The 57,671-nt window shown below is 44.3% G+C and carries 58 protein-coding genes and 1 pseudogene (1 of these 59 cut by a window edge); 47 read left to right on the top strand and 12 right to left on the bottom strand.

The annotated features are described in order from the left end of the window. A protein-coding gene (locus RTR76_RS12835) for an FAD-dependent oxidoreductase (protein WP_312521256.1) crosses the window boundary here: on the top strand, window positions 1-730 show its final stretch. The gene continues 947 nt to the left of window position 1, outside the view; only the last 730 of its 1,677 coding nucleotides appear in the window; its start codon lies beyond the left edge, outside the window; its stop codon occupies window positions 728-730. Between the two features lie 71 nt (window positions 731-801). Here RTR76_RS12835 and arsA read toward each other — a convergent pair whose 3' ends face one another. The 6 genes from arsA to RTR76_RS12805 all read right to left on the bottom strand — a co-directional run bounded on the left by arsA (window position 802) and on the right by RTR76_RS12805 (window position 6,680). Beyond that, a complete protein-coding gene (gene arsA / locus RTR76_RS12830) occupies window positions 802-2,538 on the bottom strand; it encodes an arsenical pump-driving ATPase (protein ID WP_312521254.1) in 1,737 nt (578 codons plus the stop codon). Window positions 2,539-2,575: 37 nt separating this feature from the next. Next, window positions 2,576-2,968 (bottom strand): arsenite efflux transporter metallochaperone ArsD, encoded by a 393-nt coding sequence (gene arsD, locus RTR76_RS12825; protein WP_312521252.1) that lies wholly within the window; start codon window positions 2,966-2,968, stop codon window positions 2,576-2,578. An 80-nt stretch (window positions 2,969-3,048) separates the two neighbouring features. Then, window positions 3,049-4,281 carry an arsenite methyltransferase gene (arsM, locus tag RTR76_RS12820; protein WP_312521250.1) on the bottom strand — a complete coding sequence of 411 codons (1,233 nt, stop codon included), beginning with the start codon at window positions 4,279-4,281 and terminating at the stop codon, window positions 3,049-3,051. 32 nt (window positions 4,282-4,313) lie between these two features. Next, entirely contained in the window at window positions 4,314-4,757 is a 444-nt protein-coding gene (locus RTR76_RS12815; RefSeq protein ID WP_312521248.1) for a MarR family winged helix-turn-helix transcriptional regulator, read from the bottom strand. 577 nt (window positions 4,758-5,334) lie between these two features. Next, on the bottom strand, window positions 5,335-5,502 hold the full coding sequence (locus RTR76_RS12810; RefSeq protein WP_312521246.1) for a hypothetical protein: 168 nt from the start codon (window positions 5,500-5,502) through the stop codon (window positions 5,335-5,337). A 164-nt stretch (window positions 5,503-5,666) separates the two neighbouring features. Further along, a complete protein-coding gene (locus RTR76_RS12805) occupies window positions 5,667-6,680 on the bottom strand; it encodes a DUF3231 family protein (RefSeq protein ID WP_312521245.1) in 1,014 nt (337 codons plus the stop codon). 193 nt (window positions 6,681-6,873) lie between these two features. Between RTR76_RS12805 and RTR76_RS12800 the strand changes: the two genes are divergently transcribed. Both RTR76_RS12800 and RTR76_RS12795 read left to right on the top strand, forming a co-directional pair. Continuing rightward, entirely contained in the window at window positions 6,874-7,149 is a 276-nt protein-coding gene (locus RTR76_RS12800) for a hypothetical protein (RefSeq protein ID WP_312521243.1), read from the top strand. 510 nt (window positions 7,150-7,659) lie between these two features. Beyond that, window positions 7,660-7,983: a hypothetical protein gene (locus RTR76_RS12795; protein WP_312521241.1), complete on the top strand. Its 324-nt coding sequence runs from the start codon at window positions 7,660-7,662 to the stop codon at window positions 7,981-7,983. 56 nt (window positions 7,984-8,039) lie between these two features. On the opposite strand, the gene RTR76_RS12790 is transcribed toward RTR76_RS12795, so the two are convergent. After that, entirely contained in the window at window positions 8,040-8,567 is a 528-nt protein-coding gene (locus RTR76_RS12790) for a hypothetical protein (RefSeq protein WP_312521239.1), read from the bottom strand. Between the two features lie 156 nt (window positions 8,568-8,723). On the opposite strand from RTR76_RS12790, the gene RTR76_RS12785 reads away from it, so the two are divergent. Beyond that, the gene (locus RTR76_RS12785; RefSeq protein WP_312521237.1) at window positions 8,724-10,421 is read left to right on the top strand and encodes an amidohydrolase; all 1,698 of its coding nucleotides are present in this window, start codon (window positions 8,724-8,726) and stop codon (window positions 10,419-10,421) included. Window positions 10,422-10,484: 63 nt separating this feature from the next. Here RTR76_RS12785 and RTR76_RS12780 read toward each other — a convergent pair whose 3' ends face one another. Further along, window positions 10,485-11,162: an MgtC/SapB family protein gene (locus RTR76_RS12780; protein WP_312521235.1), complete on the bottom strand. Its 678-nt coding sequence runs from the start codon at window positions 11,160-11,162 to the stop codon at window positions 10,485-10,487. After that, a complete protein-coding gene (locus RTR76_RS12775) occupies window positions 11,152-11,832 on the bottom strand; it encodes a PhoU domain-containing protein (protein ID WP_312521233.1) in 681 nt (226 codons plus the stop codon). The genes RTR76_RS12780 and RTR76_RS12775 overlap by 11 nt, the downstream gene beginning before the upstream one ends. Window positions 11,833-12,039: 207 nt before the next feature. Between RTR76_RS12775 and RTR76_RS12770 the strand changes: the two genes are divergently transcribed. From RTR76_RS12770 to RTR76_RS12760, 3 genes are read left to right on the top strand one after another with little or no spacing between them, the layout of a single operon-like run. Then, entirely contained in the window at window positions 12,040-13,077 is a 1,038-nt protein-coding gene (locus RTR76_RS12770; RefSeq protein WP_312521231.1) for an ABC transporter substrate-binding protein, read from the top strand. Window positions 13,078-13,120: 43 nt separating this feature from the next. Continuing rightward, complete coding sequence (locus RTR76_RS12765; RefSeq protein ID WP_312521229.1) at window positions 13,121-14,833, top strand: iron ABC transporter permease; 1,713 nt, start codon at window positions 13,121-13,123, stop codon at window positions 14,831-14,833. Window positions 14,834-14,862: 29 nt separating this feature from the next. After that, window positions 14,863-15,909, top strand: a complete 1,047-nt coding sequence (locus tag RTR76_RS12760; RefSeq protein ID WP_312521227.1) for an ABC transporter ATP-binding protein — start codon at window positions 14,863-14,865, stop codon at window positions 15,907-15,909. A 53-nt stretch (window positions 15,910-15,962) separates the two neighbouring features. Here the strand turns inward: RTR76_RS12760 and RTR76_RS12755 are convergent, their stop codons facing one another. Next, the gene (locus RTR76_RS12755) at window positions 15,963-16,094 is read right to left on the bottom strand and encodes a hypothetical protein (protein WP_312521225.1); all 132 of its coding nucleotides are present in this window, start codon (window positions 16,092-16,094) and stop codon (window positions 15,963-15,965) included. 184 nt (window positions 16,095-16,278) lie between these two features. After that, a complete protein-coding gene (locus tag RTR76_RS12750; RefSeq protein WP_312521223.1) occupies window positions 16,279-16,584 on the bottom strand; it encodes an STAS domain-containing protein in 306 nt (101 codons plus the stop codon). A gap of 179 nt (window positions 16,585-16,763) precedes the next feature. Between RTR76_RS12750 and RTR76_RS12745 the strand changes: the two genes are divergently transcribed. The 3 genes from RTR76_RS12745 to gluQRS all read left to right on the top strand — a co-directional run bounded on the left by RTR76_RS12745 (window position 16,764) and on the right by gluQRS (window position 20,931). Then, a complete protein-coding gene (locus RTR76_RS12745) occupies window positions 16,764-16,964 on the top strand; it encodes a hypothetical protein (RefSeq protein WP_312521222.1) in 201 nt (66 codons plus the stop codon). Between the two features lie 89 nt (window positions 16,965-17,053). Continuing rightward, complete coding sequence (locus RTR76_RS12740) at window positions 17,054-19,978, top strand: insulinase family protein (RefSeq protein WP_312521221.1); 2,925 nt, start codon at window positions 17,054-17,056, stop codon at window positions 19,976-19,978. Further along, window positions 19,975-20,931, top strand: coding sequence for a tRNA glutamyl-Q(34) synthetase GluQRS (gene gluQRS, locus RTR76_RS12735; RefSeq protein WP_312521219.1), 957 nt, complete (start codon window positions 19,975-19,977; stop codon window positions 20,929-20,931). Before RTR76_RS12740 ends, gluQRS begins: the two co-directional genes overlap by 4 nt. Before the next feature lie 10 nt (window positions 20,932-20,941). Here the strand turns inward: gluQRS and RTR76_RS12730 are convergent, their stop codons facing one another. Continuing rightward, the gene (locus RTR76_RS12730; RefSeq protein ID WP_312521218.1) at window positions 20,942-21,280 is read right to left on the bottom strand and encodes a L,D-transpeptidase; all 339 of its coding nucleotides are present in this window, start codon (window positions 21,278-21,280) and stop codon (window positions 20,942-20,944) included. 160 nt (window positions 21,281-21,440) lie between these two features. Here RTR76_RS12730 and RTR76_RS12725 point away from each other — a divergent pair, with 160 nt between their 5' ends. From RTR76_RS12725 to RTR76_RS12545, 37 genes and pseudogenes are all read left to right on the top strand, one after another. Then, the gene (locus tag RTR76_RS12725) at window positions 21,441-21,848 is read left to right on the top strand and encodes a CoA-binding protein (RefSeq protein ID WP_312521216.1); all 408 of its coding nucleotides are present in this window, start codon (window positions 21,441-21,443) and stop codon (window positions 21,846-21,848) included. Window positions 21,849-21,867: 19 nt separating this feature from the next. Beyond that, entirely contained in the window at window positions 21,868-22,194 is a 327-nt protein-coding gene (gene trxA, locus RTR76_RS12720; RefSeq protein ID WP_312521214.1) for a thioredoxin, read from the top strand. A gap of 114 nt (window positions 22,195-22,308) precedes the next feature. Next, window positions 22,309-24,246, top strand: a complete 1,938-nt coding sequence (feoB, locus tag RTR76_RS12715; RefSeq protein ID WP_312521212.1) for a ferrous iron transport protein B — start codon at window positions 22,309-22,311, stop codon at window positions 24,244-24,246. Next, window positions 24,234-24,473, top strand: a complete 240-nt coding sequence (locus RTR76_RS12710) for a FeoA family protein (RefSeq protein WP_312521210.1) — start codon at window positions 24,234-24,236, stop codon at window positions 24,471-24,473. The genes feoB and RTR76_RS12710 overlap by 13 nt, the downstream gene beginning before the upstream one ends. A gap of 125 nt (window positions 24,474-24,598) precedes the next feature. Next, a complete protein-coding gene (lgt, locus tag RTR76_RS12705; RefSeq protein ID WP_312521208.1) occupies window positions 24,599-25,369 on the top strand; it encodes a prolipoprotein diacylglyceryl transferase in 771 nt (256 codons plus the stop codon). Between the two features lie 12 nt (window positions 25,370-25,381). Further along, window positions 25,382-25,840, top strand: coding sequence for a YbaK/EbsC family protein (locus RTR76_RS12700; RefSeq protein WP_312521206.1), 459 nt, complete (start codon window positions 25,382-25,384; stop codon window positions 25,838-25,840). 41 nt (window positions 25,841-25,881) lie between these two features. Beyond that, entirely contained in the window at window positions 25,882-26,706 is an 825-nt protein-coding gene (locus tag RTR76_RS12695) for a polysaccharide deacetylase family protein (RefSeq protein WP_312521204.1), read from the top strand. Window positions 26,707-26,877: 171 nt separating this feature from the next. Beyond that, entirely contained in the window at window positions 26,878-27,309 is a 432-nt protein-coding gene (gene mraZ, locus RTR76_RS12690) for a division/cell wall cluster transcriptional repressor MraZ (protein WP_312521203.1), read from the top strand. 13 nt (window positions 27,310-27,322) lie between these two features. After that, window positions 27,323-28,255 (top strand): 16S rRNA (cytosine(1402)-N(4))-methyltransferase RsmH, encoded by a 933-nt coding sequence (rsmH, locus tag RTR76_RS12685; RefSeq protein WP_312521201.1) that lies wholly within the window; start codon window positions 27,323-27,325, stop codon window positions 28,253-28,255. Window positions 28,256-28,296: 41 nt separating this feature from the next. After that, a complete protein-coding gene (locus tag RTR76_RS12680; RefSeq protein ID WP_312521199.1) occupies window positions 28,297-28,749 on the top strand; it encodes a septum formation initiator family protein in 453 nt (150 codons plus the stop codon). A gap of 23 nt (window positions 28,750-28,772) precedes the next feature. Beyond that, window positions 28,773-30,857, top strand: coding sequence for a stage V sporulation protein D (locus RTR76_RS12675; RefSeq protein ID WP_312521197.1), 2,085 nt, complete (start codon window positions 28,773-28,775; stop codon window positions 30,855-30,857). Window positions 30,858-30,922: 65 nt separating this feature from the next. Beyond that, window positions 30,923-32,413 (top strand): UDP-N-acetylmuramoyl-L-alanyl-D-glutamate--2,6-diaminopimelate ligase, encoded by a 1,491-nt coding sequence (locus RTR76_RS12670; RefSeq protein ID WP_312521196.1) that lies wholly within the window; start codon window positions 30,923-30,925, stop codon window positions 32,411-32,413. Beyond that, the gene (murF, locus tag RTR76_RS12665) at window positions 32,413-33,774 is read left to right on the top strand and encodes a UDP-N-acetylmuramoyl-tripeptide--D-alanyl-D-alanine ligase (protein WP_312521194.1); all 1,362 of its coding nucleotides are present in this window, start codon (window positions 32,413-32,415) and stop codon (window positions 33,772-33,774) included. The genes RTR76_RS12670 and murF overlap by 1 nt, the downstream gene beginning before the upstream one ends. Before the next feature lie 18 nt (window positions 33,775-33,792). After that, a complete protein-coding gene (mraY, locus tag RTR76_RS12660) occupies window positions 33,793-34,767 on the top strand; it encodes a phospho-N-acetylmuramoyl-pentapeptide-transferase (protein ID WP_312521192.1) in 975 nt (324 codons plus the stop codon). A gap of 1 nt (window position 34,768) precedes the next feature. Next, the gene (murD, locus tag RTR76_RS12655; protein WP_312521190.1) at window positions 34,769-36,124 is read left to right on the top strand and encodes a UDP-N-acetylmuramoyl-L-alanine--D-glutamate ligase; all 1,356 of its coding nucleotides are present in this window, start codon (window positions 34,769-34,771) and stop codon (window positions 36,122-36,124) included. 12 nt (window positions 36,125-36,136) lie between these two features. Further along, a complete protein-coding gene (gene spoVE, locus RTR76_RS12650; RefSeq protein ID WP_312521188.1) occupies window positions 36,137-37,240 on the top strand; it encodes a stage V sporulation protein E in 1,104 nt (367 codons plus the stop codon). Between the two features lie 11 nt (window positions 37,241-37,251). Then, a complete protein-coding gene (gene murG, locus RTR76_RS12645) occupies window positions 37,252-38,370 on the top strand; it encodes an undecaprenyldiphospho-muramoylpentapeptide beta-N-acetylglucosaminyltransferase (RefSeq protein ID WP_312521186.1) in 1,119 nt (372 codons plus the stop codon). A 68-nt stretch (window positions 38,371-38,438) separates the two neighbouring features. Then, window positions 38,439-39,815, top strand: coding sequence for a UDP-N-acetylmuramate--L-alanine ligase (gene murC, locus RTR76_RS12640; RefSeq protein ID WP_312521184.1), 1,377 nt, complete (start codon window positions 38,439-38,441; stop codon window positions 39,813-39,815). Between the two features lie 76 nt (window positions 39,816-39,891). Continuing rightward, on the top strand, window positions 39,892-41,145 hold the full coding sequence (murA, locus tag RTR76_RS12635) for a UDP-N-acetylglucosamine 1-carboxyvinyltransferase (protein WP_312521183.1): 1,254 nt from the start codon (window positions 39,892-39,894) through the stop codon (window positions 41,143-41,145). Window positions 41,146-41,159: 14 nt separating this feature from the next. Then, a complete protein-coding gene (locus RTR76_RS12630; RefSeq protein ID WP_312521182.1) occupies window positions 41,160-42,089 on the top strand; it encodes a D-alanine--D-alanine ligase in 930 nt (309 codons plus the stop codon). Window positions 42,090-42,194: 105 nt separating this feature from the next. Next, entirely contained in the window at window positions 42,195-42,950 is a 756-nt protein-coding gene (locus tag RTR76_RS12625) for an FtsQ-type POTRA domain-containing protein (protein WP_312521180.1), read from the top strand. 18 nt (window positions 42,951-42,968) lie between these two features. Beyond that, window positions 42,969-43,661 carry a DUF881 domain-containing protein gene (locus RTR76_RS12620; protein WP_312521178.1) on the top strand — a complete coding sequence of 231 codons (693 nt, stop codon included), beginning with the start codon at window positions 42,969-42,971 and terminating at the stop codon, window positions 43,659-43,661. A gap of 1 nt (window position 43,662) precedes the next feature. Further along, window positions 43,663-43,992 carry a small basic family protein gene (locus RTR76_RS12615; protein ID WP_312521177.1) on the top strand — a complete coding sequence of 110 codons (330 nt, stop codon included), beginning with the start codon at window positions 43,663-43,665 and terminating at the stop codon, window positions 43,990-43,992. A 164-nt stretch (window positions 43,993-44,156) separates the two neighbouring features. Beyond that, window positions 44,157-45,344 (top strand): cell division protein FtsA, encoded by a 1,188-nt coding sequence (gene ftsA / locus RTR76_RS12610; RefSeq protein WP_312521175.1) that lies wholly within the window; start codon window positions 44,157-44,159, stop codon window positions 45,342-45,344. 33 nt (window positions 45,345-45,377) lie between these two features. Continuing rightward, window positions 45,378-46,427, top strand: coding sequence for a cell division protein FtsZ (ftsZ, locus tag RTR76_RS12605; RefSeq protein ID WP_312521173.1), 1,050 nt, complete (start codon window positions 45,378-45,380; stop codon window positions 46,425-46,427). 178 nt (window positions 46,428-46,605) lie between these two features. Beyond that, complete coding sequence (locus RTR76_RS12600) at window positions 46,606-47,529, top strand: sigma-E processing peptidase SpoIIGA (RefSeq protein WP_312521172.1); 924 nt, start codon at window positions 46,606-46,608, stop codon at window positions 47,527-47,529. After that, entirely contained in the window at window positions 47,520-48,257 is a 738-nt protein-coding gene (gene sigE, locus RTR76_RS12595) for an RNA polymerase sporulation sigma factor SigE (protein WP_396144989.1), read from the top strand. Before RTR76_RS12600 ends, sigE begins: the two co-directional genes overlap by 10 nt. 125 nt (window positions 48,258-48,382) lie before the next feature. Continuing rightward, entirely contained in the window at window positions 48,383-49,156 is a 774-nt protein-coding gene (gene sigG / locus RTR76_RS12590; RefSeq protein WP_312521171.1) for an RNA polymerase sporulation sigma factor SigG, read from the top strand. 27 nt (window positions 49,157-49,183) lie between these two features. Further along, a complete protein-coding gene (spoIIR, locus tag RTR76_RS12585) occupies window positions 49,184-49,783 on the top strand; it encodes a stage II sporulation protein R (protein WP_312521169.1) in 600 nt (199 codons plus the stop codon). Between the two features lie 58 nt (window positions 49,784-49,841). Next, window positions 49,842-50,099, top strand: a complete 258-nt coding sequence (locus tag RTR76_RS12580; RefSeq protein ID WP_132074907.1) for a YlmC/YmxH family sporulation protein — start codon at window positions 49,842-49,844, stop codon at window positions 50,097-50,099. A 211-nt stretch (window positions 50,100-50,310) separates the two neighbouring features. Then, window positions 50,311-50,787: a transcriptional regulator NrdR gene (nrdR, locus tag RTR76_RS12575; protein WP_312521167.1), complete on the top strand. Its 477-nt coding sequence runs from the start codon at window positions 50,311-50,313 to the stop codon at window positions 50,785-50,787. A gap of 17 nt (window positions 50,788-50,804) precedes the next feature. Further along, the gene (gene nrdD, locus RTR76_RS12570; RefSeq protein ID WP_312521165.1) at window positions 50,805-52,817 is read left to right on the top strand and encodes an anaerobic ribonucleoside-triphosphate reductase; all 2,013 of its coding nucleotides are present in this window, start codon (window positions 50,805-50,807) and stop codon (window positions 52,815-52,817) included. Between the two features lie 12 nt (window positions 52,818-52,829). Beyond that, window positions 52,830-53,354, top strand: a complete 525-nt coding sequence (nrdG, locus tag RTR76_RS12565) for an anaerobic ribonucleoside-triphosphate reductase activating protein (protein ID WP_312521163.1) — start codon at window positions 52,830-52,832, stop codon at window positions 53,352-53,354. A 116-nt stretch (window positions 53,355-53,470) separates the two neighbouring features. Further along, window positions 53,471-55,201 (top strand): TIGR03960 family B12-binding radical SAM protein, encoded by a 1,731-nt coding sequence (locus tag RTR76_RS12560; protein ID WP_312521161.1) that lies wholly within the window; start codon window positions 53,471-53,473, stop codon window positions 55,199-55,201. Window positions 55,202-55,215: 14 nt separating this feature from the next. Next, complete coding sequence (gene pgeF / locus RTR76_RS12555; RefSeq protein WP_312521159.1) at window positions 55,216-56,028, top strand: peptidoglycan editing factor PgeF; 813 nt, start codon at window positions 55,216-55,218, stop codon at window positions 56,026-56,028. An 11-nt stretch (window positions 56,029-56,039) separates the two neighbouring features. Beyond that, window positions 56,040-56,732 carry a response regulator transcription factor gene (locus RTR76_RS12550; protein WP_312521157.1) on the top strand — a complete coding sequence of 231 codons (693 nt, stop codon included), beginning with the start codon at window positions 56,040-56,042 and terminating at the stop codon, window positions 56,730-56,732. Window positions 56,733-57,062: 330 nt separating this feature from the next. After that, window positions 57,063-57,671, top strand: a pseudogene (locus RTR76_RS12545) (hypothetical protein); the annotation flags it as partial.

Here is a 57,671-nt window from a genome sequence, read left to right as displayed (position 1 = left end):
CGGTGGAAATTTAACCTTCCGAGGCGGTCTGGGCACAGGTATTTTTAAAGTGTTTGACCTAGCAGTAGGCCAGACTGGATTGACGGAGAAAGAGGCTAAGCGAGAAGGTTATGAGGCCGTAGTTTGCCATATTATCAAGCCGGACAAGCCGGAATATTTTCATGGGCAGGAAATGGTCATGAAAGCGGTGGCTGACCGGGTGAGCGGCAGGGTGCTAGGGGCGCAGGTCATCGGAAAGGCTGGCGTAGACAAGCGGCTGGACGTACTGGTAACTGCTATTACCTTCGGGGCGAAGGCAGAGGATTTGTTCCATCTGGATTTGGCCTATGCGCCGCCTTTTGCCACAACTAAAGATCCGGTTATGTATGCTGGTATGGTGCTAACAAATGCGTTGGAGCGGCAACGGGGCCTAATTACGGCAGCCGAGCTTAAAACAAAACTGGAGCAAGGGGAAGCGGTGCAAGTGATCGATGCCCGCGTAGCCAAGCAGTATCAGGCTGGTCATGTAGCCGGAGCGCACAATTTGCCGCAGGAACGCATCCGTGAAGAATTGGCAACGCTTAATCCGGCCGCTCTGACGGTCACCTATTGCAATAAAGGGGTGACTGGCAACGCCACGCAGAATATTTTACTGAATCACGGTTTCCAACAGGTTTTGAATTTGTCAGGTGGCTACAGCCAGTATTCCAGACAGTTCAAAATAAAAGAGGATGAAGATGATCGCGCCTAAATGCAATACAGCGAACGCCGGGAGGTTATCCCGGCGTTCGCTGTGTTTATTTAATCGGTGATTTTAGCTATTTATAAGGTCAACAGCAATTCATCCTTAATATCGGCAGCGCTCCAGGCAATGACGGCAAAGTGACCGTTAGCATGCTGGTTGACCTTGTTAATCCATTCAATTTCATGACTGGCCTTGGCTGCCAGCAGGCGGTTAGTCGTTCCGGTGCGGTAGAGAGAGGCATTAATGACCCACCACTTGGTGGCAATGCCTGCACGCTTTAAATCTTCCTCCAGGCGCAGTGCTTCATATACTGGCGTGGCTTCGGCCAGGGTAATAATGATGACTTCAGTTTCAGCGGCATTGCGCAGCCGGGGCAGCAGTTTTTTTACCTCTTCGGGGATGTCTCCATGGGTACGCTCAATTTCCTTGTGGTAGCTTTGGGTGGCATCTAAAAGCAGCAAGGTGTGGCCAGTTGGTGCGGTATCAATGACGACGATTTCGTCTTCTGCCTTTTCTACAATCTGGGCAAAGGCCCGAAAGACCGCAATTTCTTGGGTGCAGGGGGAGCGTAAATCTTCCTCTACATAGGCAACGTCTTCGGCAGACATGGTCTCACGAGCTTTTGCCAGGATTTCCTCCTGGTATTTTTTTAGTTCGGTTTGCTCATCAATACGGCTTGTAGTAATATTCGTGCTTTTGCTGATTACAAACTGTAGGTGGGCAGCCGGATCAGTCGTGGTAAGGTGGACATTTTTTCCCTTGGCAGCAAGGCCCAAGGCAATAGCTGCGGCCATGGTGGTTTTACCGACACCGCCTTTGCCCATGGTGAAGATTACTTTTTTATTGGATCGGTAAAGGTCTTCAATCACGTCGCTGAGTTTCGGAATGGATTGGGACTGAATGACTTCGTCGCGCAGTGTAGCATGGTCTTGGGTCAGGAAGGCTCGGACGTTGTCGATACCGGTAATATTATAAGCCCTGAGTGGTATATGATAGGTGGTAAGGGCAACTAACGCCGGGGGCATGGTGGCTAACGCCTGTTGTTGTTTGCGGTACAAGCTTTCCGAAATACTATCGTCATAGGCAGCTAATACACCGTTAATCACCATGGCCTGATTAGTAACACCAAGCTCGGCCAGTTCCTGGGAGGCCCGTGCCGCTTCTTTAAGTGGGGAGACTTCGGGTCTGGATACCAGGATGAGGGTAGTCTGGAGGCTGTCGGCCAGTGTTTCTACCGCTTGCTTATACATGGCCTTTTTGCTTTCCAGGCCGGACAGCTGACCTAAGCAGGATGCGCCGTGTGTGTTCTCGCTGATGAAGTTGCTCCAGGCGGAGGGCAGTTGCAGCATGCGCAAGGTATGACCGGTCGGTGCGGTATCAAAGAGAATGTGATCGTATTGCTGTGCTAATGCTGCATCCGTAATAAAGCGGGAGAACTCGTTGAAAGCAGCTATTTCTACTGTGCAGGAACCCGAAAGCTGTTCTGCCATATGGGCGAGCACAGCCGCGGGGAGTTTGCCCTGATAAGGGGCAAGGACGCTTTCGCGATATTCGGCTGCCGCCTGGATAGGGTCTAAGTTGGCGACCACCAGGCCGGGAACTGCCTCGATGGAAACGCCTTGTCCGGTTAGCTCAGTACTAAATACGTCTTGCAGATTGGAAGCGGGGTCGGTGCTAATGAGTAGTACTTGTTTACCGCTGTCTGCTAAAGTTACGGCGGTGGCGCAGGCTGTTGATGTCTTTCCCACGCCGCCTTTGCCGGTGTAAAACAGATATTTGGTCAATGGGATGGCTTGGGGATTAAACAGTTTCATAGGTCTTTACCTCCGATTGTTTACAAGGTATGCTTCATTAGCAGCATTTGCCGTCGCTGCAACCGCAGCAGCCTTCGTCTTCCGGTTTGTCACAGGTTGTAGCAGGGGCCTCTCCGAGGACATCGGCTGAGATCTGAAGAATGTCGATAAAATCCTTATTGGTCGGATAGCGGCCGGTGATGACAATTTCACCTTCAACGACGGTAGCAGGAAGTTGTTCCACACCGTGTGTATTAATAAACTGATTGATAGCTTGATTATTGACAAATTCCATTGGAGCATCAGTCAGGTTAAAGCGGTCAACTTTAATGCCGTTTTTCTTTAAGGAATTGAGTACGGCAGAGATTCTGAGCAATTCAGGGTCTACACCGACGCCACATAAGCCGGTAGGGCAGCACATGGCCGGTTCAAATATTTGCATTTTTTTCATATACTCATCGCTCCCATTTCATTGATTATTGATAAGACAGAGATGTCAGAAGGAAAAAGTAACTGGTTACTTATAGTGGGTTACAGTATTTTTTGTAAGCAGGCGCAACTATCTGGGCAGGCCGTGGATAGGGCTGAGGCTGTTAGCAGGCTATTCGGGATTTCGCCGCGGCTGATAGGGGTAAAACCCCAGCGGACAACAAATTGGTCGGCCGTGTTGGTTAAGAGATAGGCCGTGGTAGCTCCGACCTGGCGGGCCTGGTCAACAGCATGATTAAATAATGCACTACCCAGGCCCTGTTTACGTTGACTGCCGGACACGGCCAACGAACGCAGGAGGGCGTCCTTTCCGGCCAGTTCTAGGCCGATGACGCCAACGACACCTCCCATGTCGACTACAAAGAAGGTAGGTAAGTGATCAGCCACACCTTCGGTTGGGAGGCCACTGGCAGCTAGCAGGCATTCGATGGCGGTAAGATCAGCCGGTTTAGCCGGGCGTAAGATAAAGTCAGTACCAGGAGTTAACGGAGTAACTGGTTTTTTTGCCCGGATAAAGGCGCTAATTAGTGAGCCGTTGAGCGCCTGCCGGTCCTCTGGTTGCAGATCAGGTAAGAATTGCGCGCCTCGCTCGTCGGTAAAATCATAGATGCGGGTGGTGACTATTTCTAGATCGTTAAAACCAGCAGTTTCGAGTTTGTGGCGGTAATCCGTTTCGCTTAACGCTCCGGCGACGCAACCTGACCAGGCGGATAGACTTTGTTGGACGCTGGGTGGCAACGGCCGCGTCAATACGATGTCGGATACGGCTAGGCGGCCACCGGGCTTTAAGACCCGGTATGCTTCGGCAAGTACTTGGTCTTTGTCGCCGGAAAGATTGATAACGCAGTTGGAGACAATGACGTCAATGGAATGATCGGGCAGAGGAATGGCTTCAATATGGCCTTTAATAAATTCGGCGTTGCTTATACCAGTACGATTTTGGTTAGCTCTGGCTACTGCCAGCATTTCATCGGTCATATCCAGGCCGTAGGCTTTACCGTAGGAACCAACCCGCTTGGCGGAGAGTAGCACATCCAAGCCTGCGCCGCTTCCTAGGTCGAGTACGGTTTCACCGGCATGAAGGGTTGCCAGAATAGTGGGATTGCCGCAACCGAAAGAAGAAGCTACTAGGTCTGCTGGCAGTCCATCCAGTTCAGCAGTCTGATAGAGGTTACCGGTTACCGGATTGCAGGAGCGATCAGCACTGCAACAGCTTTGGGTTTCGGTGATAGCGGCCGCATATTTTTTCCTTACCTCTTCGCGAATCTGTTCCATTGTTTTGCCTCCTTAATACGTATCGTTTCCGGTTAGCACCAGCGCCCGGCGGGGATGGCTGTCAGCAACAGTTCCAGACTTTCCAGTATCTGACTACGTTTGTCAGCCGGTAGGGCGTTGTAAAATGTTTCGTAGAACTGCGTCATGCTGGCTTCGACTTGTGTGAAGAGCTTTTGACCTTCGTCAGTTAAGGTGATGGTGACGGCCCGCCGGTTGTCTGGGTCCGTTGTTCTGCTGACTAAATTGCTATTGACCAGAATATCGATATTGCGGCTCATGGTACTCTTATCAACGCCCAGACGTTCGGAGAGGGTATTGAGCGATGCCGCACCTGCCCAGCCAATTTCCGTCAGGAGGTGGCATTGAGTTAGGGTGATGCCGCAGCAACTAGCTTCGCCTTTGGTCATAAGCTCCATTTTGCGGGCTAGAAGCCTCATGTCATGGCGTAATGTTTTAATTTGTGAGTTGTCGTTCATAATGAGTTCACCTCCTTAGTTGTATTGTATGCTACAAAGGTTGTATTATGCAACATTTAATTTTACCAAGAGGAAGGAAATGAAACTACGCTACGCTGCCATCCAAGCTGTGGGCCGCAATTGAAATTCAAGGGGAAGTGAGGACTGCTAGCTAAGGAGCGGCCAGGGGACGCGGCCACGGTAGGCCTCTTCACTAACCGGGAGGCAATAGGAAGGCGGGGCACCAGCGGCGGGAAAACAAAAAAGCCGCCTTCGTTTGAAAGGCGGCAGTAGATGCGGTTATTTCTTAGTAACGTAGCTTTGGGCTAGCCGTTTTCCAGTTAGACAGCTTGTGATAGGGGTATAAATTTGTCCAGTGAAGAGGAAAGCTTACGTCTTCCGACTGTCTACTATACAAAGCAGTTCCCGATGAGGGGAAAAGCTGGCCTAACTGCTGGGAACGTCCTGCCGCCGTTGCAAATTGAAGAAAAAAACCAGAGGCTGCATAGCTGCAGGCACTCTGGCAACAGTAATGAGAGGTGGGCTATGATATTGTATGCACAATATTGACTACATGTTACGTTAATTGTTGAAATCCTTATAGATCTTGTTCCATAGAGGATGACTTTACTTCTGCAAGCTGGATATCATCATCTTCGCTAAGCGAGACGGAGCTTGCAGCGTTTATATATGCGTCATCCGGTTTGGTTCCTGTAACAAAACTTCCGGTGGCTTTTTTATTGACGAAAACTCGATAAGTGGGCATGAGTGAACCTCCTTGTGATGCTTAATCTGCGATGGTAAAAAAATAACCGGCTATTAAGCCAGTTAAGTGGGTGGATGGAGGAGGAAATGTACAACTTCAGTTTTACCAGACAGCGGAAGCAATATGCATTAACAGTAGTGGAAAATAGTGGCAGGAAATATGGTTTATTTTTTTGCGGAAAGTGCTAATTCTACCCGGTTAATCGCCTGAGGAGGCTCTTCCAGCCATTTATTTGTAATCATTAAGTTGGCACCATCTTCTGCATAAAGACCTATTTCTGCCAAGAGACGGGCATAGTTAATTGTTAAGTCCATACGCTGACTAGTCGACATAGAAAGTCCGTAATTGCCGATACCTGCAGCTATCATGACGGTCACATGGAAAAGAATCAGCTTATCTGAAAAAGGAGCTGTAGTCGAAGGGGCGATCATTGTATTAAGCTGGCTCGGGGCAGGTAGATCGCTGCTCTTTAAGGAAGCGGAAAATAGCTGGACATGTTTGTTTGCAATCTCTTTCCCACGCAACAGATATTCTCTTATGGCCTGAGAGGTTACTACTTGGGCAAAAGCGGTCATTAACGCTTCTCCGATAATATTTGCTTGCAGATTTGAAAAAAGATTACCTATTTCAATAGCATTAAGCAGTCTTTTCTTACCGAAGATACTTCCTAAATAGCTTGAGTCACTGACAAATTCAATTTTGTCATCAGGCGGTATATAAGGAGCGCGGATATAAATTCCTTTCGATAACATACTAGACGTTACCTTATTATCTATTTCGATTGAAGCATGAAGGCAGTTTTGATAAAAGTTCCGGATATCTCCTCGGGCCGCTAATGACAAAGATAGTGAATATGCTGCTAAACCCAGGCGGGACATATGCTTTAGATAGTATAAATAAAAGGCATCCAAAAAAATTCTCGGTCCATTGAGATTAATATCATCCTGGGTAAAGCCTTTGGGAATTGGGAACTGCGAGCCTGCCAGGAGAGACGTAATTTGGGTGAGATTGTTTTCGGCAACCTGAAGGGCGAATTGAACAACTTCTTTAATATCCGTATCTTCAATATTTTGGAGCATATGCTTGAGAATACAAACCGCGAGGCTGTCATTTTGATATTGTGTCCATAAACTGCCAACTTCGGTGGAACATAAGGGAGTATGATTATGTATAGTCATTTTAGTCCTCCGCTTTATTCATTCTTATATATACTATTTGTATGATATGGCGAATTTTATTCAGGAAGCAATTTAGCTCCTATCAGTCTATTTTTATGAATCCGCTTAACTAAAGCAAAAATTAATAATTCAGCGCTAAAATAGAAGTGTCACTATGCAGTTACCAACAATGAAGGTGGTTAAGGAGGTTCTGATGACACTCACGTCCAAGCAGCTCGAACTAGCACTTACTGTGCCGGCCATTGTTGGCTTACTTCCGGCAAAGCGGCAAGAACTGATATTACAGGCAGGAAAGGACGCTGCAGCGTTGCTGGCAGCTGGATTAACAATAAGTGAGCAGAAGGCAGCCATAGCAGTTGCTGATTTGTTTTTGCAGTTTAGCCGGGAAGATCCAAACCATCTAAAGTGGAGCGAATTGATGGAAGCTGCTATTGAGCAGGATGCAGGCGAGCAGTACTTAAAATACTAGTAGACACAAAAAAGTGTGGGTTTGACATTCCGGTAGATCAACAAGTTACGAGAACCATTATGGCTACCTCGCTATCTATCAATATAGACGCCTTTGTTGATCGCAATCCCTTGGAAATCATATAGAAATGATCTTTTGTGACTGCCTGTCCATTTGGATGGCAGTTTTTTTTTGATCTTATCAGAAAAGATAACTTTCTAATTGGCGTGCATCAGAACAACGTAGGCTTTTACCTACGTCCGAAAGGACTTGGTGCAAGCCAAGTTTTTTCTAATATGCTAAGTTTTTCTAAAAAAATTCTAAAAGATGGGATATATAATAAATTTATCAGATGACAACAAACAAATGCGAGGCGGACGTAGTTGCAGCAATGATGGCTGCGCTCCCTCGTTAATATAAAATGGTTTTCGCAACAAGGGGGTAATCGCGCTAGGACACTTTGCTATATACATAGTTGACTAACTAGTCATTTCTGATATAAATCAAATTTAAAAAAGGGAGAGGTTATTTATGAAAAGTATTACAAAAAAAATCGTGATTTTTTCGATGATCGGTCTTATGCAAGTCGGTCTGGGAGCATCTGTAATCGAGGCATCTCCACGGCATAATGATAAACATCAGCGATATGAACAGTGGGATAGAGACCATGACCGGGATCGCGATCATCGCATAAAGGAAGAAAACAAGCGGCATGAACGCGAAATGGAACGGCGGGAAAATGAGCGAGAACAAGACTGGAAAGAGCGTCAGCAACGTGAGAAAGATCATCATGAGGAAGTTATGCGAACGCTCGGGGGAATCGCAATATTGGCGTTGATTTTAGGTAATAATTAACATACAAACTTTAAAGGCAGGCTAAAGCAGCCTGCCTTTAAAGTTTGTATGTTGCCTTATTTTTTATCCCGTTTAGCTGGATCATCGTTTTTCTTTACCGGTTTCATTGCTGGAACGGCAGTCATTTTAGTTGCAATGGGGAATGGGGCTGGAGCATAAAACTGTTTCAAAACATACGATGTAACGAAGCCGAACAGAAGTGCCGATATCAGATTAGAAACAACGGTTCCTGCGGGGGCAGGGACTAGACCTGGAACCCGAAATAGGGTAGTAATTCCATAAATGAAAAACCAAACAGCAGAGCTGAATACTAGACCCTTAAAATGCAAGCTTTTGCTTGTGAGCATAGGAATGAGATAGGCAAATACCACGCCAAGAAATCCGGAGAATCCTAACTGCAGGAAAAAGGCGATTACACTTTCGACCGGCGTAAAGGGAGGCGTATGTCCAAAGAACATTATTCCTGCCCAGTCTACCATACGTAAATCAGTGAACTGAATATAGCCGGATATAAATGACCAGATGTTCATGATAATTCCGCCGCTTACACCGGCAATAAAGCCGCGTTCAAACCGATCTTCCAAATCCAACACCACCTTTACTGCTAGTTAGTATGGTTGAACAGGTGATTTTTATACCCTAGGTAGACTGCTTGTGGCTGTTTATAAACTGTACTATAATGTATAGTTAAGATCGACTGGATGATTGCTGATAAGAAGAATTGTAGGCAGGTGAGGGTAGTGGCGGAAGCGGTCTTTGCAGATATCGTATTAACAAATGGAGTGGTCTATACTGCAGATGAGCAGGATACAATCCATGAGGCAATTGCCGTAAAAGGAGATATCGTACTCTTTGCCGGCAGTAAGATAGCAACACAGCAATATGTCGGCCCAAAAACCAAAATGGTTGATTTAGGCGGTAAAATGGTAATACCGGGACTGATCGATACGCATATTCATCCGCCGGGCTTATCTCTGTTGGAGCTATATGAAGTACAATTGGCAAATATAAGTACTTTAGAAGGATATATTGAAGCTATAAAAGCTTTTTATGCCCGTAATCCCAAAACCTCTACCATATATGGCAGGGGCTGGTCATGGGATGTGCTAAGCGGCAAGGAAGCAACGAAGGGACCACGCAAAGAATACCTTGATGCCATAACAACAGAAATTCCTATCATTATCAGGGCAAGTGATGGTCATACCCTCTGGGTTAATTCGAAAGCATTACAGAATAGCTCCATAACGCCAGGCATTGCAGTGCCGGTAGGCGGAGTGATTGAGTTAGACGATAGCAGCGGTGAAGTATGGGGAACATTAAAGGAAGGCGCCATGTGGCTTGTTCCCTTGCCCGCCTATAGTCTGGAGCAATACGTGGAGGCATTAACAGGCTTTCAGAAGAAAATGCATAGCTTTGGAATCACTAGTATTTTGTGTATGGCTAGTTTGCTTTTTAAAATACTATTCAATGCCTTTGAGGATATGGAGAAGCGTGGAGAATTGCAACTGCGTGTCCGGGGGGCAATGGCGGTTAATCAGTCAGATGACGTAGATGAGCAAATCACTACTATTCAGACTATCCGCAGCCAATATACTTCACCGCTTTTACAGGTGATTTCTACTAAATTTTTTACTGACGGTGTTATCGAAGGCGGTACAAGTCATTTACTCGAACCCTATACGGAGAAAGCTGGTAAAGGACTTCATTATCACGGAGAGTTCTTGTGGGACACAACAAAGCTGGAGCAGGCTTTTTACAAGGCGAATACGAAGGGATTACAGATTCATGTCCATTCAACGGGTGACGGTTCTACCCGGAAGGTATTAGATGCTCTGGAAGCGGTGCACTCTCAGCTTCCTCAGGGAGATTACCGCAATATTATCACTCATCTGCAGCTTGTAGATGAGAGGGATATACTGAGATTTAAAGAACTTGAGGTAATTGCCAGTGTTCAGCCTTATTGGCAATTTAAAGGACCTAAGTGGTGGCATAATGTGGATTATCAATTCTTAGGTGACCGTGCCAATAGGGAATTCCCGCTAAGAGCTTTTTTTGATCATGATATCATCGTAGCCTCTTCTTCTGATTATCCGGCTACACGTGTACCCAATCCCCTGCTGGCAATCGAGATTGGAGTAACCCGGAATATAGATAACGGCAGTTTTTATGGAGTGGAAGATATCACTCATATGGATGATGAACGGTATCTGTTAAACAAGCAAGAGCGGGCGACCGTACAGCAGATGATTAAAAGCTTTACCATTAATGGTGCCTATGCGCTGTTCATGGAAAAAGAGACAGGTTCGATAGAAGCCGGTAAATTTGCCGATTTGGTAGTGCTTGATCAGAATCTATTGGCAATTGATCCGATCCAAATTGATAAAACGAAAGTCGTCATGACTTTCTTCGGCGGCAAACTAGTTTATGAGCGGCCGTAGAAAGAAGAGATAAATACAAGGCATAAAGCGCCGGTTTGCGCTTTATGCCTTGTTTATTATACCTTATTCTCGTTTCTCCTGCTTAATTGAAAGGATGCCTTCGATTGCCGTCAGCTCAGCGATAACTTGCTCCATTTTGCATTTGTCAGGCAGCTTGATAGTAAGGGGAATGAGAATCTTTTTATCTTCACAATCTTCGATGTGAATTTGTATAATACTGACTCCGAGCGTACCCAGCAATGAACCGACATGGCCAATCTGTCCAGGCTTATCGTGCGACTTGATGATAAGATCATAAAGTGAGGGCGTAGTATCATTGTAGAGCTTATCAATTCGCGGAAGGACTTCCAAAGCAATAACGACAAGTACACTGGTCGTTATTGCGCCGGTAAGAGCGCCTACGCCGATTGCCAGCCCAACACTTGCTACTACCCAGAGGCTTGCAGCAGTTGTTAAGCCTCTGATCATTGGACCTTCCTTCATAATGGCGCCTGCACCGAGAAAGCCGATGCCACTGACAACTTGCGCTGCCAGGCGGGCAGGATCCGCATTTGTCTGACCTTGAACACTGACATATAGGTTAACAGATAAAATAGCAACAAGGCAGGAGCCTAAGCACACCAGTATATGCGTTCTAAGGCCTGCCGTTTTTCCCCGGTGCTGCCGCTCAAAGCCAATGATTCCTCCTAATACGACAGCAATGATCAACCGGTAGACTGTAGTTAAATCATCAATTATCATTCCATATCTCCTCGCTATAGGGGACAGATTTTAGTGAATGCCCCTGAACAATGTAATATACCAGCTCGCTGATATTGGTAGTTCGGTCAGCTACTCTTTCTATATAACGGATTGCAACGTGATAATCCATAATAACCTCTTGTACCCAGGGATGAAGGGAGCCAAGGCAAAGCATTTCGCGAAAGAGCAGTTTATTCATTTTATCGACAGAAGAATCTTTTTCAATCGTTGCTTTAGCAAGATCGACATCGATTTTTTCATAGCTTTGCAGCGATTGCTTTAACATATCCAGTGTTTGATCTCTCATCGCAGAGGTTGTAGTAATAATTGTCCTTAAGTTTTCTGTATTTTGCTGGGATAGCTTTTTTTGTACTAATTTTGCAATTTGATTGGCGTAGTCACTAATTCTTTCTAATTCCATAGCAATCTTTAAACTGCTTACAATAAAATTCACCTCATGGCGGGGGAATTCTCTCGAAGCGAGCGTATCAAGGCAATACTCATTAATTCCGTGATACATAGAATCAACCAGCCGTTCTAATTGACGAACTTCAGTTGCTGCCTGGATATCATTAGTTAGTAAAGCTTGAATTGATTTATCTACGGCCAGCAGTGTTTTACTGCCTAAGATCAAAACGGCTTTTTTTAGCCAGGGAAGTTTTTTATGCACATTAAACGCGCTCCTTTATTAAAGTCTTATCTTTATTTATGTACTATACAAAAAGATGTATTTTCTTATTTTATAGTTTTTTCGGAATATTGACAACATTGTGGAGGATTGATTAAAGCTTGCTAGAATAATATCGTAGGAATGAATGGGCCGGGAGGTGGAAGGAACTCCGTATTGCTATATTATACTTCTTTAGGAGGGTGTTTTGTGAAAAAAAAACGCATAGCATGGGGATTAATTACGGCACTATTTGTCATTACGTTGCTGGCAGCAGGCTGCGGCAGTACCAGCAAGCCTGCTGAGTCTCCCAAGGGGCAAGGGCCGACAGGCACAGTAATGATCTATACTTCCATTTATCCTGATATTATTGAATTAATGAAACCATCAATAAAAAAACAGTTCCCTGATCTTGAAGTTCAATGGTTTCAAGCAGGAACTGAAAAAGTAATGGCCAAGATTGCCGGAGAAATTGAAGCAAAAAAAGTACAAGCTGACTTAATTATGGTTGCAGATCCGTCTTATTACCTTACATTAAAAGAGCAGAAGCTCTTGCAGCAATATGATGCTCCTAACCGTAAAAATATTACAATTAATAAAGATGCAGAAGGATATTGGACAGGCGTACGTATTTCCAATATGATCATTGCTTATAATACGGCAAAAGTAAGTGAGGCTGATGCCCCTAAATCCTTTAAGGACTTGCTTGATCCGAAATGGAAGGGGAAAATTGCGATGCCCAGCCCGCTATTATCGGGAACCGCCTATGTGACTGCCGGCGTTCTTGCCGATAAATACGGCTGGAATTATTTCGAAGAACTTAAACAAAATGGGCTAAAAGTAGAAGAAGGAAATTCAGCTATTCAAAATAAATTAATTCGCGGTGAATACCTTGCAGTCGTTATTCTGGAGGAAAACATTCTGAAAATGGCTGCAAAAGGTGAGCCGGTGAAAGTGGTCTATCCTGTTGATGGGACAATTGTTATACCGAGTCCCATTGCTATGTTTACAACAAGTAAAAACCAAGAGGCAGCTAAGGCTGTTCTGGATTGGTTTTTATCTCCTGCCGGGCAGGAGGTTATGGTTAAGGGCTGGATGCACTCTGTAAGAGAAGATATTGCAGCTCCACAGGGAGCGCCGCCATTAAAATCCCTCATGAACACAGCCTTAAAACCTGACTGGGGAAAACTTGCAAAAGATAATGAAACAATTAAAGAGACATTTAGAAGCAAGGTTTTGGACAAATGAAAAAGAGGGGGAGGGGTGATCCCTCCCCCTTTAGGGGGTTATATTGATTAATCGAACTCAACTGCAAACAAAGTTTGTACCGCTTAGTTTGAAATCATTGGATACGAAATGGCTAGTCATCTTCTTGTCAATCAGCATACTGGTTATCTTTACGGTTGTCCCTATGCTGTATTTATTATATCGCAGCTGTGTTGTGGAAGGCGTGGTAGATTTCTCAACCTACCGGGCGATCTATAGCAGCAGTGTGAATTGGACAGCCTTTATTAACACATTTTATATCTCCCTTACTGTTACATTTTTAAGTGTACTTCTTTCTTTTCCCCTGGCATGGCTGGTGGGAAGGACGAATTTACCGGGAAAATATTTTTTTCGTACTACCTTTATTACCAGCTATATGATACCGCCGTATGTAGGGGCTATTGCCTGGACACAGCTTCTCAGCCCGAATACTGGCTATTTGAATGAATGGCTTGTCCATGTATTTGGTTTGACATCGGCTCCTTTTAATATTTATAGTATGGGCGGCTTAATTTGGTGTTTGACGATTTTTCATTCACCCTTTGCATTCATTACAATTTCAAGGGCATTAGAAAAAATGGATCCTAGTCTGGAGGAGGCATCGAGAATAGCCGGGGCATCCCCGCTGCGTACGTTGTGGAAGGTGACTTTGCCTTTAATGTTTCCCAGTATTTTAGCTGGAGGAGTTCTGGTCTTTATCGGCGTGGGATCAGCTTTTGGTATTCCTGCCATTATTGGTATGCCCGGCCAGATTGAGGTACTGACAACAAGAATTGTAACGTATGTTTACATGGGGACAGGTAAAGGAATTCGCGATGCTACAGCGCTGGCTGTTTCCCTGATGATATCAGCCAACTTTATCCTTTATGCATCAACTATGCTGCTGAGCCGTAAAGATTATGTCACAATTGGAGGCAAGAGTACCAGGCCGGTAGTCGTTGACCTGGGTAAATGGAAGTGGCCGTTAACTTTACTGACAAGTACTTATGGCTTGATTGCTATCGTTTTACCAATTGGGTCTATCGTTATAACATCCATGATAAAATCTTTATCCCGTCCGATAACGATTGACAATTTGACTGTTGCCAATTGGCTGGCAGCTATCCGGAATCAACAGTATATGGAGCCTCTGTGGAACAGTTTTCAGGCAGCATCCATCGCAGCTACCGGTGCTACTGGTATTGCGCTGTTTATCGCCTATTTGCTTATTAAGACCCGGGTGAACGGGCGAGCAGTGCCTGATGGATTAGCGACACTTGGTGGAGCTACTCCCAGTATTGTCATCGCACTTGCGCTGATCATTACGTTTTCTGGTGAATTCGGGCTTAACTTGTATGCAACAATGAGCATTCTCATTGTTGGCTATATGGTGAAATATTTGACAATGGCAGTGCGTACTATTGCGGCCTCGCTAAACCAAGTTCACTCTTCCTTAGAGGAGGCTGCACTTAATTCGGGGGCAAGCTGGCTTCAGTCGCTGCGCGATATTATGCTGCCGCTTATTGGCCCGTCTATTGTAGCGGGCTGGTTTTTAGTCTTTATGCCGTCCTTTTACGAACTGACTATGTCGATTATTCTTTATGGCTCTGGCACAAAAACCATTGGCGTGCTTCTTTATGAGCTGCAGACGTATGCGGACCCACAAGATGCATCAGTTTTGGCAGTTATCATCCTGGTAATTGTCTTAGTAAGTAATATGATACTGCGCAAAGTATCTAAAGGGGCAATTGGGATTTAAGTTGTTAGAAAGCATAAAGGAGTAGGATAATGGCAGAGGTAAAAATAGAGTCGGTTACGAAGCTGTTTGGTGATGTAAAAGCAGTGAACAACTTTTCTATTGTTATAAACGATGGTGAGTTTGTATCTATTCTTGGACCTTCCGGGTGTGGAAAAACAACAATGCTCAGAATGATTGCCGGTTTTGAACGGGCAGATTCCGGAGAAATTTATATTGGCACCGATCTTGTCAGCTCCTCCGGGAGAAAGCTGTTTATTCCACCTGAAAAAAGAAAAATCGGCATGGTTTTTCAGTCGTATGCTATTTGGCCTCATATGTCGGTATTTGATAATGTGGCATATCCGCTTAAAATAAAAAAATTGTCCAAACGTGATATTGTGGAAAAGACAAATCGAGTATTAGAGATGGTCTATTTGGGAGGATATTCTCAGCGCTTGCCAAGTCAGCTTTCAGGAGGCCAGCAGCAAAGGGTTGCATTAGCCAGAGCACTCGTAGCCGAGCCGGATTTACTGCTCCTTGATGAACCGCTTAGTAACCTTGATGCCAAGTTACGGGAGAGTATGCGGTTCGAATTAAAAGAATTGCAAAAGAAATTAAACGTAACAGTGATTTATGTGACACATGACCAAGCAGAGGCAATGGCAATGTCGGATCGGATTGTTGTCATGAACAGCGGTGTCATCCAGCAAATTGGTCAACCTACAGAGATTTATGATAACCCGGTGAACCGGACAATAGCCGAATTTATTGGATTGGTGAATAGTATTGAAGCCTGTGTAAGCCAGGGAGAGGTTGACATTCCTGATCTTAATCTCCGGTTAGCGATGAGCCATAATTTTATTGGCAAAGCGGTAGCTCAGATTCGTCCCGAGCACGTAACGCTGACACCAGAGCTCAATACAGCTATTCAGGGGACCATTATTCACAAATTTTACTTAGGTGATGCTGTTGACTGGCGAATTCAAGTGAATCATATTGTTGTCCGTGTTATAGCCAGAAGTTCAACTTTTAATGAGTATGCAATTGGAGATAAAGTAGGCTTACAGATTAAAAATATCATGTTATTTCCTGCATAAAAATAGAAGCTCTATGCCTTGTTCAATCAGGCATAGAGCTTATTTATTTCAGCTTAAATTAAACCAAATAACCGGAACATATTTTCATCTGCAAAAGGATCTACACCGCCAAGGCCTTCGTTAATTCCTCCTACATGAGAAAGTTCACGTGGTGGAATATCCTGTTGAGAATTAACTGACAGCAAATTTATCACTTCCCTTTTTGTATAATGAATACACGGAAGGCTAAAATAAAAATCAAATAAACAAAGTTACATGTTTTTTGATTTCTGATGCTTATAATGTATATATTAATAGTACTTAGGTTTATTGTCAATGGAAAATGCGTAAAAAATAAAGCACTCTATAGAGTGCTTCTTTTTTACCTGATTAAATAGCTTTGTTCGTAAGTAAGCGGTCTATTCCTGTAGACATCAGCATCTGCAGGACTGAGCCACTCGCCCCTGACATCGATATTGACTGGCTTTTACGCCGGGCTTCGTATACTGTGGCAGCGATAACACCTACGCCGGCGGCATCAATGAAGCGGGTTTGGGAAAAATCGAGACAAATATTCTTGTATGAAGTAGTAAGCGTATTAAATAAGTCTTCTCTAAGTGCGGTTGAATTTAAAGCCAAACATTCAGGCCCGATGAATATTGTCAGCTTTTCACCGTCGATCCTGGTATCAAGCATGCTGCCACCTCCAACTCTATTGTACTGTACCAGCTAATAAATTTCTACTTAAATACCTGTTAATTCGACAAAAAATAGGTAAAACTTAGCAGCTTTTTTTGGTATTCAAGAAGCCATTATGAATATACTGTATATTACCGATGTTATTTCATGAAACAAGAGGAGGATAGACAGTAATTATGGATCATCAGATTCAAGAATTATTAAGAAACTTAGTTAAGCTCGGATATAACTCTACGCAAGTACGTAATATTATTCAAGCCGCACTTGGTGATCGTGATATTGCTGACGTAAGCCATGCTGAGCGCCACAGGCTGGTCAATACGTTAGAGGAATATGTTCGGCTGGGCCAGGAGTTTGTTTTAAGTTACAGTAAATAAGGATAGAGCTGCCCTAGGGGCAATTAGCAGGATAGGTTGTCTGCATGACGAATAGATAATAGTAAAATATGGATAAAAGAGGTATTGGAATGAATTTGGAAGATAGAAAAAACATTCACGGTTTTCGTCTGCTAGATGAGCAAATGGTCACCGAAGTGAATTCTAAAACGAAATTATTCGAGCATGAGAAAAGTGGTGCTCGATTGCTGTTTTTGGAAAATGACGATGATAACAAGGTATTTTCCGTAACGTTCCGCACTCCGCCTACAGACAGTACGGGGGTTGCGCATATTGTGGAACATTCTGTGCTTTGTGGTTCAAGGAAGTTTCCGCTAAAAGAGCCTTTTGTGGAATTGGTAAAAGGCTCGTTAAATACATTTTTAAATGCTATGACGTTTCCTGATAAGACCATGTATCCTGTGGCAAGCCGCAATGAGAAAGACTTCCGGAATCTAATGGATGTGTATCTGGATGCTGTTTTTTTCCCAAACATGTTAAAAGATCCCGAAATACTGATGCAGGAAGGCTGGCATTACGAACTGGATGATAAGGACAGCGAGCTGACCTACAAAGGCGTGGTCTATAATGAGATGAAGGGTGTTTTTTCATCTCCCGATGCCATACTGGATCACAAAATCCTTGAAATACTTTTCCCCGATAATACGTACGGTTTTGAGTCAGGAGGAGACCCGGAAGTAATTCCTGAGTTGACTTATGAACAGTTTTGTGAATTTCACAGTAAATATTATCATCCCTCTAACAGTTATATCTTTTTATATGGCAACATGGATATCGCAGATACCCTGAAATTCTTAGATGGAGAATACCTAAGCAAATTTGCAAAACAGCCAATACAATCGGCCATAACTCCTCAGCAAGCCTTTACAAAGCCGGTAGATAAAGTTTTTCCTTATGCAGTGTCGACAAGTGAGCCGACAGAAGATAAGAGTATGCTCAGCTTAAATTTTGTCGTTAGCAGTGCCAATAATGCTCAATCGTATTTAGCATTTCAAATGCTGGCGCATCTTCTCCTCGATACTCCTGCGGCACCGTTGAAAAAAGCCTTGATAGATGCGGGTATTGGCAAAGAGGTCTTTGGCTATTTTACAGAAAGCCTGCTGCAGCCTACTTTCAGCATCATCGTATCAGGGGCAAATCAAGCAAACAAAGAAGAATTTATTGCGATTATCAATCAAACATTTCAAACACTGGTGACAGAAGGGATTCCTGCAAAATTAGCGGAAGCCTCTGTTAACAGTTTTGAGTTTAAGCTGCGGGAAGCTAATTACGGCGGACGGCCTAAAGGGCTGGCTTATAACATCAAATGCATGGATAGCTGGCTGTATGAGGCAGATCCGCTGCTCCACCTGGCATATGAGCCGACGTTGGCAAAGATAAAAGCAGGCTTGCAGGAAGGTTATTTTGAATCTTTACTGAAAAAATATTTTCTGGAGAATCCGCATCAAGCGGTTGTGACCTTGGTGCCACAGCCTGGCTTGGCTGAGGAGAAATCAGAAGAGGTAAAAGCAGCCTTAGCAAAGCATAAAAGCAGCCTAAGTGAACAACAGTTACAAGCAATCATTGAACAGACTAAAAAATTAAAGCAGCGGCAGGAGACTCCAGATTCAGAAGAAGCATTGGCAGTTATACCGCTTGTGAAGCTTTCCGATTTGGAATCACAAGCGGAAGTGCTGCCGCTTGTGGAACGGGCAGTAGAAAACATTCCTCTCCTGTTTCATCCCATTTTCACAAATCAAATAGCCTATGTAAATTTGCTTTTTGATACAAGACAAGTGCCGCAGGCCGATATACCTTATATTCATTTACTTGCGGAAATGCTGGGAAAAATCAATACAAATGAGCATGAGTACGGCGAATTGGCAAATGAAATTAATCTGCATACGGGCGGGATATATTACGATATTCTAGCCTATGCAGATAAAGCCAGTGATGAGCATTTTTATCCTAAGTTCCGTATTCGTTCGAAGGCGCTTGTTACTAAATTGCCGCAAGCATTGCAGCTTTTAGGTGAAGTGGCTGGTAACTCCTCGTTTAGTGATAAGAAAAGATTGCGCGAAGTCATCCAGCAGACGAAGGCCAACTGGGAAACTAGCTTATTCCGGCGCGGGCAGCAAATCGCAGCCAGCCGTGTCTTGTCCTATTTATCTCCGGTAGCTAAGTATAATGAATCTGGTCTATTATCCTTTTACCAGTTCTTAATTGGGCTGGAAAAAAACGTAGCAGACCGTTTAGATGAAATCAGTGCGAAACTGGAGCAGGTTGCCCGACTGATATTTAATAAGGAAAACCTATTGATTAGCTTAACTTGTGAAGAAGAGGGCTTCGGACAGTTCGAGAATCAGCTGCAACTGCTTACTAGTCAACTAGGCAATCTGCCTTTTAAACCATCTAGCTATCAATTTGAGCTGGAAAAATTAAATGAAGGGCTGATGACTTCCGGTAAAGTTCAATACGTAACAAAGGGCGCTAACTTTAGACGTGAAGGCTTTACGTATCATGGAAGTCTTAAAGTGCTAGAGACCATTCTTAGATATGACTACCTTTGGAACCGGATTCGTGTTCAGGGGGGAGCCTATGGGGGCTTTGCTCAGTTTGAGCGAACTGGCAACATGGTGTTCGGTTCTTACCGTGATCCCAATTTGAAAGAATCTTTGCAGGTCTATGACGAAACGGCCCGTTTCCTGCGCACTTTTAATGTGAGCGAAAGGGAAATGACAAAATACATTATCGGGACAATGAGTCAGCTTGACTCACCCTTGACACCGCAGATGAAGGGCGAACGGGCAACCATGCACTATATTCGCAATATTACACAGAGCGATATTCAGCAAGAGCGAGACGAGATTATCTCAACCAAAAGAGAGACAGTTCGCAATCTTGCAGACATGATCGAGAGTGCGATGAAGCAAAACTATATTTGCGTAATGGGTAGTGAACAGAAGATTAAAGCTAACAAAGAACTGTTTGGAAAACTAGTGGCGATGTTTGAATGAGTTTGAAGCAGATTCGAGGACGTTTTGCGCCGAGCCCGACTGGTGAAATGCATCTGGGGAATGCCTGGACAGCTTTACTTGCCTGGCTGCACACTCGCAGTCAGGGGGGCCAGATGATTCTTAGGATTGAAGATCTTGATCCTGACCGGTCCCGTGAAGAATATGTGAAGCAGCTGTTGGAGGACATGGCCTGGTTAGGCCTGGACTGGGATGAAGGGCCGGATATCGGGGGGGCTTATGGTCCATACTATCAAAGTGAGCGACGTAATTTCTATGAAGCTGCTCTTGAAAAGCTGGAAGCGGCAAAGCTAATATATCCCTGCTATTGCACGCGAGCTGAGCTGCACGCCGTTGCGGCCGCACCTCACCTTGGCGAAACCGAATATGTTTATCCAGGAACCTGCCGGACGCTGACTGGTAAAGATCGGGAAGAACGGCAGAAACAGTCACGGCGGAGTTCGGTCCGCCTGACTGTTTCTAATGAAATAATTTGTTTTAGTGATGCATTGCAGGGAGAATGCAGACAGGCTGTAGAGTTCAGCTGTGGTGATTTTGTTATTCGCCGGTCTGATGGCGTTTTTGCCTATCAACTAGCAGTAGTGGTCGATGATGGTTCTATGGCAATTACAGAGGTACTTCGTGGAGCGGATCTACTCATGTCTACACCCCGGCAACTGCTCTTATATCGCCTGTTGGAGCTTCAGCCGCCTGTTTTTATTCATGTCCCATTGCTTATTGGCACGGACGGCAGCCGCTTATCTAAACGGCATGGGAGTTTATCGCTTGCTAATATGCGCAAGCGGGGGATTAAGCCGGAAACGATTATCGGATATCTGGCGTGGAAGGCAGGGCAGATTGCTGCCTGGGAGCCGCTAACTGCCCGCGATATGATCGGTCACTTTTCAATTAACTCTATTCCCGTTGCACCGGTTGTTGTCGAGGACATGCTGTAATCATCGTCTGTTAAGTCGGCGTAATTGTTACTGGAGTGCCAATGGGAACCACTCTTGCTATAGTAACAGCATCGCTATTATGCAGACGAATACAGCCCTTAGAAACCATGCCGCCGATGGAAGACGGATTGTCCGTTCCGTGGAGTCCATACCCGGGCTTATTGAGCCCCATCCACATTGCGCCATAAGGGCCGCCGGGATGTGGCCTAATGTTAATAATGCAGAAATTTCCTGTAGGGGTAGGGGTGCTTTTTGTCCCGATGCCAACAGGGCAGGTCATGACTAGCTGACCCTGTTGATACAGCAGTAAACGTCTGCTGGCTAAAGAAACGGTTATTGCGTATGCCAAGTTTATCACCTCTTTTTATTGTATTCATAATAAGGATGAGATGCTCATTATTGGCATCAATTGTAAGGGAAAACAGGTATATTGGGAAAGCAGTTGACTCACAATATGAGCAGGAATATAATGTTAATAACATCGATATGTGGGAAAAGGAGGATGCGACTTGGATAAGATTGCTGATGCACTTCAACTAAAAAACTGGGCAGTCGTAGGAGCAACCGACAATCGGGAAAAGTATGGCTATAAAATTTTTAAATTTATGAAAGAAAATGGTTACAATGTTTATGCCGTCAATCCTGGTGTAACTGAAATTTTGGGCGAGAAATGCTATCCCACTCTTGGTGACTTACCGGTAAAACCAGATGCTGTTGATGTTGTTGTTCCACCGCGTGTTGGCGAACAGGTAATGCGTGAGTGTGCTCAATTAGGTATTTCTACCGTATGGCTCCAGCCAGGGGCAGATGCTGCTTCTGTTGTTAAAGCGGGAGAGCAATTAAATTTAAATGTAATTCATGATTCATGCATAATGGTACAAGCACGGTGTAATCGTATAGCACAGAAAGAAATCTAAATGACAGGGGGAATTTGTAATGGCAAATGTTCAAAGTGTAAATGAAGGTACTTTTCAAGAAGAAGTAGTTGAATCTCAAAAACCAGTATTGGTTGACTTCTGGGCACCATGGTGCGGATACTGCACAAAACTTTCACCGGTAATAGATGAACTGGCTGACGAAGTTGGCGATAAATTAAAGATTGTCAAACTAAATGTTGATGAGAATCGTGCAATAGCTCAGAAATATGGTGTTATGAGCCTTCCTACCATGGTGGTCTTTAAAGAAGGCGAAGCTGTTGAAAGACTAATGGGCTTTATGCCTAAAGCAGGCATTACTGCTAAAATTGATCCGCTGATTAAATAAGTAAGTGAGACGCGTACTCCAAAAGAGTACGCGTCTTATTATTTACTGCGCATATTTACCTGTTCCCTTGAATAAAAAATAGCGACAGCTATTTCCTATTCAAGTGGAGGATGTATGAAACAAAAATTGCCTAAAGTTGTACTGATAGGTGCTCCCAATGTAGGGAAAAGCGTTATTTTTAATTATTTGACTGGAGCATATGTCGTTGTTTCCAACTATCCCGGAACGACGGTCGATGTTGCCAGGGGACAGGCAAAAATAAATGGGAAAGTATATGAAGTCATTGATACTCCAGGAATTTACTCCTTAAGTGCCGTTACGGATGAAGAGCGGGTCACATTGGAATTGCTGCGCAAAGAAAAGCCAGATTTGGTTATTCATATTATAGATGCGAAAAACATTAGGCGCATGCTTGCAACAACATTACAGCTCATGGATGGAGGTTTCCCCTTGCTGCTTATTTTAAATATAATGGATGAAGCCGAGCAGTATGGAATCCATATCCAGGTCAATCAACTCTCTGAATTGCTGGGACTGCCTGTTGTGGCAGCTTCGGCAGCGGCCAACAAAGGGATGAAAAGCTTAATACGAGCAATCGGCGTCGCGTCGCGGGAAGCGCCTGAGCCTATTTTTTTTTCCGAGCAAACAGAGAAAGCAATTCATGATATTAGTAAACAATTAACCGTTGGCTGCGGGTTTAATAAAAGGCTTACTGCCTTGCTGGTATTGCAAGGAGACCGTGTTGCTGAGCACATGCTTTCTCTGGAACGGCATGCGCAAGATATCCGTCAGTACCGGGATAGTTTCGCAGAACAAAGCGGGAAAAATCCGGCCTTGCTTATCGCTTTGGAACGGCAAGGTCTTATCGATAAGGTAGTGCAGTTGACTGTTACGTATGGAAAAGGCCAAAAAAGGTGGAGGTCAGAGCTGCTGGACCGGATTACATGCCAGCCTTTGACGGGACTGCCTCTGTTATGTATCGTACTGTATTTTGGCTTATACCAGTTTGTCGGGCTTTTTGGTGCAGGTGTATTGGTTGACTATCTGAATAATACTCTTTTTCTACAAATGATTATACCAATAGTAGAAGCTGCGGTAGAACAATACATTCCGTCAGAGTGGCTTCAATCCTTTATCATCGGCGAATATGGTCTTTTCTCACTTGGTATACGATATGCCGTTGCTATTATTCTGCCAATTGTGGGAACTTTTTTTGTTGCATTTGCACTTTTAGAGGATTGTGGATACTTACCTCGCCTTGCTATGCTTGTTGATCGATTTTTCAAAGCCCTGGGGCTGAATGGCCGCGCTGTTATTCCGATTGCACTTGGCTTTGGCTGTGGAACGATGGCAGTTATGGTGACTCGTACGTTGGAAACCAGGCGCGAAAGAGTGATCGCTACATTTTTGCTTTCCTTGACGATTCCCTGTTCTGCTCAATTGGGAGTAGTCTTATCTTTGCTGGCACATAACGAAAGGGCATTAGGTATCTGGCTTGGTTATATAGTATTGATTTTTGCTTTTTCCGGCTGGCTAAGTGCCAAACTTACCGGCAGCGGCGGCAGTGCTTTTTATATGGAGCTTCCACCACTGAGGGTTCCGGCAGTAGCGAACGTTATGAAAAAAGCATATTCGCGCATGCTTTGGTATTTTGCTGAAATTCTGCCTATCTTCATTCTCACAAGTTCCTTGCTGTGGATAGGGGATAAGAGCGGAGTGCTCGTACAATTAATTGCGCAGATAGAGCCTGTAATGAAGTTGATCGGCTTGCCGAGTGAGGCAGCGGAAGCGTTTCTACTGGGTTTTTTCCGTCGTGATTATGGAGCGGCAGGGTTGTATGATATGGTGTCTGCCGGTCAGCTGACTGATCAGCAATTAGTGGTGGCGGCAGTGACGCTTACCCTTTTTATGCCTTGCGTAGCTCAGTTTGCTGTCATGATCAAGGAAAGAGGCTTAGCGACTGCTTTAGTGATGAGCGGGATGATCGCCGTTACTGCTATTGCTTCTGGCTGGCTGGTGAACCAGGGGGTGATGCGGCTGTGGACCATGTAGTTCCGCTTACGCAGCTAAAAAAAGGAGATAAGGCTTTGATCTTTTGCTTTGATCCCTATATTGCCGTGCACTTTTCAAAGCTTAGTGCTTTTGGAATTCTTCCGGATGTAATGGTGAGTGTTATGCAAAGCTCACCAGCTGTTATCCTTAAAATTGACTATACACAAGTTGCACTGGACCGCGTGATTGCTGCAGGAATTATGGTCATTAACGTCAACAAAAAGTAAAGCATAGTACAGGGGAGGACTCCCTGTGCTATGTTGATGGACAAGATATACAACATTTATCACTGGTAATTTTCTGTCTGGCAATGTAAAATACTAATGGAATAGCTGTAACAATAGGAGCTGGCATGGGGAAAATTGCATTTTCTATAGGTCCCTTTCATGTATATTGGTATGGAATGATCCTTGCATTGGCCGTGGTAGCCGCGATTGTAAGTGGGATATTTCAAGCCCGGCTGCGTAAGCAATCACCGGAAAAAATACTGGATATTGCTTTATTCGGGGTGCCTATTGCTATTATTTGCGCGCGAGGGCATTATATAATGACGAACTGGGTCTTATACGCCGAACAACCGGGGGAGATGGTGTCTTTATGGCATGGCGGGTTATCTTTTACAGGAGCGGCCTTTGGGCTGCTGCTTACAATTGTTTTATATAGCAAGTGGAAGAATTTAAATCTGTGGTGTTGGGCGGATATACTTACTCCCGGGTTAGCATTAGCTCAGGCTGTTGGCAGCCTCGCGAATTTTATTAACCAGGAAGGATTCGGAGCACCGTCTAACTTGGCCTGGAGTATCTATATTGATTTTAACTGCCGGCCTGCCGGATATGAGCAATTTGACTTTTTTCAACCACTTTTTCTATATGAATCGCTTAGCTCTTTGGTTTTTTTTCTGCTGGCCACTGCTCTGGCATTTTACCAGGTCAAATCTGGCAAGGGCAGGACGGGCATTCTATTTTTAGTCTATTTTATTTTTCTGGCATCCATACGATTTATATTGGAAAGTCTGGAACTTAATCGTATTTTATTTATTGGACAGTTGACAGCTGACCAAGTGATCAGTGTAATTACCGTTGGTGTTTGCGCTTATCTGCTGGCAGCTAAGATTAAGAAGTAGGAGTGGAACTGTATGCCTTTGCAGCGTGTTAGACAATATATTGAGCAGTATGATGATTTAAAAATCGTTTTATTCGATGACAGTACGCATACGGCTGAATTAGCAGCTCAAACACTTGGGGTGACAGTAGGACAAATTGCCAAGACACTTGTGTTTATGGCTGATGATAATGCCATTGTAATGGTGACCTGCGGTGATAAAAAAGTGAATACCAGACACTTGGCGAAGGCGGTTGGCTGTAAGAAAATTAAATTTGCTGACGGTTTGACGGTTGAAGCTGTAACCGGCTTTACCCCGGGTGGAGTTTCGCCAGTCGGTCTGCTGCAAAAACTGCCTGTTTATTTAGATCAGAGCCTATACGCATATGACATCGTTTATGCTGCCGCAGGTACGGCAAACTCTGCGCTGCCGATTAGACCGGTACGTTTAAAGCAAATTACCGGTGCACAAATCATTGATGTTTGCAAATAGTTTTTGTATAAAGCTATAGTTGGAATGGAAGGAGAACTGAAATGAAAACTGTTTACCGGCGACTAGCGATTTTTGTCTGCTTACTGGCTATGCTTGGTATGATCGCCGTTTCCGTAGCGGGTACAGAGGCAGGAGTCGTTTCGGGAAGAATGAATGCATCAGCTAATGCTTTAGCTGATGTTCCAATACTCAATTATCATAAGATTGATTATTTACAGCATGCCTTATCCTTATCGCCGGAGGAGTTTGATAAGCAAATGGCTTATCTTGCAGATAACGGTTATCATACAGTCAGTCCTGATCAATTAATGGCATATCTGAATCATGGCAAACGTCTGCCGGATAAGCCGGTTGTGATTACCTTTGATGACGGTTATTTGGATAATTACACGCATGCCTATCCTATTTTAAAAAAATATGGCTTTACTGCTACTATTTTTGTGGTTACCGGACTAATCGGCACAGATGAACGATTTATGACCTGGGATCACGTTCGTCAGCTGCAGCACGAGGGATTTGTATTCGGCTCCCATACGGTTAATCATGTTGCTTTGGACCAAGTAAGCTTGGAACAGGCTAAAATTGAGTTAATCGAATCGCGGCGGGTGATCAAAGAACAAACCGGGCAAGCGGCACGATATTTCGCCTATCCTACCGGTGCCTATAACCTTCAAATTGAAGAACTGGTGCAGCAGGCCGGCTACCGGGCGGCATTTACAATTCGCTATGGTCTAGCCGGACCGGAGAGCGATCCCTTTGCAATGGAGAGGATTCCATTGTTTAAAAGTGAGCAATCTTTTCGCAGTTTCTTAATTCGCCTGAACGGTGCGCCTGTCATCGAACGGCTTGGATTAATTCGTAATTAGGGTTCTATAGGAGAATGGTCCTATAATTTTGGTTCTAAAATCCTTATTTCAAAATTTTTGAAAATTCTTCAAGCAAAATTGAAGGATTTTTTTTATTTTCCCAGAATTTACAATAAAAGTGGTGAAAAGTGGTGTAAAGTGGTAGTTGTTTAATGAGGGTGGTGATGAGACGTGTTGATGGGCGAATATCTGCATACGATAGATGCCAAAGGCCGTCTTATCCTGCCGGCTAAATTCAGAGAAGAATTAGGGGAATTGTTTATTGTCACCAAGGGCTTAGATAATTGCCTGTTTGTATATGCAAAAGAAGAGTGGGCTATCCTAGAAGGAAAGCTTAAGCAGCTTCCACTGGCTAAGCCGGAAGCCCGTGCTTTTGTGCGGTTTTTCTTTGCTGGTGCGGCTGAAGTGGAATGTGATAAGCAGGGGCGGGTATTATTGCCTACTAATTTGCGGGATTATGCCCAAGTCGAAAAAGATGTAGTCATTCTAGGTGTTTCCAACCGCGTGGAAATATGGAGTAAGTCTGTTTGGGATAGTTATAATGAACAAATTAGTCCAACGGTTGCCAGCATAGCAGAAAGTCTGGTTGATCTTGGAATTTAATGGAGTGAAAAAGGTGGAATTTCAACATACCAGTGTTTTACTAGAAGAGAGTGTCGATGCTCTTATAACAGATGCTGCAGGAGTTTACATAGACTGTACGTTGGGCGGAGCCGGACATTCAACTGCTATTGCTGCCCGTTTGTCTCCGGCAGGTCATCTTATCAGTATTGACCAGGATCCAGTGGCAATTGCCACTGGGAAGGAGCGCCTTAAGCAAGCGGCTTGTGCAGTAACAGTTGTACATGATAACTTTCGCAACTTAGGAGCTATTTTGGACTCACTGGATATTGAACAGGTAGATGGCATATTATTTGATCTGGGAGTTTCGTCGTATCAGCTTGATACAGCGGAACGGGGGTTCTCTTATATGCAGGATGCTCCACTTGATATGAGAATGGACCCGCGGCAGGAGTTATCGGCCTATCAGGTAGTTAATGAATATACGGAGCAGCAATTAGCTAAAGTAATTATTGATTATGGTGAAGAACGATGGGCACGACGCATTGTCCAGTTTATTTGTAAAGCCAGAGCTGTTAAGCCACTAGAAACAACAGGACAGCTTGTCGATGTGATCAAGCAGGCAATTCCTGCCGCGGCGCGCAGAGAAGGACCGCACCCCGCAAAACGGACTTTTCAGGCATTACGAATTGAAGTAAACAATGAACTTGGTATTTTACGCAGCACATTTGAAACTGCCGCTAAAAGACTGCGGACAGGCGGCAGATTATGTATAATAACCTTCCATTCACTTGAAGACAGAATCGCTAAGCAAACCTTACAGGAATTAGCAAAAAAATGCATTTGCCCGCCTCAATTGCCGATATGCGTATGCCAGACCAAACCGACTCTTAAAATGATGGGCAAACCTGTACCGCCGTCAGAAGAAGAAGTCGAAGGCAACCCACGTGCCCGCAGTGCTAAACTGCGTGTGGCCTTGCGAGTATAAATTGACATGAATTGTTCTAATTTCCGGGGAGGGAAATAGATATGTTAGTAAGCAGAAAGCAAGATTGGATGGTCCAGGATGAGATCGTTGTCCCCTCACTTCCCACCAAGTCCACGCCTAAGGTCAATAAAAATCTGCGCAGTAAATGTCTTATTCTGGCGGCGACGCTTGCAGTTATGGCAATGGCGGTCACTTTGCAAAGTGAATATATTGTCCGCTCAGGCTATAACCTCGTTCAATTAAAGGCACAGGCAGCGAAACTGGAAAAAGAGAATGAACTACTTCGCCTGGACATTGCCAAATTGAAGTCGCCACAACGTATACAACAAATCGCTACCAGTCAGTTAGGTATGGTTATGCCCCAGACAGTGCTATATGCCAGCAGTATTGGACAAAGCTCTCCCGAAGTTGCAAGCGGACAGAGCAAGACAATTACTGATAAGGTAGTTGGCATTTTTAAGGCGGGGACAGCGGAGGCAAGTAAGGGGCGCTAAATTCTCGTGATGGGGGATGAATTATGGCGTCAGCTTCGCATGTTACCATTCGTAAACGAGTGGCAGTTTTTTTCTTAATGGTGACTTTTGTCATAGTTGGTTTGATTTGTCGTCTTGGGTATCTTCAATTTTATAGGAGTACATGGTTAGCCGAAAATGCAACTGACCAGCGGGTACGAGAAATTCCCGTCGAAGCAAAGCGCGGGATCATTTACGATCGGCTCGGGCGCGAATTAGCCATTAGCGTCAGTGCCGAGTCGGTGTATGCAATACCGGCTGAAATACGCAATCCTGAAGAAACAGCAGCCAAGTTGGCTGCTATTTTGGCGTTAGACCCTAATAATCTGGCTGTTAAGTTGAAGAAAAGGCAAGCCTTTACTTGGGTTAAACGAAAACTTGATGCTGAAACGGCACGACAGGTGAAGGTCCTGAATCTTCCTGGAATTGGGCTTACACAAGAAAGTCAGCGCCATTATCCACAGGATAATCTGGCTGCCCATATTCTTGGCTTTACTGGTGTAGACAGCCAAGGTCTTGATGGTGTGGAGATGACATTTGACAGCTATCTTCGCGGCCGTTCGGGAAGTATTGTTGTCGAATATGACGCACGAGGCCGTGAAATACCTCATGCTAATCACCGCTATGTACCACCTGTAGATGGCCAGAATATTTATTTAACAATTGATTTGGTTATCCAGCAAATAATCGAGCGTGAACTGGATCGAATCATGAAAGAAACGCAGGCACGAGCCGCTACGATCATTATTATGCAGCCCCAAACGGGGGAAATTCTTGCCTTGGCGAACAAACCGGATTATAATCCCAATCGCTTTGCCGAATTTGCTCCTAAATTGTGGCGCAATAATGCCGTTTCCAATGCTTATGAGCCAGGATCAACTTTTAAAATTATTACAACGGCAGCAGCTTTAGGCGAAAGGGTCGTAAAATTAGAGGACCGCTTTTTTGATCCCGGATCAATTGAAGTTCAGGGGAGAAATATTCACTGCTGGAAGCATGGCGGACATGGCAGCCAAAGCTTCGTGGAAGTGGTGCAAAATTCCTGTAATGTGGGATTTGTTACCGTTGGCTTACGCTTGGGAACCGATCCTTTTTATCAGTATATTGATAAGTTTGGTTTTGGTAAGCATACCGGTATTGATTTGCCCGGTGAGGCTAAGGGAATCATGATTGACAAAGCAAAGGTTAAGCCAATTAATATCGCCACAATGTCGATCGGGCAAAGTATTGCTGTAACACCTATTCAACTCGTTAACGCCGTTTCTGCTGTAGCAAATGACGGCAAACTGAATAGGCCGCAAATTGTTAGAGAAGTAAAAGATAAAAATGGTCAATTGATCCGCGAATTTCAGCCCGATGTGGTTCGGCAGGTGCTGGAAGAGGCTGTAGCTAAACAAGAAAAAGGAGTTTTGGAAAAAGTTGTTGAAGAAGGATCTGGAAAGGGTGCTGCAGTAGAAGGCTATCGGGTGGCGGGTAAAACCGGCACGGCGCAGAAGGTAGGCGCTGGTGGTTATCTGCCTGACAAATATGTGGCTTCCTTTGTAGGCTTTGCTCCTGCCGATAATCCGCAAGTCGCCATGCTGGTAATTATTGATGAACCGGTTGGTCTTTATTATGGCGGTCAAATTGCCGCACCGGTATTTGGAGCCGTCATGAAAGACGTATTACCGTATATTAAGTTAACACCACAAATTCAAGTGGCTGCAAAAGACGGCAAGGAAATGCATACAGAGGTCCCGCAGGTTATCAATCTGCCTGTGTCAGAAGCCTCTAAACTGCTGCAAAAGGCAGGACTGACAGTTCGGTTGGAAGAAGCCGGCGAAAGAGTAACTGATCAGATTCCCAAACCAGGCAGCCGTGTGCCAAAAGGAACCAATGTATTACTTTACACGGATAATTCCCGCTATTTAAGTGGAGAGGTGACTGTGCCTGATTGTCTGGGCTTGTCTCTCACTGATGCGGCAAATGTTTTAACCGATGTGGGGTTAATGATCAACCCTGCCGGGACCGGCAATACCATAGTGCGCCAAGAGCCGCCGCCGGGCAGCAAAGCAATGCCGGGAGTGTCTATCCACGTTTTCTTTGAATAGTAAAAGTGGGTTAAAACTGGTAAAAATGGAGATAATAGGTAGGAAAAGGCAAGGGAGGAACTAGTATGTCCAAGAGTTTACATGAATTGCTTGCTTTACTTCCTGAGGCACAAGTCTTGGGTGAAGCAGGTCAAAAAATAGAAGGTATTACAGCGGATTCACGCAAAGTCGGTCCTGGCACATTATTTGTCTGTTTGACAGGTGCACGTGTTGACGGACATAACTTTATCGTTGAGGCTCATAAATTGGGAGCAACGGCTGCAGTGGTAGAAAAAGATGTGCCTGCTCCTGAGGGGATGACCCTCATTAAAGTTACGGACAGTCGTGAGGCAATGCAAGTAATCGTTCCTTTTTTCTATGATTACCCGGGGCGCAAAATGCGAATGATTGGTGTAACCGGTACGAATGGAAAAACGACGACAACACATCTGATCCGCAGTATTTTCATGGAAGCGGGCTATAAGGTCGGCCTCATCGGTACGATTCACATATTAATCGGAGACAGAATGCTGCCTGTACAAAATACAACTCCTGATGTTGTTGACCTGCAGAGCACATTGGCTGAAATGGCTGCTGAAGGCATTGACTACGTTATTATGGAAGTGTCATCCCATGCCCTGGAATTGGGACGTACGGCGGGCTGTGAATTCGATGTCGGGGTATTCACTAACTTAACGCAGGATCATCTCGATTTTCATATTACCTTTGATAAATACCGTGATGCAAAAGCCAAGTTGTTTAGTCAGCTGGGGGATGCGCATGCCGTAAAGGCGGGAAAACATGCCGTCATCAATTTGGACGATGCATCAGCCGTTCAGTTGCTGCAGCATTGCACCTGCCCTGTTATAACATATGGTACTGCCGAGCAGAGTACAATTAGAGCACAAGAAGTATCGGTCAAAGCCGAGGGCGTTCAATTTACAGTTACCGGTCCCTTTGGACATATGCCGTTACAATTAAAAATTACTGGCATGTTTAATGTCTACAACACATTGGCCGCAATTGGCACGGCCAGGGCGGAAGGTATTTCAACTGCTATCATTAATAAGGCGTTGGAAGAATTCCGTACAGTTTCCGGCCGATTTGAGCTGGTCGATGAGGGGCAGCCATATGCGGTTATTGTCGATTATGCCCATACTCCTGATGGTCTGGAGAATATTTTGAAAACGGCCCATCAGTTTGCTGAAAAGCGTATTATTGTGGTCTTCGGCTGCGGCGGTGACAGAGATAAAACAAAACGTCCAATAATGGGACGCCTGGCTGCTCAATATGGTGATGTAGTAATTGCAACCTCAGATAACCCACGAACGGAAGATCCTGTTGCCATTCTTGCCGATGTTGAGGCCGGAATCAAGCAAGGGCTGAAGAACGGAAAAGGGTATGAGGTCATTATTGATAGAAAACAAGCAATTGCCAAAGCATTGCAGGTAGCTCAGCCGCGTGATATTGTCATTATTGCCGGTAAAGGCCACGAAACGTATCAGATCTTAAAAGATAAGACAATTGATTTTGATGATCGTGAAGTGGCGCGTTCCGTTATTAGGGAGATGAGATAATGGCTGATTTTACTGTCGCTGAGGTGTGTACAGCTACGAAAGGCCTTTCCCGGGGAGGCATGGAAGGAGCCCGATTTCAGGGGGTTTGTACTGATACCCGGACCGTACAGCCTGGCAATCTGTTTATTGCGCTAACTGGTGAACGTTTTGACGGTCATGAGTTCATTCGTCAGGCAATAGAAAAAGGCGCAGCCGGAGTGGTTATCAGCAAGCAAGTGGTCGCACTGCCGGAGGGGATTGCGGTTATTGTGGTAGAAAATACGCTAAAGGCCTTGCAGGATTTAGCTCAGTTTCACCGCAGACGCTTTCAGATACCTGTTATTGCAATTACCGGATCAAACGGCAAGACAACCACGAAAGATTTGACTGCGGCTATATTAGCAAGCAAACTGCGAGTTCTGAAGACAGAAGCTAATTTTAATAATGAGATTGGTTTGCCGCGTACGTTGCTAAATATGACAAGTGAACATCAGGTAGCAGTTGTTGAAATGGGGATGCGCGGACCTGGTGAAATCGATGAGCTGGCAAAAATTGCAGAGCCTACCGCCGGGATCGTTACAAATGTTGGTGAGACCCATATTGAATTATTAGGATCATTAGATAATATTGCAGCAGCAAAGGCTGAGCTGGTTGAAGCTGTGCCCCCAGAAGGTTTTGTTGCTTTAAATGTGGATAACAAATATGTGCAGGCAATGAGCAGTAAAGCTTCAGGGCGTGTTATCCTTTATGGGATGAATGAGCCCTGCCAAGTTCAGGCTTATCAGATTGAGACGGAAGGATTGCAGACTTCTTTTATGTGCCGCTGTCACGGCGTAACGTTTCCATTGAGTTTGCCGATGGTTGGGTTGCATAATGTTTATAATACACTGGCTGCAGTAGCTGTTGCCTGGGAATTAGGCCTAAGGGCGGACGATATCCAAATGGGGCTTGCCCATTTCCAGCCTAGCTCCATGCGCCAGCAAATTGAGCGTGTAGGAGAATATGTCATTATTAATGACGCTTATAATGCCAGCCCGCTGTCTATGGCAGGTGCTATCGCAACGCTGCAGCAAGTTGCTGCAGGCAGGTCGATTGCGGTGCTAGGGGATATGCTGGAGCTAGGGGAAGTAGCAGTTGAAGCACACCGGCGGATTGGTCAGACTGCTGGTCAATGTGGTGTTGATGCGGTTGTTACAGTGGGGCCTCTAGCGGCGCATATCGCAGCAGCCGCTAGAGAAGCGGGCGTTAAAGAAACGCTATCGTATCAGAAACACGACGAAGCAGGGGCAGCGTTGCAACGCATCCTGCAGCCCGGAGATACGATCTTGCTGAAGGGTTCACGCGGGATGAAAATGGAGAAGATTTTAGAAATGCTTGGTTAGTAGTTGGGGAGGTTTACCATGCAGGAGTTGTTATTCGCAGCAGGCTTAGCTTTTATGATTGCACTACTTGTTGGTCCAATTGTCATTCCGATACTCAGAAGGCTAAAGTTCGGTCAGAGTATCCGGCAGGAAGGTCCGGAACGGCACTTGGCCAAGGCCGGTACTCCCACAATGGGAGGCGTAATCATTTTAACGGCATTGTTGGTGCCGGTGTTGTTTTTTGTTGGCAATGATCCGGAAGTTATACTGGCGTTATTTGTCACATTCGGTCACGGTGTGATTGGCTTTATTGATGATTTTATAAAAGTAGTTCTGAAACGGTCTCTTGGCTTGAAAGCAAGGCAAAAACTCTTAGGACAGATTATTATGGCAGTGGCACTTGCCTATATTGCTACTACTTATTTTGGTCGTGGTACGGACTTGTGGCTGCCTGTTATTGGTGTTAATGTTGATTTCGGCTACTTATACTATGTGTTAATTTTTCTGGTCTTAGTAGGAACGACAAATGCCGTAAATCTTACTGATGGGCTAGATGGTCTTGCAGCCGGCACAACCACAGTGGCTGCCACTGCTTATGCTGTAATTGCAATGGCTTTTGCCAAGCCCCATTTGGCAATTTTTTGCGTTTCACTGGCGGGTGCGACTCTGGGGTTCTTACGGTATAATGTGCACCCGGCAAAAGTGTTTATGGGGGACACAGGCTCGTTGGCACTGGGTGGAGCACTTGCTGCGGTAGCCGTATTGACTAAAACGGAATTATTGCTGGTGCTTGTTGGCGGAATATTTGTTTTAGAGGCCCTCTCTGTCATTATTCAGGTTATTTCTTTTAAGACCACTGGTAAACGGGTATTCAAAATGAGTCCGATTCATCACCATTTTGAATTATCCGGCTGGTCTGAAACAAAAGTAGTTACAGTGTTTTGGTTTGTCGGATCGTTATTTGCTATATTAGCATTACTCGTCTTGGTTATTAGCCGGGCAGGAGGAATTTAAAATGGAATTTTGCAACAAGCGGGTTTTGGTGCTGGGAGCAGGTATCAGCGGCCGCTCGGTCGCTGATGTGTTAGTTCGTCAGGGCGCAAGCGTTACATTAAATGATGCGAAAGAAATTGATATAAGAAAAGAAGAGTTTCGCCAATTGCGGGTACAGGGAGTTAATCTTGTTTTTGGCCAGCAGCAGGATGATTTGCTTGAGGGAATTGATTATGTTGTACTTTCGCCGGGAATTTCTATTTACATACCACTGATTCAAACGGCTCGCAGCCGCAATATTACGGTTATGAGTGAAATCGAGGTTGCCTATCAACTATGTAAAGCGCCTGTTATCGCCATTACCGGAACAAACGGCAAAACCACCACTACGACATTAACCGGGGAAATGTTAAAAGCTGCAGGAAAAGCTGTGGTGGTTGGAGGCAATATCGGCCTTGCACTGTCACATGAGGTATTGGGAGTAGATGAAACGGGAATTGTTGTTGCTGAGATTTCGAGTTTTCAATTGGAAAGTATTATTGATTTTAAACCTCATATTGCCGCTGTCTTAAATGTCACCCCGGATCATATTGACCGTCATCGCACCATGGAGGAATATCAGAGGACCAAAGAACGTATTTTTTCCAATCAAAGAGATAGTGAATATCTAATTCTAAATTATGATGATGTTGCTGTCCGTAATATGGCGGAGCGGGCTTTGTCGCAAGTTTTATATTTCAGCGCCAGTCAGGAATTACAAACTGGAGCATATGTTAAAGAAGGACTGCTGCAAATTAACTGGCAGGGGAAAAATTATCCTATCTGTTCTGTAAAAGAGATGAAGCTCTTTGGCAAGCATAATGTTGAAAATGCGTTGGCTGCCTGTTGTGCCGCTTTGCTGATGGATGTCAGCACTACTGCGATGAGTATGGTATTAAGAAGCTTTACCGGCGTAGAGCACCGTATAGAACCGGTAGCTACGGTAAATGGTGTCCCTTATTATAATGATTCAAAAGCTACAAACCCTGAATCCTCTATTAAGGCATTAGAAGCATTTGACGGGCATGTGGTGCTAATTGCCGGCGGGCGTGATAAAAATACGGATTTGAAAGAATTTATGGCTTTGGCGAAAGAAAAAGTTGATCATCTTATTTTAATAGGCGAAGCTAAGGAGCGCTTTGCTGCTCATGCGCAAGCAGCAGGAGTTAGTCATATTCACTGTACCGGCTCAATGGAGGACGCAGTGCAGCTGGCACACCGGTTAGCTCGACCTCCGCAGATTGTACTGTTGTCACCGGCATGCGCCAGTTATGATATGTTCGCGAATTACGAGGAAAGAGGGAGAGTTTTCAAAGAGTTAGTATGCCGTCTAGCGTAAGGAGGGAGAGATTTGACGATTAAGCCAAAATCACCCGATTATATTCTGTTTTTTGCTGTTATGGGGCTGTTAGGACTAGGCATTGTTATGGTATACAGCTCTAGTGCGGTTTCGGCATCCGTTAATTTTGATGACAGTTACTATTTTTTGAAGAGACAGCTTATTTGGGCTTCTTTAGGTTTATTTGCGATGTTTCTGACAATGAATATTGATTATCATACATGGCGTCCACTAGCCAAGCCTATTTTAATTGCTACGATTGTTCTGCTTATATTAGTTTTAATACCAGGACTGGGTAAGGTGGTCAATGGAGCTCGCCGGTGGCTGGGTTTTGGCTCAATTTTTCTACAGCCTTCTGAAATTGCAAAATTAGGCGTAGTGATATTTTATGCCGATAGCTTGGTTCGCCACCAGGAGAAATTGACTAGTTTCGTAAAAGGGCTTGCACCACAGCTGGCTATTTTACTGCTTGTTTTTGGCTTAATTTTGAAAGAACCAGACTTAGGTACAGCACTTGCCATTGGCGGAACAGTTTTTATCCTGTTTTTTGCAGCAGGGGCAAAGATTAGTCATCTAGGCGGTCTGGGGGCAGTCGGAGTCGTAGGGATTATCGCTGCTATTTTGTATGAACCTTATCGCATGCGGCGCTTACTGGCTTTTAGTGATCCCTGGTCAGATCCCCTTAATAGCGGTTATCATATCATCCAGTCGCTCTATGCTATTGGCTCTGGTGGTTTGTTTGGAGTGGGCTTAGGACGGAGCAGGGAAAAATTCTTGTATTTGCCTGAGCCTCATACTGATTTTATCTTTGCAATTCTGGCAGAAGAATTAGGATTTATTGGAACGGCAACCGTGCTGATTTTATTTTTCCTTTTCGCATGGCGGGGCTTAAGAGTAGCGATTGCTGCTCCAGATATATATGGGAGTCTCCTGGCAGCTGGCCTGACAACTATGATTATTTTGCAGGCGCTGATGAATATTGCTGTTGTTACCGCATCTATGCCGGTTACCGGTATACCGCTGCCTTTTATTAGTTTTGGCGGATCGGCCTTGATCTTTACCATGGCTGGAGTCGGTGTAGTTTTGAATATTTCACGGTATGTCAGTATGAAGTAGGGGGTACTATCTTGCGAGTTATTTTATCAGGCGGGGGAACCGGCGGGCACATTTACCCCGCTGTTACCATAGCCAAGACTATTGCCGGCTTGGAAAAGTCGGATATTTTATTTGTTGGTACTAAGCAAGGCTTAGAGGCTGATCTGATACCTAAAGAAGGTTATCCTTTTTCCACAATAGAAGTGCGCGGTTTAGAGCGGCGCCTATCGTGGGCCAATGTTGTTACTTTTTATAAGACCATGGGGAGCCTCTGGCACTCAAGGCGGATTATAAGGGACTTTAAGCCGGATATTGTCATTGGAACCGGCGGTTATGTGTGCGGACCTGTACTTCTTGCAGCCAGCCTATCGGGAATTCCTACCATTATTCAGGAGCAAAATGTCATTCCGGGTATCACCAATAAAATACTTGCACATTTTGTTGATAAAATTGCAGTAGGCTATGCGGAAGCAGGCCGGTATTTTGCTAAACCAGGTAAGGTAGTTGCAACAGGCAATCCTGTTCGGCCGGATGTCCTAACCGCTAACAGAGCGGAGGGTATTGCAGAGCTTGGTCTGGATCCAGAGAAGCTTACGCTTTTGGTAGCTGGAGGGAGCCGCGGCGCTCGCAGCATTAATACGGCGATGATTACGGTTCACAAGCATTTTGCCGGACGATCGGATATACAAATCTTGCACGTTACAGGGCAGAGCGAGTATAATAGCTTAGTTGGCAATTTTAAACAGCAAAGTATAGATATTTCCAGTTTTGGCAATATTATCATTAGACCTTATTTGTATAATATGCCTTATGCTTTGGCAGCGGCAGATATAGCGGTATTTCGGGCGGGAGCTATCGGCTTGGCTGAATTGACAGCCCGTGGAATTCCGTCTATATTAATTCCCTATCCTCACGCAGCTGAAAACCACCAGGAATGTAATGCCCGTGTCCTAGAGGAGCATGGGGCGGCTGAGGTCATCCATGATGCTAAACTTACCGGTGAATTGTTAGTAACTGCGATTGAAAATATGGTGAATAATCGTTCAAGGCTTAACGAAATGGCTAATGCCAGCCGAAAATTAGGACGTCCGCAGGCTGCAGAGGAAATTGCCCAGCTGGCAATAAAATTAAAAATGGGCTCAAAAAAGTAACAACTCGAGTCTAGGGTGCATACTATGAGATACGTTCCGGGTATGCGCAAGAAAGGGGAGAAAAGTAGTTGTTGGAGAATATAAAAAAAATTCACTTTGTAGGTATCGGGGGCGCTGGAATGAGTGCTATTGCCAAGGTTTTGCTGGCAATGGGATTTACTGTTTCAGGGTCAGATATTTCTAAGTCAGAAACTACGTACAAATTGGAGCAGCTTGGTGCCAAAGTTTGTGTTGGGCACTGCAGTGAGAACGTTCAGGATGCAGAGGCAATTGTAATTTCTACTGCTATCCCCGAAAGCAATGAAGAGCTGAGAGCTGCCAAGGAACGAGGATTAACTGTATTTCATCGCGCCGATATTGTGGCGGCAATTATGGAAAACCAGGAGGGCATTGCAATCGCCGGTGCTCACGGCAAAACGACAACGACCTCTATGATTGCTATTATGCTGGAGAAAGCCGGAATCGACCCTACGATTTTAATTGGCGGAGAACTCGACTATCTTGGTGGCAATGCGAAACTGGGCAAAGGGAAACATGTAGTTGCCGAAGCCGATGAAAGTGATGGGTCTTTCTTAAAATTGTCTCCTAAAATTGCCATTGTTACTAATATTGAGAATGACCATATGGATTTTTATGAAACAATGGAAAATATTTTAAACACCTTTCAGCAATTTCTACATAAACTGCCTGTAGAAAGCGGTCTTGCTATTTTGTGTTTCGATAATCCCTTTGTCCGGGATATTGCAGAACAATTAGACCGCAAATATGTATCTTATGCTGTCGATCATGAGGCAGATTATACGGTTCGCAATATCCGTATTAATGGATCGGCAACAATTTATGACGCCTACTATCAAGGACAGCTGCTGGGATCAATCAGCTTGAACGTCCCCGGCAGGCACAATATTGCAAACTCATTGGCCGCAATTGCAACAGGCGTGTATCTAGGACTGACGTTTACACAAATTGCCGACGGATTGGCAGCATTTCAGGGCGTAAAGCGGCGTTTCCAAACCAAAGGCCGGGTAAAGGGTGTTTGGATCGTGGATGATTATGCTCATCATCCTACTGAAATTGCTACTACTCTTAGTGCTGCCCAGGATTTAAAACCTAAGCGGCTTATCTGTATTTTCCAGCCACACCGCTACTCACGCACAAAGTTTTTGCGTGAAGAATTCGGCCGCGCTTTTGGCCCGGCAGACCATTTAATTCTTACTGACGTATATTCTGCAGGCGAACAGCCGATTGCAGGAATAACGGGTGAGGTACTGAAAGAAGAAGTTGAGCGTCAAACATCGCAGACCGTTACTTATATTCAGGATAAAAATAAAATTTGCCGTTATTTATTAGAATTTGTTGAACCAGGCGATCTGGTGATGACAATGGGGGCAGGCGACATATACCGTTCTGGTGAAGAATTGGTTGAAAAGCTGGCTCAGATTTGAGTACTTGGTCAAGCCTCGCTTTTGAGGGATGACATTGCTGTGATAGGGTGATTGTACTTTTCTAGGAGGGTTGACGATGGAGAAATTTATCGTCCAGGGAGAAGTACAACTAAACGGTACAGTAAAAATTAGCGGAGCAAAGAATGCTACACTGCCAATTATGGCTGCAACGCTCTTATGTGCCGGTATAAGTGTAATTCATGATGTACCCCGTTTGCGTGATATCAGCATTATGCAAGACATCATGACTCTTTTGGGAGCACGAATCAAGAGACAGGACAGTTCACTGATTATTGATACGACTAATGTAAATAAGGCTGAAATACCGGAACATTTAATGCGTGAAATGCGAGCGTCAGTATTTCTAATGGGGCCTTTATTAGGACGCTTTCGCAAAGTCCGTCTTTCTTACCCCGGTGGTTGTGCCATAGGTCCGAGGCCCATTAATTTACATATTAAAGCATTAGAGAAAATTGGCGCAAATGTTAAAGAGAGTTTCGGGTTTATTGAAGCGGAAGCAGATGAACTGACGGGTGGAGAAATTCATTTTGATTTTCCCAGCGTCGGTGCTACTGAGAATGCGATGATGGCTGCTGTCCTAGCCAAAGGAACTACCATTATCCGCAATGCCGCAAGAGAGCCGGAAATCTGCGATTTGCAGCAGCTGTTAAGTAAAATGGGTGCGAAGATTTATGGTGCGGGGACGGATACTATCCGGATTGAAGGCGTAGCAAGTCTGAACGCTACTGAACATACCGTTATTCCCGATCGCATTGAGGCAGGTACCTTTCTTGTGGCGGGAGCCATGACCAAAGGCGATGTAACGGTAAATAATGTTTGTCCTGATCATTTATTCCCCGTTATTGACAAACTTCAGGAACTGGGAGCTTCTGTAGATTGTGGAGCCCGCAGTATCCGGATTCGAGCAGGAGAGTTGCGTGGGGTTGATATTAAGACACTGCCCCATCCTGGATTTCCTACTGATCTGCAGGCACCAATGCTGTCTATGCTGGCTATTGCCAAAGGAACCAGTATTATTACTGAGACTATATTCGAAAATCGCTTTAAGCATGTTGATGAGATGACCCGTATGGGTGCTAAAATAAAAGTAGAAGGTCGTACCGCTGTGATAAGGGGAGTTCAAAAACTCACCGGTGCAGTAGTGGATGCTCCCGATTTACGGGCTGGTGCAGCTCTGGTGTTAGCTGCGTTAACAGCAGAAGGACTGTCGGAAATTGAGCATGTTTACCATATTGACCGCGGTTATGAAGGCTTTGAAAACAAATTGCAGCACCTGGGAGCATCCATCATTCGCCGCAAAAGTGAATAGGGGGAATTACCACCGTGAAAACTAAAAAAATTGCTGTACTTATGGGTGGCCCTTCAACGGAGCGGGAGGTTTCGCTTAATACGGGCGGAGCTATTTTAAAAGCTCTTCAGGAAAAGGGATATCAAGCAATTGCAATGGAACTTAATCCACTGCATTTTGTGGAGCAAATCAAAGCTGAAAAAATAGATGTTGTATTTAATGCTGTTCACGGTAAATTTGGAGAAGACGGAACCATTCAAGGTGTACTTGAGCTAATCGGTATTCCTTATACGGGCTCTGGTATGCTGGCCAGTGCTGTAGCAATGGATAAAGTGATTTCGAAACGCTTATTTATGGCAGATGGTATTCCAACGCCACGTTCCCTGTTTTTTCAGCATACAACAAATACCAGTGAGATACTGCAAACTATTGATAAACAATTCGAGCTGCCTGTAGTCGTAAAAGCAGCTTCTCAGGGGTCCAGTATTGGTGTCAGTATTGTTAGTGATGCTCCTTCACTGGAAACAGCCATTGAGGAAGCCTTTGGCTATAGCGATCATATTGTGGTTGAGGAATTTATTAAAGGCAAAGAACTTACTGTAGCAGTTATTGGTGATGAAACTGCTCAGGCTTTACCGATTATTGAAATTGTTCCTCATTCGGGAAAATATGATTACCGTTCAAAGTATACAAAAGGCTGTACGGATTATATTGTCCCAGCTGAACTGGAGGATGTAGTTACAGAGCGGATTCAGAATCTTGCAGTTAAAGCATTTCGGCTATTTGGCTGTCGTGGAGTGGCAAGAGTTGATTTTATGATGGATGAAGCAGGGCAGCCTTATGTATTAGAAATAAATACCATACCAGGTATGACGGCAACGAGTCTCGTGCCGAAAGCAGCCGCTGCGACTGGACTTTCATTCTCTGATCTGTGTGAACAGATACTTAAAATGGCAAGAAAATGATAAAAAACAGGCAGAAGATCAAATCTGCCTGTTTTTTTTAGTTTTGCTTATGAGCAAGTTAGTGTATAATTACCACAGAAGGTTGACCACGAGGTGTTAAAGTACATGCGAACAACCGATAAATTATGGTCAGGCCAGCAAGAACGAAAGTCTCTGCCGCCACGTCATTTTATGTATCTTTTGTTGATTTTAGTTACTTTAGTTGCATCATTTTTGTTTGTCAACTCTCCTTATTTTATCGTTGGAGGGGTGTTGGTCGAAGGAAATAAGTATGTTTCGGTTGAAGAGGTGTATCGCATTGCCGGTATCCCTGAGTCAGTTAATATCTTCCGGCTAAATACGGATGATATTCGCCATCGCTTGACAAGTGATTTGCGTTTGTCGGATGTGGAGGTTTCCCGGAAGCTGCCGACTTCGATTGTTATTCGGCTAAAAGAAAGACAACCTTTAGCGTATATAGCAAGCGGATATGGCTTTGTTGAAGTTGATAAACAGGGAATTGTTCTTGCTGCTTTTCGGAATTTAAAACAGGTAAATGTACCGTTAATCACCGGAATACGCCTTGGAAATGTGTATGTGGGAGATCAAATCGAAAATAGCCAGATAAAGAATATCTTAACGTATCTGGCTGCACTGGATGAGGCAACAATTAACCAGCTTTCGGAGATTAATATAAAATCACCGCAGCAGTTAGTTGCGTATACAATTGATTCTATCACCATACGCATAGGCAGTAATGATAAAATGGACGAAAAATCCAAATTAACGCAGGCTATTATCCAGGAGATACATGATAAAAAATTAGCAGTTGAATATGTTGATTTAAATTATGCGTCTCCTTTTGTGAAGCTGAAACAATAAGTGAAAGGGGTGAGACTATTGCTTCCTGTAAAGCAGGGACAGATGGCGATTGCTTTGGTTTGTGTCGTGCTAGGTGTCATGATTGCCGTGCAGTTCAGGACAACACAAGATATCCGGGCTAGTATTCCTTTTCAACGCGTAGAGGATTTATCCCAGCGACTTAATCAGACAGAAAAAGAACGGGATGCACTATTGAAAGAAGTGCAACAACTCCGTCAAGCCTCTGAAAAAGAGACTGTTTCGCGAGAAATAGAAACTTTGAAAATGGGGGCAGGAGTTGTAGCAATGCAGGGGACAGGCATAACCGTTACTATAGATGATAGTAAACGGCCTACCAAACCCGGTGAAAACCCTAATTTGTATCTGATTCATGATGATGATATTTTGAAAGTAATTAACGAGTTATGGGCAGCTGGAGCCGAAGCTGTGGCTATTAATGAACAGCGGCTTATTGCCAGCTCTGAAATACGCTGTGCGGGGCCTACCTTGTCTGTGAATAATACCCGATATTCACCACCGTATGATATTCGTGCTATTGGTGATCCGCAAACACTGGAAACCGCTTTAAAAATGCGCGGTGGTGTTGTGGAAACCTTGCAATTCTGGGGTATCCAGGTAACTTTGAAAAAGCAAGAAGAAGTTACTGTACCCGCATATAAAGGCACCTTCCGCTTTGAGTTTGCCAGTCCGGTCAAGGAGGGTGGCAAATAGTATGGTATTACCTATTATTGGACTTATAATTGGTGTTATTATCGGTACAATTTTTCCTATCAGTATTCCTGCCGAATATGCAAAATTTATGTCAGTAGCACTTTTGGCATCACTTGACTCTGTATTCGGCGGCTTGCGGGCCGGAATTGAAGAGAAATTTGATAATACGGTTTTTATTACCGGCTTTTTTACAAATGCATTGCTTGCTGCAGGACTGGTGTACATTGGCGAACGCCTGGGAATTGATTTGTATTATGTTGCTTTATTAGCTTTTGGATTGCGTGTTTTCCAGAATCTTGCAATTATTCGTAGATATTTTCTTAAAAAGTAAAAAAAGGTCGATAGCTTTCTATATTAGGAAGTTATCGACCTTTTCTGGGTCTTTCGTCATATATTTATTGAAATCATTGCATTTTCTGTGTAATAAAAAAGGGAAAATGCTACTTCTGTTGAAACATATGGAAAGAACATAATGTAGTGCTATGAGGAGCGGGCATGAAGAATCAATATCTGTTTGCGACTGATGTAGGAACAAGCTCTATAAAGGTTATTGTAGGACAAGTAAAGCCAGACGGATTACTTACTGTCCTCGGTATAGGGACTGCGCCTACAGAGGGTTTTGTTAAAGGTGTTATTGTTGATGTACAAGCGTTGGCTAAATCAATTCGCCAAGCCCTGGATTGTGCTTCAGTTGCAACTAATGTTGCAATTGGCCCCGTACATCTCGGGATAAGCGGTGATGCAGTCCGCTTTTATACCTGCCGCGGTAGTGTAGCACCCGTAATTCCTGATCGAGTGACCCAGGATGATGTAAATCGTGCTTTACGCGCTGCTATCGTCACAGGAGTACCGGAGGAATCCACTATTTTGCATACGATACCTACCGGCTATTGGCTTGATGGAGCTAAAGTAGATGCTGTAACTGCTCAGCACAAAGGTTCTCGTCTGGAAGTGGAAGTTTGCATTGCAACTCTGGATAAACGCATAGATTCTCAACTCTCAAGAGCCCTGCAGGACAGGGAGGTTGTGATTGCAGATATTCATGCTAATGCACTTGCAGCTTCTAATTTCGCTTCTGAAGCGAATCAATATATAGTGATAGACATGGGGGCTGGTACTACCGATTTAGCATTTTATAGCAGGCAGCATGTAGAGGCTGCTGCGACTTTGCTGCTCGGCGGTGACTATATTACGCAGGATATTGCTCAAGGCGTAGGAGTCAGCCGGGTTCATGCTGAGGAAATAAAGCGTTATTATGCGAAATTAAATCCTGGCCTCTACGGTCAGGATGTTATACTGGACTGTAACGATTATGGCACAACCGATAAGCATGTTGCTTATGATTTTCTTCATCATATCGTAGAGAGCAGGGTGCAGGAAATTGTTGAGCTTGTCTACGACCATACTGTACATAGCGGCCTGCGCAGTGAAGAAATCATCCTTACTGGCGGTAGTTGTTACCTGCCCAGTCTTAGACAGCATTTAGAGCAGAGCTTTGGTATTCCGGTGCGGTTAGCACCACTCGATTCTATGTTGCCTGAATATGCTTTTTATTCTAACACGGCAGTATATGGTCTGGTAGAATATGCGGTAACTCAACAGTTACCAGAGGATGCATCGAATGAGAATATACCGTCAGGTATACTGGATAGTCTTTGGGAACGAGTTAAAACATTCTTCTAAATCACACAGCTAGACAATAAGGAGGAATTATCCATGCTTGAATTTGATATGGATTTGGATCGCTTTGCTGCCATCAAAGTAATTGGTGTCGGCGGTGGTGGTAATAATGCAGTTAACCGCATGATTGCCGGAGGTCTTCAGGGAGTAGAATTTTTAGCAGTTAATACGGATGCGCAGGCTCTTTTATTATCACAGGCGCCTAATCGCATTCAAATAGGTGGCAAACTTACCAAGGGACTTGGTGCCGGAGCTAATCCGGAAATTGGTGAAAAGGCAGCTCAGGAAAGCCGCGAGGAAATTATTAAAGCTTTAAAGGGCGCCGATATGGTCTTTGTCACTGCCGGTATGGGCGGCGGGACCGGAACAGGCGCGGCACCTGTTGTAGCTGAATGTGCAAAAGAAGTGGGGGCGCTTACTGTCGGCGTAGTAACAAGACCCTTTGGTTTTGAAGGAAAACGCCGTCAGACTCAGGCCGAACGGGGAATTGCAAAACTAAAAGAAAAAGTAGATACGCTGATTACGATTCCTAATGACCGGTTAATGCAGGTAGTTGATAAACGAACGCCAATTATTGAGGCTTTCCGGATTGCCGATGATGTACTCCGCCAAGGTGTACAGGGGATATCCGATTTAATTGCTGTTCCAGGCTTAATTAATTTAGATTTCGCGGATGTTAAAACCATTATGGTTGAACAAGGTTCGGCTCTAATGGGAATTGGTATAGCCACAGGAGATAATCGTGCTACAGCAGCAGCAGAAGCTGCTATCAAGAGTCCCTTGCTGGAAACTTCAATTGAAGGGGCCAAGGGCGTACTCTTAAACATCACTGGCGGCTCGACACTCGGTTTGTTTGAAGTCAATGAAGCAGCAGAGATTATTGCCCGTGCAGCCGATCCGGAAGCGAATATTATTTTCGGTGCAGTTATTGACGAGAAGTTTAGCGATGAGGTCCGGGTTACTGTTATTGCGACCGGCTTTGATCAGCTGCCTCCCAAAATTGTTGCTGAAAAAGTAGATACACCGGTAATTGAACGTTTCAAAAAACCGGATCTTGACATTCCGGCGTGGATGCGTCGCTCCTAATGGAATAAATTGTTGAAAACCAGCCTATAAAAGGCTGGTTTTTTTATTTTTATCCTGCCATAAATTTACATTTTTTTAAAAATAAGCCTGTTATACTAGTACTAAAATTGCCTTAATGGCCATACATTTTTATGTACTTCCTAGATATAGTAAAAATCACACTAGGCAGGTAATTACGATGGTTGTTTATGGGGATATCATAGTGGCAGTCAATATTGTCATGAATGCCATAATATTATGGCTAACGGCATTGGCGGCAGGGATTACAGGAAAGGCTTGGCGAATTGCAGCTGCTTCGATAATTGGGGCCGCGTACGTGTTGATAAGTGTATTTGAATACTCAATTATTTTTTATCATCCCGTTGGTAAAGGGCTGGTATCGGTAGTGATTGTGATTATTGCTTATGGCTATTCGTCAATTCGCATGCTGTTTTTCCAGGTAGGAGTATTTTATCTTATTTCCTTTATTTTAGGTGGCGCAATTTGGGGATGGCTGTATTTTTTGCAGCAAAACTCGCCAGTTTTGCTGAGTACTGTATCTGTTGCAGTCCAATGGAGTTATTTGTTTACTGGTATATTTTTGGGAGTTGGATTAGTAGTCCTCCTTGTCCGGCGATGTTTAAGCCGAATGTATAGGAAGCAGACCGTTTATCCGGTGACAATAGAATATGCCGGAAAAACAGTGGCAACAGCAGCAATGCTCGATACAGGAAATGGATTGTATACGATTGTGGGCCGGAAACCGGTGATGCTTGTTGAGCTTGCTGTCATTAATGCTGTACTCAGCCCAATGGCGGAAGAGTTTTTAACAGGATGCCAGGCAGAAAACTGGCTAGGCAATTTACATGAATGCAAGGATATTGAATGGCTGGGCAGGGTGGAGGTTGTTCCCTACCGGGCTGTGGGAAATAAAAGTATGCTGCTGGCTTTTAGACCCGGCAGCCTTAGTATAAAAACAGATTCGGGTATATTGACAGTAGATCATGTGGCTGTGGCTATTTATAGCGGAACGTTATCCAATGACGGCACGTATCATGCACTGTTGCATCCGGATTTATTTAAGAGCGGTAAATATGAAGGGGAGGCGAATTTATGCGCATAAATTGGCTTGTTATTAAACTATATATGAAACTAAAAGTTATCGCCTTATTGCAGTCGCTCAACATACTACAACCGGATGAAGTCTTTTATGTTGGCAGTACGGAAATTTTACCGCCACCTTTGAGCAATGATGAAGAAGCTTTTTTAATGTTGAGACTTCAAAAGGGCGATAAGGCAGTACGCAGCGTTTTTATTGAGCGTAATTTACGCTTAGTTGTTTATATTGCCAGAAAGTTTGAAAATACGGGAGTTGGTATTGAAGATTTAGTCAGTATCGGCACCATTGGACTTATTAAGGCTGTAAATACGTTTGATCCGGTCAAGCGTATTAAGCTTGCTACGTATGCTTCACGCTGTATTGAAAATGAAATATTGATGTATCTCAGACGAAACTCAAAAACACGAGCGGAGGTATCGTTTGATGAACCACTGAATATCGACTGGGATGGAAATGAATTGCTGCTTTCAGATGTCCTGGGAACAGAAAATGATATTATTTATAAATCGGTAGAGGAAGAAGTCGATAAAACACTGCTTCATACAGCGATGAATAAGCTGTCCGGCCGGGAACGGCGTATTATGGAATTGCGTTTCGGGTTAAATGAGGAGGGAGTAGAGCGGACCCAAAAAGAGGTTGCCGATATGCTGGGAATCTCCCAATCCTACATCTCCCGCCTAGAAAAGAGAATTATAAAGCGATTGCGTAAAGAAATTATCCGAATGGAATAAGACAAAAATGGAGGCACCTCTGGGTGTCTCCATTTTTGTCTTTATTCCGGTATAAAACGCCACAGTAGTGGCAATAATTCTCATAGGCTATTAACTAACCATGGAAACTTATGGGAGGGTACAACATGATTGTAAATAAAGTTGAGATCTGCGGTGTGAATACAGCAAAACTCCCGGTGCTTTCCGCCACAAAGATGCGCGAGTTGTTTGAGATCATGCAGCAGGGTGAAATATCTGCCCGTGAGCAGTTGATTTATAGCAATTTACGGCTCGTTTTGAGTGTAATTCAGCGCTTTAACAATCGTGGTGAATATGTAGATGACTTATTCCAGGTAGGCTGTATCGGCCTGATGAAAGCAATTGACAATTTTGATCTTTCACAAAACGTTAAGTTCTCTACCTATGCAGTGCCGATGATTATTGGTGAAATACGACGATACCTAAGGGATAATAATCCAATTCGCGTCAGCCGTTCTATGCGGGATATTGCATATAAGGCATTGCAGGTTAGAGATTCTCTTGTCAGCAAGTTTTCGCGAGAACCCTCTATTAATGAGATTGCCGATGAACTAAAGCTGCCGCGGGAAGAAATAATTTTTGCTCTGGACGCCATACAGGAACCGATTTCTTTATTTGAGCCCATTTATCATGATGGCGGAGATCCTATATTTGTAATGGATCAAATTAGTGATGATAAGAATTTGGATATGAACTGGCTTGAAGGAGTTGCAATCAAAGAGGCGCTTCGAAAACTTAGCGACAGAGAGAAGCATATTCTCACTTTGCGTTTCTTTGAAGGAAAAACGCAAATGGAAGTTGCAGAGGAAATCGGAATTTCGCAGGCACAGGTATCCCGACTAGAAAAGGCCGCATTAGGGCATATGAGAAAGCATATATAAATGAATTTTTGAAATTAGGGGATGTCAATGAGGAAAAATTTACTTTGTCTGGGTATGGTTTTGGTAATTGGTTTTTTTATCATCAGCGGATGGGGCATGTTAATTTGGCAGGCAAGACAATCTGCTGCAGTTACAGTGCCAAATGGAGATTTAATCCGTCTGCATGTGCTGGCTAACAGCGATCATCCTGAAGATCAAGAATTAAAGTTAAAAGTTCGTGATGCTGTGATTGCTTATCTAGCGCCCTTTTTAAGTAAAGCCGGAAGTGCGGTAGAAGCTCGTGAAATGATCAATGCCCGTAAACATGAGATTATCGCAACAGCCCAGGAGGTTGTGCGAAACAACGGTGCAGCTTACAACGTTGACCTGCAAGAAGGTATCTTTGAATTTCCTGTAAAAGCGTATGGAGATTTGGTGCTTCCGGCAGGAAAATACGAGGCAGTTAGAATTTTATTAGGCGAAGCACAGGGCAAAAACTGGTGGTGTGTACTTTTCCCACCGCTGTGTTTTATTGATGCGGCAAATGCTACAGCAGTGCCAGGAGTAGCAAAAATCGATAATGAGAAAAAAGCAGATTCTGCTAAAGTGGAGCTCCGTTGGAAATTTGTTGAGTGGTTGAATAACTAGTCACTTTTATCACTTGTCCCTCATATACTGTATCGATGAATAGCAGGGGGGCGGAGTAATGCTGAAGACAAGCGATTTAAAACTGAAAGAAGTAGTCAATGTGCTTGATGGCAAACGGCTGGGTGGAATTACGGATATTGAAATTGATATTGAAACCGGCCGGCTGACAGCTATTGTGGTACCTGGGCAAGGTAAATTTCTGGGGCTGTTTGGGAGAAATGAAGACATCGTTATTCCCTGGGAAAAAATAAACAAAATCGGTATGGATGTAATTTTAGTAGAAACTGCTTCTTTTACGGAACTGAAGCACGATTAAAAAGAAATCTGCTCACCACTTGGAGTGAGCAGATTTCTTTTTTTATTGTGATGTAAAATATCGGATTTTTTTATTATTGTTAAAGGATTTATACATTATATAGCGTATATACATTGAGTAAACACAATATATTGTAATGACGTTGAAAGCAAGACAAGCCATTTCCATTATAGCAATAGAAGCATTTTTGTGTAAAGGGGGATTTTGTCGAATGCGTTGTCCCTTTTGTTATTTTCCTGAAACCAAAGTGACTGATTCACGCGGTGCTGATGAAGGGAATACAATTCGCCGCCGCCGGGAATGTCAACAATGCAATAAGCGGTTTACTACGTATGAAATGGTCGAAGAATTGCCTCTAATGGTAATAAAGAAGGACGGGCGCAGGGAATTGTTTGATCGCAACAAGTTGATCAACGGGCTATTACGGGCTTGTGAGAAGCGGTCAATTTCGGTGGGCGTTATTGAAGAATTAGCTGTTAATGTAGAAAAGGAAATCCGCAATACTCTTGATCGGGAAGTCACAACCCAGCGGCTTGGCGAAACAGTTATGCACTATCTTAAGGAAATTGATCAGGTTGCCTATGTACGGTTTGCTTCAGTATATCGTCAATTTGCCGATATTCAAAACTTTATGCATGAACTGGAAGTCTTAATGAAGCAGGTTAGCAAGCCGGATCATTCTAAATGAAAAGCGAGGAGAACGAGATGTCGAGTACAATAAAAAAACGGGACGGGCGGGAAGCATTTTTTGATGAAGGGAAAATAACAGAAGCGATTTTTAAAGCGGCTAAGGCAGTTGGTGGTGCAGATAAACAATTGGCAATGGAACTGACGCTGGATGTGCTTCGTTATCTGAAACAAACATGTTCAAGTGAAGCCATTTCCGTTGAAAACGTACAGGATGCCGTAGAAAAAATCCTAATTGAAAAAGGACATGCCAGAACGGCGAAGGCGTATATACTGTATCGGGCTAAACGTACGCAAATGCGGGAAGCTAAGTCGGATCTTATGGATACGGTGGCAGAAATTCTGGTAGAAACGAATAGAGAGAATGCGAATGTATCGAATTCGCCATCAGCCAAAATGCTGCAAATTGCCAGTGCTGCAAGTAAAGCCTATTACTTAAATCGTCTTATTCCTGAAAAAATAGCACAGGCCCACACACGGGGCGATATCCATATTCATGACCTTGATTTTTATGGTAAGACCTTGACTTGTCTGCAAATTCCATTAGGAAAATTATTATCCCAGGGATTTAATAACGGACATGGTTTCATTCGTTCTCCGAAAAGACCTGCATCTTCCACTGCATTAGCAGCAATTATTTTGCAAAGCTCACAAAATGACATGCACGGTGGTCAATCTTTTGCTTTTTTTGATTACGATATGGCACCCTATATGGCAAAAGCCAGTGATGAAGAAATTTACCAGGCCATGGAGGCCCTGATATATAATTTGAATAGTATGCATTCCCGGGCAGGGGCGCAAGTGCCTTTTTCCAGCTTGAATCTGGGGACGGATACTAGTCCTGCCGGGCGGGCAGTTATAAAAAATGTACTGCTGGCGTATGAAAAAGGCTTAGGACGCGGCGAGAATCCGATTTTCCCCAATATTATTTTCCGTGTAAAAGAAGGGATTAATCTCAATCCTGGTGAACCAAACTACGATTTATTCAAGCTGGCAATTCGGGTGGCCGCACAGCGGTTAAATCCTACATTTGCTTTTATGGATTCTTCTTTCAATAAACCTTATGGCGATCAAGTCGGTTATATGGGCTGCCGTACGCGGGTAATGGCGAACAGGCGTGGACCTGAGGTTACCGACGGGCGGGGAAATCTTAGCTTTACCACAATAAATTTACCTCGTTTAGCTATTAAAGCGGATAAGAATTTGATGAAGTTTTATCAGGGTCTTACAGAATTAATTGACCTGACTTGTGAACAGCTTTATCATCGCTATCAGATTCAAGCTAAACTTAAGGTTAAAGATATGCCATTTGTGATGGGCCAGGGCTTATATCTGGATTCAGAAAAACTGGACCTGAATGATACGATTGAAGAGACAATTAAGCATGGCTCGCTGTCTGTCGGCTTTATTGGTCTGGCAGAAACGCTTATTGCTCTTACCGGTCAGCATCATGGAGAAAGTGGCGACTCTCAAGCATTAGGAGAGGAAATTGTTGCCTTTATGCGCAATATGATGGACAATGCCAGTGAAAAATATAATTTAAACTATACCTTGCTGGCTACTCCGGCAGAAGGCTTGTCAGGCCGGTTTATTAAAATGGACAGGGCTGAGTATGGATCTATCGCTGGTGTGACAGATAAAACATTCTATACTAACTCGTATCATATACCTGTTAACCATGCGATAAGCGCGTATGATAAAATCCGGGTTGAGGGTGTTTATCATAAGTATTGTAATGCAGGACATATCAGTTATGTTGAATTCACTGCGCCTCCGGTAAACAATCTGGGGGCTGTAGAGGATATTATCCGGTTTATGAAAGAATGTGACTATGGGTATGCAGGCATTAACTTTCCCATTGATTTTTGTGATGGCTGTGGCTATTTAGGGGTAATCGATAGCGATGAATGTCCATCATGCGGTACGTCCTCAGTACGAAGAATTCGCCGTATTACCGGTTATCTCAGCACAGTTGAACGGTTCAATGATGCCAAAACAGACGAACTGAAACAACGGGTTTCTCATGCGTAAGGAGTGGGTAATATGCAGCTGAGGATTGCCGGCATTACGCAGGAGAGTGTCGTCGATGGACCGGGATTGCGTGTAGTTATTTTTACACAAGGCTGTCCTCATCAATGCCCGGGGTGCCATAACCCCCAGACGCATGATCCTAACGGGGGATATAGTATTACAGCAGCTGAAATACTAACGGTAATAGAGAATTCTCCGCTAATCAGAGGCGTTACTTTCTCTGGCGGAGATCCCTTTCTACAGCCTAAACCCTTGACGTTCATTGCTAAACAAGTTCATAAACGCGGGCTTGATATAGTAACCTATACTGGGTTTCGCTTTGAAGAGGTAGTTGCGCTTGGACTTAGACGGCCGGAAATAAAAGAATTGCTGCAAAGCACAGATGTTTTAATTGATGGCCCCTATTTGGCGGCTGAACGTGATCTCAGGCTTGCATTTAGGGGATCACGCAATCAACGGCTTATTGATGTCCCCCGATCATTAAAGTCTGGCCGTGTTATCTTGTGGGAAGATCCTGCAGCCCGTATTTGGGCATAATAAAAAACAGCTCACTTCCCAAAGTGGGCTGTTTTTTATTTATGAGATCTGGCTGGGCAGGAAAAACTATAATAACGTGTAAATTGTTAATGTGAATACAATTTGGAGTGATGTTGTTGTCCTGGTATATAAAAGAAAAGTTACAACAAGTGGTAGCCCGGGAAGAGGGAACCATTCTTTATGCACCGGGTGCACGAAGCGGGTTTGCTCTGGTTTACCCTAATTCCTATCATGTAGGAATGTCTAATCTTGGGTTTCAGATTATTTATCAACAAATTAATAGCCGTAGTGATACCGCCTGTGAGCGAGTGTTTTTACCTGATAAAAAAATGGAGCAAGAACATATTCGGACCAATACTCCGCTGCTGACACTGGAAACACAGCGTCCTCTATATGAATTCGGGCTTATTGGCGTAGCAATGACTTTTGAAATGGATTATTTTAATTTGCTTTCTGTATTAGAATTGGGAAAAGTCCCCCTGCTTGCCACAGAGCGAGAAGAAAGCGACCCATTTGTCATACTGGGAGGACCCTGTGCGACCTTCAATCCTGAGCCTCTGGCAGAGTTTATTGATGCCTGCATCGTTGGTGAGGGGGAAGAAGTTATCCATGAATTGCTTGATGCGTATTATCGCGGTAAAGACGAAGGGCTTTCACGGAGTGAAATGCTAGCTGCCTTTGCTAAGCTGGAGGGAGTATATGTTCCCAGTTTGTATCAGCCGGCTTATGGTGAAGATGGGATTATCCAAAAAATTAGGCCTGCCCAGGAAGTGCCTGCATGTGTAAGCCGCCGGTGGATTGCCGATCTGGATGCTTATCCGGCCCAGACGGTAGTCATAACTGCCGATACAGAATTTAAAGGGCTGTATCTTGTTGAAGTGGCCAGGGGCTGCGGGCGGCATTGCCGCTTTTGCATGGCCGGCTATTGTTTTAGAAGGCCCCGTACACGGTCATTGTCCAAATTGAAAAGTGCTGTTGAGGTTGCCAAAGGCCATGGACTTAAAGTTGGCTTAATGGGAGCTGCTATATCTGATTATCCTGAAATTGATGAGCTGTGCCAGTATATCGTTAATCAAGAGATGGGGCTGTCGGTAGCCTCGCTGCGGGCTGATTCACTTTCACCCCTGCTGGTTGAGGCTTTGGCTGCAAGCGGATTACGGACTATTACCTTAGCACCTGAGGCAGCAAGTGAAAAGATGAGACTGGTGATTAACAAAGGAATAACCGACGAGCATCTATATGGATCAATCGACTTAGCTGCCCGGGCTGGTATCGCTAATGTTCGTTTATACATTATGGTTGGCTTGCCGTATGAAGAGCAGCAGGACATTGAAGAAATCGTTGAGATGGCCTTGCGGGTAAAAAGCCACATGGAACAACAGGGCAGCAAAGGAAATCTGACGTTAAGTATCAATCCGTTCATTCCTAAGCCTTTTACTCCTTTTCAATGGCTGCCGATGGCCGATATTAAAATAGTTGAAAAGCGACTTCAATATATTCAGGCAGCACTGAAGGGACAGAAAAAAATTGAAGTCTTGATAGAGAATCCCCGGGAAGCGTACATTCAAGGTGTGTTGTCCCGTGGTGACAGGCGGGTAGCTTCCCTGTTACTGGCAGCTCACCGTAATGGCGGGGTAAAGGGATGGAAGAGAGCAGTAAAAGAAAGTGATCTTGATGAAGCTTTTTACCTTTATCGTGAACGCAGCACAGAAGAAATTTTGCCTTGGCAAACCTTAGATATGGGACTGAATCACCGGTACCTGGCAACAGAACTTGAGAATGCGAGTATGTTAAAACAAACTGCATCCTGCACAGAGGGCTGCAAACGCTGCGGTGTTTGTAAATAAAAGGAGGGGGAAGGATGGACCCGTTTGTTCTGCGGCGTGGAAATAATAATATATGGCACGGAATATTTCCGGCCTTTGCCCGCTTAGGTATTAAGCATGGGATCTCTACCAGACTGGGTGGTGTGAGCAAACCGCCTTTTGCTGCCCTCAATTTGGGATTGCACACCGGAGATGAGGCAGCTGATGTGGTTACGAACCGTCAGCTTTTTTGCGAGACTGTCGGAGTAGATTATGAACAGGTTGTTACAGCCGAACAAGTTCATGGCGATCAGATCCGCATAGTCGGTATGAGTGAGGCCGGGCGGGGGAGAAGCATATACGAAGAGTCCCTGCCCGGTACGGATGGATTGGTGACAAACTGCAAAGGTCTGCCGTTAATGCTGCTGTTTGCTGATTGCGTTCCTGTGCTGATTGCCGATCCTGTTCGTAGTGTAGTCGGTGTCAGCCATGCCGGCTGGAAAGGCGCAACAGCAAAAATTGCCGCAAAGACGGTTTTGACCATGCAAGGGCATTTTGGAACAAATCCTGCAGATTGCCTGGTTGCCGTTGGTCCCTCGATTGGACGGTGCTGCTATGAGGTGGATGAGCTAGTTGTTAATAAGCTGCAAACAGGTTTTCCTCAATGGCAGCAATTAGTCACTGAGCGAAGCGATAAATGGTTATTGGATTTGTGGGAAGTTAACCGGCAGCAACTGTTGGAGGTTGGTGTCCGTCAAGATAATATCAGTATTAGCGGTGTATGCACCGCATGCAATACGGAGGTCTTCTTTTCCTACCGGCAAGAAGGCGGTCAGACAGGTCGAATCGGAGCTATTATTACGCTTTAGGGGGAGAAAAAATGCCTGATAAGATCTTGGTTGTTGATGATGAACTGCATATTCGTGAACTGGTAAAATTCAACTTGCTTAAAGAAGGCTTTGAAGTGTTGGAAGCAAGTGATGGACATGCTGCCGTTAAAATGGCCCGCGCAGAAAAGCCGGATCTGGTCATTCTTGATTTAATGCTGCCCGGGTTAGACGGACTAGAGGTTTGCCGGTCCTTGAAGGGCCGGAGAGAAACAGCCGCTATTCCCATTATTATGCTAACGGCTAAAAGTGAAGAAATTGATAAAGTGATCGGCTTGGAGTTAGGAGCTGACGATTATTTAACAAAACCTTTCAGCACTCGTGAATTAACCGCCAGAGTAAAAGCGGTTTTACGGAGAAGTCATAAAGATGCTTCTCAGGTGGGGGAAATGACAATTGGTGAGTTACGGCTGAATTTTAGCCGTTACGAGGCCCATTTAGGCAAAGAAAAGTTAGAATTGACTCCTAAGGAGTATGAACTGATCAAGTTGCTTTCCACTAATGTAGGCAAAGTATTTACACGCGATCAACTGTTAGAGAAGATTTGGGGTTATGAATATTTCGGTGATACCCGTACCGTTGATGTCCACGTTCGCCATTTGCGGGCGAAGCTGGCACAGGATGCGGAAATTGCAGATGCAATCGAAACTGTACGGGGAGTTGGGTACCGGTTTCGGGATATTTAACTAAATAAATTTAAGTTATATTTCATTCCCGCCTCGGCGGGTTTTTTTATTTCTTACAGGGGTCAACCGGCATTAGTTAAGCGCTTATAAACATGCAAGAATGAACAATTTTTAAATCTATATAGGGGGCGCTAACATTTTTTGTGACAAATATATTTTGCGCGCCTCGCACTTCAGACCACTGCACCTAGGGCGTCACTTTATAAGGGCAGTACTTTTATTCTCGTAGTAACACCCAATTTAGTAGCTTACATATAATAAAACATAATGTTTTTCTACAACTAATTACTTGATTCTGTTATTTGTTTTAAATATGAGGAGGGAAGTACGATGCCAGCTTTATCGCTATACCTTGAACGTCAGTTACAGGGAGCCATAACTCCAAGCTCCAATGTGATATTTGATACTTTAATTACGAGTAGTGGTCCAATTAGTTATGATGCTCTTACAGGAGTTATAACGATCAATCAACCGGGAAAGTTCTTGATTAACTGGTTTGTAGCGTCTCAGGCATCGGCAGGATCAAATAGCATTGCTTTTTCTGTTATGACATCACAGGGGGATAATATTCGGGGTGAGTCACCTGTTAAACTGGGTGAAGTAGTGGGTTTTGCGGTTATTCAGGTGGATGGTGCGCCCCTAACACTACAATTAGTCAGCCAAACTCCAAATACGGTGTGGTATGCGCAAGTAGCAGAAGTTAAGGCTGCTCTTTCATTAACAGAGGTTCTTGAGGAAACAGGAGCAACAGGGGCCACAGGTGAGACAGGATCTACGGGAGCTACAGGGGTAACAGGAGCCACAGGTGAGACGGGAGCCACGGGTGGGACCGGAGCTACAGGAGCTACAGGAGCCACAGGTGGAACCGGAGCCACAGGTGCTGCGGGAGACATAGGCCTTATACGGCAACCATGGGCAAGCGTAGCAGTTCTTCCCCAG

The organism is Anaerospora sp. (assembly GCF_032013335.1).
GTDB lineage: Bacteria > Bacillota > Negativicutes > Sporomusales > DSM-15969 > Anaerospora.
The sequence above is the reverse complement of the archived record's forward strand: the minus strand, read 5'-3'. Positions and strand labels throughout refer to the sequence as shown.

What these genes read in the sequence shown, in the direction of transcription:
- arsA (WP_312521254.1), bottom strand. Translation starts at nt 2,538, where the DNA reads ATGAAACTGTTTAATCCCCAAGCCATCCCATTGACCAAATATCTGTTT.
- arsD (WP_312521252.1), bottom strand. Translation starts at nt 2,968, where the DNA reads ATGAAAAAAATGCAAATATTTGAACCGGCCATGTGCTGCCCTACCGGC.
- arsM (WP_312521250.1), bottom strand. Translation starts at nt 4,281, where the DNA reads ATGGAACAGATTCGCGAAGAGGTAAGGAAAAAATATGCGGCCGCTATC.
- RTR76_RS12815 (WP_312521248.1), bottom strand. Translation starts at nt 4,757, where the DNA reads ATGAACGACAACTCACAAATTAAAACATTACGCCATGACATGAGGCTT.
- RTR76_RS12810 (WP_312521246.1), bottom strand. Translation starts at nt 5,502, where the DNA reads ATGCCCACTTATCGAGTTTTCGTCAATAAAAAAGCCACCGGAAGTTTT.
- RTR76_RS12805 (WP_312521245.1), bottom strand. Translation starts at nt 6,680, where the DNA reads ATGACTATACATAATCATACTCCCTTATGTTCCACCGAAGTTGGCAGT.
- RTR76_RS12800 (WP_312521243.1), top strand. Translation starts at nt 6,874, where the DNA reads ATGACACTCACGTCCAAGCAGCTCGAACTAGCACTTACTGTGCCGGCC.
- RTR76_RS12795 (WP_312521241.1), top strand. Translation starts at nt 7,660, where the DNA reads ATGAAAAGTATTACAAAAAAAATCGTGATTTTTTCGATGATCGGTCTT.
- RTR76_RS12780 (WP_312521235.1), bottom strand. Translation starts at nt 11,162, where the DNA reads ATGATAATTGATGATTTAACTACAGTCTACCGGTTGATCATTGCTGTC.
- RTR76_RS12760 (WP_312521227.1), top strand. Translation starts at nt 14,863, where the DNA reads ATGGCAGAGGTAAAAATAGAGTCGGTTACGAAGCTGTTTGGTGATGTA.
- RTR76_RS12750 (WP_312521223.1), bottom strand. Translation starts at nt 16,584, where the DNA reads ATGCTTGATACCAGGATCGACGGTGAAAAGCTGACAATATTCATCGGG.
- RTR76_RS12745 (WP_312521222.1), top strand. Translation starts at nt 16,764, where the DNA reads ATGGATCATCAGATTCAAGAATTATTAAGAAACTTAGTTAAGCTCGGA.
- RTR76_RS12740 (WP_312521221.1), top strand. Translation starts at nt 17,054, where the DNA reads ATGAATTTGGAAGATAGAAAAAACATTCACGGTTTTCGTCTGCTAGAT.
- gluQRS (WP_312521219.1), top strand. Translation starts at nt 19,975, where the DNA reads ATGAGTTTGAAGCAGATTCGAGGACGTTTTGCGCCGAGCCCGACTGGT.
- trxA (WP_312521214.1), top strand. Translation starts at nt 21,868, where the DNA reads ATGGCAAATGTTCAAAGTGTAAATGAAGGTACTTTTCAAGAAGAAGTA.
- feoB (WP_312521212.1), top strand. Translation starts at nt 22,309, where the DNA reads ATGAAACAAAAATTGCCTAAAGTTGTACTGATAGGTGCTCCCAATGTA.
- lgt (WP_312521208.1), top strand. Translation starts at nt 24,599, where the DNA reads ATGGGGAAAATTGCATTTTCTATAGGTCCCTTTCATGTATATTGGTAT.
- RTR76_RS12700 (WP_312521206.1), top strand. Translation starts at nt 25,382, where the DNA reads ATGCCTTTGCAGCGTGTTAGACAATATATTGAGCAGTATGATGATTTA.
- RTR76_RS12695 (WP_312521204.1), top strand. Translation starts at nt 25,882, where the DNA reads ATGAAAACTGTTTACCGGCGACTAGCGATTTTTGTCTGCTTACTGGCT.
- RTR76_RS12680 (WP_312521199.1), top strand. Translation starts at nt 28,297, where the DNA reads ATGTTAGTAAGCAGAAAGCAAGATTGGATGGTCCAGGATGAGATCGTT.
- RTR76_RS12675 (WP_312521197.1), top strand. Translation starts at nt 28,773, where the DNA reads ATGGCGTCAGCTTCGCATGTTACCATTCGTAAACGAGTGGCAGTTTTT.
- RTR76_RS12670 (WP_312521196.1), top strand. Translation starts at nt 30,923, where the DNA reads ATGTCCAAGAGTTTACATGAATTGCTTGCTTTACTTCCTGAGGCACAA.
- murF (WP_312521194.1), top strand. Translation starts at nt 32,413, where the DNA reads ATGGCTGATTTTACTGTCGCTGAGGTGTGTACAGCTACGAAAGGCCTT.
- mraY (WP_312521192.1), top strand. Translation starts at nt 33,793, where the DNA reads ATGCAGGAGTTGTTATTCGCAGCAGGCTTAGCTTTTATGATTGCACTA.
- murD (WP_312521190.1), top strand. Translation starts at nt 34,769, where the DNA reads ATGGAATTTTGCAACAAGCGGGTTTTGGTGCTGGGAGCAGGTATCAGC.
- murA (WP_312521183.1), top strand. Translation starts at nt 39,892, where the DNA reads ATGGAGAAATTTATCGTCCAGGGAGAAGTACAACTAAACGGTACAGTA.
- RTR76_RS12625 (WP_312521180.1), top strand. Translation starts at nt 42,195, where the DNA reads ATGCGAACAACCGATAAATTATGGTCAGGCCAGCAAGAACGAAAGTCT.
- RTR76_RS12615 (WP_312521177.1), top strand. Translation starts at nt 43,663, where the DNA reads ATGGTATTACCTATTATTGGACTTATAATTGGTGTTATTATCGGTACA.
- ftsA (WP_312521175.1), top strand. Translation starts at nt 44,157, where the DNA reads ATGAAGAATCAATATCTGTTTGCGACTGATGTAGGAACAAGCTCTATA.
- ftsZ (WP_312521173.1), top strand. Translation starts at nt 45,378, where the DNA reads ATGCTTGAATTTGATATGGATTTGGATCGCTTTGCTGCCATCAAAGTA.
- RTR76_RS12600 (WP_312521172.1), top strand. Translation starts at nt 46,606, where the DNA reads ATGGTTGTTTATGGGGATATCATAGTGGCAGTCAATATTGTCATGAAT.
- sigE (WP_396144989.1), top strand. Translation starts at nt 47,520, where the DNA reads ATGCGCATAAATTGGCTTGTTATTAAACTATATATGAAACTAAAAGTT.
- sigG (WP_312521171.1), top strand. Translation starts at nt 48,383, where the DNA reads ATGATTGTAAATAAAGTTGAGATCTGCGGTGTGAATACAGCAAAACTC.
- spoIIR (WP_312521169.1), top strand. Translation starts at nt 49,184, where the DNA reads ATGAGGAAAAATTTACTTTGTCTGGGTATGGTTTTGGTAATTGGTTTT.
- RTR76_RS12580 (WP_132074907.1), top strand. Translation starts at nt 49,842, where the DNA reads ATGCTGAAGACAAGCGATTTAAAACTGAAAGAAGTAGTCAATGTGCTT.
- nrdR (WP_312521167.1), top strand. Translation starts at nt 50,311, where the DNA reads ATGCGTTGTCCCTTTTGTTATTTTCCTGAAACCAAAGTGACTGATTCA.
- nrdD (WP_312521165.1), top strand. Translation starts at nt 50,805, where the DNA reads ATGTCGAGTACAATAAAAAAACGGGACGGGCGGGAAGCATTTTTTGAT.
- nrdG (WP_312521163.1), top strand. Translation starts at nt 52,830, where the DNA reads ATGCAGCTGAGGATTGCCGGCATTACGCAGGAGAGTGTCGTCGATGGA.
- pgeF (WP_312521159.1), top strand. Translation starts at nt 55,216, where the DNA reads ATGGACCCGTTTGTTCTGCGGCGTGGAAATAATAATATATGGCACGGA.
- RTR76_RS12550 (WP_312521157.1), top strand. Translation starts at nt 56,040, where the DNA reads ATGCCTGATAAGATCTTGGTTGTTGATGATGAACTGCATATTCGTGAA.